Raw genomic sequence first — 49,651 nt, forward strand, 5'->3', positions numbered from 1 at the left:
ACAGTCCGACAGTCCGACAGTCCGACAGGGACTGAAGTCCCTGCCTCAAAGCTAAAGTCCTCTAAAAGAGGACTAAAAATTAGTATTTGAGTCGGTTTTAACCGACTTCAGCTATGAGACAGGGACTTCAGTCCCTGGCGGTGGAAGAAGGCATTGCTGTCAAGTTTCCACGCTCTTTCCCCTGAGTCGGACAGTCCGACAGTCCGACAGTCCGACAGTCCGACAGGGACTGAAGTCCCTGCCTCAAAGCTAAAGTCCTCTAAAAGAGGACTAAAGAACTCATTAGTCCTATGCAAAAGGACTATAAATCACTCTTTCAGTCGTCTTCAGACGACTTCAGCTATGAGACAGGGACTTCAGTCCCTGGCGGTGGAAGAAGGCATTGCTGTCAACTTTCCACGCTCTTTCCCCTGAGTCGGACAGTCCGACAGTCCGACAGTCCGACAGGGGTTGAAACCCCTGCCTCAAAGCGAAAGTCCTCTAAAAGAGGACTAAAGAACTCATTAGTCCTCTTGCAGAGGACTATCAATCACTCTTTCAGTCGTCTTCAGACGACTTCAGCTATGAGACAGGGACTTCAGTCCCTGTCGGTGGAAGAAGGCATTGCTCTCAACCTTCCACGCTCTTTCCCCTGAGTCCGACAGTCCGACAGGGGTTGAAACCCCTGCCTCAAAGCGAAAGTCCTCTCAAAGAGGACTCAAGAACTGATTAGTCCTATGCAAAAGGACTATCAATCACTCTTTCAGTCGTCTTCAGACGACTTCAGCTATGAGACAGGGACTTCAGTCCCTGGCGGGTTTCGGGAGAATGAAACAGCCCTGCCCCACGGGGAAAGAAAGAGGGGAAAGAAAGAAGGAAGAAGGAAAAAACTTTTCCTTTAGCCCTTGACAAATTACATTTTATTCTTTCTATTTCTTCTTTTTTTATGCTTTCAAATCCACCGAGGCGAGAAATCTTCTCTCCAATGTGGTATTTTTTTACCTAAATTTTGGGATTAATTACAAAAATTACCAAGTTCCATATAAATTAAAGGTTCCACCGATCCATAACGGTCGGCAAGACTTTAGAATAATGCAGTGAAAATTAGATGCTGTGGGGTTTTCAGCAGTTAGAAACAAAAATTCCTTTTCTGACCAATTATCCTAGGGTAATTGGTATTCAGCAGGAGTTGTGATTCGGGGAAGCGGACGGGAGCAATCGGGAACCACCCAAACCTCCCAATCCACACCTCAATCCAGTTGATAACTCACAGCTAATAGTTGAACTAACTCTGTTTAACGTAATTTTGCAAATCCAGAAGGAGTTCGCAATGAACAAAGGTGAATTGGTTGATGCAGTCGCGGAAAAGGCTAGCGTGACGAAAAAACAGGCAGATGCTGTTTTGAGTGCCGCCCTCGAAGCAATCATGGAAGCTGTCTCCGATGGCGACAAGGTGACGCTGGTCGGTTTTGGCTCGTTTGAGTCGCGGGAACGCAAGGCCCGCGAGGGTCGCAATCCCAAAACTGGTGACAAGATGGAAATCCCGGCAACCAGAGTTCCTGCATTTTCCGCAGGGAAGTTGTTTAAGGACAGAGTTGCACCGCCGAAAAACGCAGAATAGCTGGCGAACTGAGTCTTGATTAGACCTGTACACGGTGGGAATTTAGCTTGGGCAGCCGCACTGGCAGGCTGCCCTGCCTCTGCTATTGTCGATTTTTCTGCGAGTATCAGTCCTTTGGGCCCTCCTGAGTCGGCCCTGGCTGCGATTCAATCACACTTGAGCAGTCTGACGGCTTACCCAGACCCAGATTATGGGGAGCTCAGGACTGCTTTGGGTGAGGCTTTGAATGTTGACCGGGATTGGATTTTGCCGGGGAATGGTTCGGCGGAATTGTTGACTTGGGCGGCTTGGGATTTGTCGAAGCTGGAGGCGACTTATTTGGTGACTCCGGCTTTTGGCGATTACTCGCGGGCTCTTTCGGCTTTCGGCGCGCAGGTGCTGAATTGTCCTTTGGATCTTAAATCTTGCACCATTGTCAAGAACGGGCAAGATGCCCATTCTACAAGAGATGAATTTTGTGGAACAGGCATCTTGCCTGTTCCTAAACAAGTAATTGAGCATGGTGCAACATCTCAGTTGGATCTGAAATCGTTGGACGCGGAGGCTGGAAGCCGGTTAGTAACGGATGATTTGTCGGTTTCTAATCGTTCCCTTGTCTCCCCTTCTTTGCGTCTCCCGGTTCCTCTTGCTCTCGATGCCCCCTCTCGACGAGGTTTGCTCCTGAACAACCCGCACAATCCTACGGGTTTGCTGTTTGGTAGGGAGGCGATTTTGCCTTATTTGAAGCAGTTAGCTATGGTGGTGGTGGATGAGGCCTTTATGGACTTTCTACCGCCTTCTGAGCAGGAAACTTTGATCGATGCTGTTGAGGAGTTTCCGAATTTGGTGATTTTACGATCGCTCACTAAATTCTATTCTCTGCCGGGACTGCGGTTGGGCTGCGCGATCGCCCATCCCGATATTCTGCGCCGCTGGCAGTTGCTGCGCGATCCTTGGCCTGTAAATGCTTTGGCTGCTGCTGCTGCTGCTGCTGTGGTGCGAGATACTGTTTTTGAGCGGCAAACTTGGGATTGGCTGCCTGTTGCTCGCCGAGAGCTATTTGAGGGTTTGGCTAATTTGCCGGGTTTGCAGCCAATTGCCGGGGCGGCTAATTTCTTGTTGGTTGAGTCGTCGATGTCGGTTTCTTCTATTCAAAAAAGTCTGTTGGAACGACACCGGATTTTGATTCGGGATTGTTTGAGTTTTCCTGAGTTGGGCGATCGGTTTTTTCGGGTGGCTGTGCGCTCAAGGGCGGACAATCTGCGGTTGATTGCTGGACTTAAAGAAGTCATTAGTCAGTAGTCAGTAGTCAGTTGTCCGTTGACAAACCGATTTTATTGGTCGTTCGAGCGCACCTACCCAAGAAACCCGGTTTCTCTGATAAATCTTGGGTTTTACAGCGAAGTATCTAGGCAGAAACCGGGTTTCTGACCCCGCGCGCCGATCGCCCTAAACTACTAACTAATGACTACTGACTAATGACTACTGACAATTCCCGCATCCAGGATACAAGCTCCCGGATTCATCCGTCCCGAAATAAAAAACCTGTATCAGATGAAACTTGCCGAACGTATTTATCCGTGGTCAATGCTTCAATTCTAAAATCTAAAATCTAAAATCTAAAATCTAAAATCGATTGACTTCTTTATTTATGCTTGACTATGATTTAGTGATTATTGGTGGAACTCCGGCCGGACGTTATGCTGCTTTGACTGCAACTAATTTCCCGGCCCGCGTTGCTTTGGTGGAACCGCTAAGTAATTCCCAAGATTTGCCGAGTGGGGGGAAAGAGTCGATCGACCTTGGTTTGAGATACAGCCAAACTTTGAGGGAGGCTGCTCGTTTTGCTCAGCAGATCAGCCGCCAGCAGTTGGGAGTTCGCTGGGAAGTCGCCAATTCCTCCATGCCACTCAAATTGCGCTTTGACGGGGTTCTCAAGTGGGCAGATGATGTTGTTTCTAATTTGTCAGAAATTGATTCTCTCGGCGTTTTAGCTGCTCGCGGGGTCGATGTTATTTTTGGCAGTGGCGAGTTTGTGGCGAAACCGGATTTGGCTTTTGTTGTCGGCGGTAGGAAATTGCGATCGCTCTGTTATTTACTAGCTTGTCCAACTCTGCCGGCGATTCCCAATATTGAAGGACTTTCGTCTGCTGGCTTTTTTACTTCGGAAACTGTCGGGGAATTAGCCAAACTTCCACAGTTGCCTAAAAGTTTGGCTGTAATCGGTGCCGATCCCAGCGGTGTCGAAGTGGCTCAAACTTTTGCTCGCCTGGGGGTTGCTGTCACTTTGGTGGTCAAAAGTTCGCACATTTTGGCTAAAGAAGACCGGGAGGCGGCTGGTTTGGTGCAAGCTGGAATGGAAGCTGAAGGAGTGCGGATTCTGACTGCTACTGAGGTGACTCAAGCTAGGGTGATTGAGGGTAAAAAGTGGATTCAAGCTGGGCCAAGGGCGATCGAAGCTGAGGAGATTTTTCTGGCTGCGGGTAGAGGGCACAATTTTTCATCGTTAAATCTCGAAGCGGCTAAGGTTAAATTCAGCTATCGGGGGGTGATTTTAAATGAAAAGCTGCAAACAACTAATCATCGCATTTACGCGATCGGCGATGTTGCTGGGGGTTATCCGTTCCCTCACATCGCTAATTACGAAGCTGCAGTTGCTGTGAAAAATGCTTTGTTTTTGCCGCTGTTTCAAATAGATTATCGCGGGATTCCTTGGGCGATTTTTTCTGACCCGCAATTGGCGAGGGTTGGCTTGACTGAAGCGCAAGCAAGGCGTCGTTTTGGAGACGATCTGATTGTTTGTCGGGAATATTTCAAGAATGTTGAAAGAGCTCAAATGTCCGGGGATACAACTGGTTTTTGTAAGATTGTCGGGCGTCGCAACGGGGAGATTTTGGGAGCGAGCATTGTGGGGCCGCAAGCTGCTGAGTTGATTCACGCGATCGCTTTGGCTGTGCGTCACGGGATGAAGGTTGAGGCGATCGCCCAACTTCCTTATATTTGGTCAAGTTTTTCGGAAATTAACGGTCAAACTGCTGCTGTTTGGGAGTCACAGCGCTTGGGCAGAAATACTTTTTCGCGGAATTTATGGGAGAATTTGTTTCACTGGCGCAGGTATTGGAATCAGTAAAGAAATCCAATGTTTGTAGTAGGATTTTTTGAATTTTATATGATTAGCGCACAATTAAAAAGTAAGTTGCTAATCAACTCACTTTGCCCTAAAATTGTGTGTCAATAAATAATATAACAAGGTGTTGACCGTTGCTCCCAGGTCGAGCGAAATATGTAATTTAAATGTACCACAACTTAACTAATAACTGATGACTACTCACTGAGAACTAATGACTGCTAACTAATTATTGCGGGCGAGAGTGCAATGCTGGATTTGACGATCGCCGGTACAATGCGATCGCACGCCATTCTCGCCCCAGAAAGGTTTCTGGCGACTGGCCCGACTTGCAGCGCCGCTAAACCACCAGTCAAAAATAATTCGCATCCGGGCCAACGCAGGTGTTTGTCCAAGACTGGCAAACCTTTAACTATTTCAATGGGATGCGTTTCTAGCATTTCTTTGAACATTGGTTCGGCTGCAATGTCTAGTTTGGTGCCGGTTGCTAGCCAAATTCGATCGACAAATAACGTCTCCCCACTGCTGCAGTCAACCGTCCATCTGTTATTTTCCCACCGCACGCCAACAACTTCGCACTGTTCGTGAAATGTCAGTTGTTCGCTGTGGGACAGCCTCCGCAACTGTGTCATAATTTCAGGTGTCATCGAGCCACCGTTGCGGGCTTGTTGAATGGTTTCCCAACGCGAATGGCAATCTGGTTCGGCGGCGAATCCTTTGAGGTATTTTGGCCCCAACCAACCGGGTTCGGCATCAAATAGTTTTTCTTGGAAATAGCGCCTAGTCATTAACAGGACTTTGGATCCTCTGGCAATTGCTCCTACTGCTAAATGTCCGCTGGTTAGTCCGCCGCCGACAATTAATATTTGTTCTCCGTGCAATTGCAAATTTCGCAAATCTACTTGATGGGAGTGGCGAATTCTTTCGGGGGGATGCTGTGTTTGAATTTGATTTGCCCACGCTGGTAAATGCGGTTTTCCACTGCCGGCGGCGACGATTACTCGGCGGGCGATCGCACTTTTTCCGTCTTCAAACCACAGGTGGAAACGGCCGGATTTCGGCTGAATGCGGGTTACTTTTGCTTTGATAACTCGATCGCTCAATTGCCACCTTTTTATTGTGTCGCAGCAAAATTCCTCAAATAACCGACTTCCGGGCAAATCGTAGGGGGGAAACAATTCCGAGGAGCGATTTTCGGCAAACCTCCGCAATTCGTAAGGGTTGGGATCAGGGTGGTGCACTGCGGGCGATCGTAAATGCCCAATTTCTAAAGCTGCAAATTGCCTCCGCCACTGAGTCAGCCATTCGCCGCTCGGATCGAATGCTAAAAGTTTATCCCGGAGGCTCTTGCGTTTTTTTAATATGTGTGCAGTAAGAGTCAGGGCGTGGGGCCCAGCGCCGATTAAAGCTAAATCAATTTGGGGCGGCGTGGCTTCTGAGTTCGCTTGCATGAGAATTGCTAATTTGCGAATGATAACAGTTCTCATTGTAAATGGCGCGAGCATCAAGTTTACGCCTTTCGAGAACCAGCAAGATTTCTGTTCCGCAAAAAGAGACAGGATGATACGCAAAAGCTCAGAAACCCTCTTGATGAGAGGTTTCTGCCCCGACAGGGACGCACTACGACGCTCAGAAACCGGGTTTTTTAGCTCACCGAAATGAAAACCGCGATCGGAAAGCGTCGGGATCGTCCGTTGGCGTAGCGATATAAGTAAAACAACTTAGCCGACTGCCGATTTCATTGTCCGCTTCTGAACTTTGACATTTAATACCTGATTCACTTCTGAGAGTTGGGCAACTTGTTGTGGCATCGGGGCAAATAATTCAGCTTGCGATCGGACGACTCCCAAGTGATCCGCAATCTGGCGCAGAAACTCGATTTCCTCTGCTTCCGGCTTTAAACCCTGAGCCGCCCGAATTGTAATGATGACATTAAATTATGATGTAAACTAGACATTAGATTTTATAGGCGATCGCATACAAGCATCGGTTTTAAAAATACTCTTAAGTACCTGATTAGCCTCTTAAATTCTTCTATCAACGGCTGGCGTTCAATCAACTTTAGCCTTCTTCTTCATCTTCTACTTAGTATTAACTCAACTACAAACAGCTCTTACATAAACAATTCAAGTATTGTTTTAAACTCTTGCTTTCATAACTCTCTCTCCCAAATATATTAAGAAAAATGTAATTCACTGACTACTAAAGCAGAGCAAGCGAAAATAGTAGATAGTAACTCTCAGAAGCTTCAGACTTGACAGAAGCAGTAGGAATACGTAGATATGACTAACATCACAAATTTTTTTCTAGGATATCACATAAACGAGCAAATATACGCAGGCAATCGAACTCTAGTTTATCGTGGTATTCGCTCTTGTGATCAGCAACCCGTCGCGATCAAACTACTGCGAAATGACTTTCCCAGCTTCAACGAACTGGTTCACTTCCGCAACCAATACGTAATTGCTAAAAACTTAAATATCCCCGGCACTGTCAAGGCATACAGCCTGGAGAGCTATCATAACCGCTATGCTCTGGTGATGGAAGACTTTGGCGGAATTTCCTTATGTAGCTACCTTGCTAGTCTAGCATCCGATAGCAACGAAACCCTAGAAGGCTTGCCAGTTAACGATTTTTTTCCTATGGCGATTCAAATTGCCAACGCCCTTGACGGACTTCATCGCCACCACGTCATCCATAAAGACCTCAAGCCCGCCAATATTCTAATTAACCCCACCAGTAAAGAAGTCAAGCTGATTGATTTGAGCATCGCTTCCCTGCTGCCGCGCGAAACCCAAGAAATTCAAAATCCCAATGTCCTAGAAGGCACTTTACCCTACATATCTCCCGAACAAACTGGGCGAATGAACCGAGGCATTGATTACCGCACAGATTTCTACTCTCTGGGAGTCACATTCTACGAATTACTAACAGGAAAGTTACCCTTCCAAACAGACGATCCAATGGATTTGGTACACTGCCACCTGGCAAAGCAACCTATTCCCGTCCATGAACTCAACCCAGCAGTTCCTCCGGTACTGTCTGAGATAGTTGGTAAACTGATGGCGAAGAATGCAGAAGACCGCTATCAGAGTGCCAGCGGACTCAAGTACGACTTAGAAACTTGTTGGCAACAGTGGAGAGAAAAGGGAGAGATTGCATCCTTTAAATTAGGACAACGAGATTTATGCGATCGCTTCCTCATCCCAGAAAAATTATACGGTAGAGAAAGCGAAGTATCCTCTCTACTAGCAGCTTTCGAGCGCGTGAGTGCAGGTAGCACTGAAATGATGCTCGTTGCCGGTTTCTCAGGCATTGGCAAAACCGCTGTAGTCAACGAAGTTCACAAACCAATCGTGAGACAGCGAGGCTACTTTATTAAAGGGAAATTTGACCAATTTCAACGCACCCTTCCCTTTACAGTATTTGTCCAAGCTTTTCGCGGTTTAATGGGACAACTGCTATCGGAAACCGATGCTAAAGTAGAACAATGGAAGTTGGATATTTTGGCTGCTTTGGGCGAGAATGCTCAGGTAATCGTTGAAGTCATTCCTGAACTAGAACGTATTATCGGACAGCAAGCGCCAGTCCCCGAACTTTCTGGAATTGCTGGTCAAAATCGCTTCAATTTGTTATTTGAAAAATTCATTCAAGTCTTCACAACAAAAGACCATCCTTTAGTGATTTTCTTGGACGATTTGCAATGGGCTGACTCAGCATCGTTAAAATTAATTCAACTGCTGATGAGCGACGTTGATAACCGCTATCTCTTTTTAATTGGAGCTTATCGGGATAACGAAGTTTTTCCAGCACATCCATTGATGCTGACGTTAGCAGAGATTCAAAAAACTGAAGCAAAGGTGAATACTATTACCTTAGCACCACTTGATAGAGCCGACGTAAATTGTTTAGTTGCCGATACTCTAGCTTGTTCTACAGTGTTGGCTCAGCCTTTGACAGAACTCGTTTATCAGAAAACCCAAGGCAATCCATTTTTCAGCACACAATTCCTCAAATCTTTGCAGGAAGATGGGCTTATTGAATTTAATTTTGACGCTCGGTATTGGCAGTGCGATATTGCTAGAGTGCGAACCTTGGCACTAACGGATGATGTTGTAGAATTTATGGCACTTCAGTTGCGAAAGTTGCCAGCCCAGACACAGGAAGTTTTAAAGTTAGCTGCTTGTATTGGCAATCAGTTCGATTTGGCGACGTTAGCAATTGTTGATGAAAATTCGCCCGAAGAAACCGCATCCGCTTTATGGAAGGCACTACAAGACGGGCTAATTTTACCCATTAGCGAAGTTTATAAGTTTTATCAAGCAGAGGGAAATAGCGAATCGGTAATCGCTAAGGTCAAGAAATCTGACCAATTACTAATTGCCCAGGATCAATTACCCAAATATAATTTTTTACACGATCGCGTCCAACAAGCAGCTTATTCCCTGATTCCAGAAGACCAAAAGCGTTCTACTCACTTAAAAATTGGTCAACTCTTATTAAAGAATACGCCAGAAGCCGAGCGAGAAGAAAGAATTTTTGATATTGTCAATCACTTGAATGTGGGAGTTGAGCTAATTACTCAGGAAGCAGAACAAGAGCAATTAGCAGGATTGAATCTGGTTGCTGGAAAGAAAGCCAAAGCTGCTACCGCTTATGCTGCTGCGGTTGAATATTTCAATATTGGGAAGAAATTACTGACAGCAAATAGTTGGGAGAATCAATACGAACTAACATTAGGGCTGCATACCGAAGCAGCAGAAGCGGCATATCTGTGCGGTGACTTTGACGGGATGGAAGAATTGGCATCAGTCGTGGAAAGCTGTGCCAAAATGCTACTGGACAAAGTGAAAGTATATGAAGTCCAGATGCAAGCTTGTATGGCGCAAAATAAGTTACAGGAAGCGCTGAATACAGGACTACAAGTTTTAAAACTGTTGGGGGTAGAGTTTCCCTCGGAGCCAAATCCGTCTGATATTGGGCAGGCATTAGGCGAAACTGCGGCAATTTTGAACGAGAAGCGAATTGAGGATTTAATTGAGCTGCCTCAAATGAGGGAGCCTTATAAACTAGCCGCCATAAGACTTTTATCAAGTATCTTTGCTACTGCATACCTTGCTGCTCCTGCACTGTTGCCTTTGACTGTATGCAAACAAGTACAATTATCCGTCCAATATGGGAATGCTTCCGTTTCTCCCTTTGCTTACGCCAATTATGGTTTTCTGCTTTGTGGAGTTGTGGGAGATATTGATTCAGGTTATCAGTTCGGTCAATTGGCTTTAAGTCTAGTGTCAAAGCTAAATTCTCAAGAAATCAAAGCCAAGACAGCCTTCATAGTAAATTTCTTGATCCGACCTTGCAAAGAGCATCTCAAAGAAACCTTAGAGCCTTTGATGTCAGCTTATTCTAGCGGAATGGAGACAGGAGATATGGAATATGCAGCCTATAATTTATTACAGTATTCCTGTTCGGCTTACTATAGTGGCAAAGAACTAACTGTCCTTGAAAGAGAGATAGCAAGAAACAGAGATGCTATTGATAAAATCCAGCAAAAAAAACCGCTTAATTATATAGAAATTTATTGGCAGTCTATCTTGAATCTGCTGGGAAAAAGTCAAAATTCCTGCATTCTAAAGGGTGAAGCCTACGATGAGCATATCAAGTTGCCAGTTTACCAGCAAACAAATGACCAAGTGGGATTTGCCTACATATATTTACACAAGTTTTTCCTTTTTTATTGGTTTGAAAAATACTCAGAAGCGATTGATAATATCGCTCTAGCAGAGAACTATTTAAATGCAGTAATAGGAATGCCCGTTGTTCCTGTTTTCCATTTCTACGATTCTTTGGTGCGGTTGGCGGTGTATTCTGACACTCCACAGTCAGAACAACAGAAACTTCTCGATCGAGTACAAGCTAATCAAGAAAAAATGCAAAAGTGGGCGCATCATGCTCCCATGAATCATCTGCATAAATTCTATCTAGTAGAGGCAGAACGGCATCGGGTTTTAAACCAAAAAATAGAAGCGGTTGAGATGTACGACAAGGCTATTGCCCTCGCCCAAGAAAACGAGTACATCAACGAAGAAGCAGTTGCTCACGAACTCGCTGCCAAATTCTACTTAGAATGGGGCAAAGAAAAACTGGCAAAACCCTATTTAATTGATGCTTACTATGCTTACGCTCGTTGGGGAGCCAAAGCAAAGATTGACCATCTAGAACAGCGCTACCCCGAATTGCTTGCTGTGATCCTGCAACAGGAGCGAACTCGCCAGAATCCGACCGAAACAACTCACACCTCCAGCAGTGAATCATCCCTATCTAACACCAATAGAACAATTATCGGTAGCACCAGCAGTTTGGAGTTAGTAGATTTGCCGACAGTTATCAAAGCTTTTCAAGCTCTCTCTAGTGAAATAGAACTAGAGCAATTGCTAACTACTTTGATGCAAGTAGTAGTGCAAAATGCCGGAGCACAAACCGGAGCATTAATTTTGGAGGAAGGTGGAAAGTGGAGAGTTGCCGTACACTGTACAAATCGCCAAGATTGTGACTTGGAATCGCTTTTAGTTGAAGAAAGCAAAGCAATTCCTCTGAACATAATTAACTACGTCAAACGTACAAAAGAAATCCTGGTATTCGATCGTGCCAGCACTCAAACCACCTGGGCTGGCGATCCTTACATCATTGAGCACCAACCCAAGAGCGTTTTATGCACTCCGATTCTCCATCAAGGCAAAGTAATGGGGATTCTGTATTTAGAGAATAATCTCACAACGGGGGCGTTTACGCGCGATCGCGTCGCCATCCTCAACATCCTGTGCTCCCAAGCAGCAATTTCCTTACAAAACGCTCGACTGTATCAACAATCCCAGGAATATGCCCAAAAACTAGAGCTTTATCTTCAAGATCTCAAACAGATGCAGTTGCAATTGGTACAGGGTGAGAAGATGTCTGCTCTGGGAAATTTAGTCGCAGGGGTAGCCCACGAAATTAACAATCCCGTAGGCTTTATCGCCAGCAACTTGCAACCGGCTATAGAATACGTGGGGGATTTATTCAATTTGATTGATTTGTATCAAGAAAAATTTCCCAATCCTGGAGGGGAAATTGAAGCCGAAATTGAGGATATGGACTTGGAGTATTTGCGAGAAGATTTGCCCAAATTGATTGGCTCGATGAAGGAAGGAGTCGATCGCATCCGCAATATCAGTACGAGTTTGAGAACGTTTTCGAGGGCTGATAGCGATCGACCAGTTTCTTTCAATATTCACGACGGACTCGAAAGCACTCTGCTAATTCTCAAGCACCGTTTAAAAGCCAGCGAGTTCCGCCCTGCCATTGCAGTTGTGAAAGACTATGGTAACTTGCCCCTCGTAAAATGCTTTCCCGGACAGTTAAACCAGGTATTTATGAATGTGCTGGCTAATGCGATTGACGCTCTGGAGGAGTCCAATAAGGGGCGGAGTTTTGGTGAAATTAAAGCTCTACCTAATCAAATCACGGTTCAAACTGCTCTGAGCGAATCCAACAATCAGGTTTTGATTCGCATTAAGGATAATGGAGTGGGGATGTCACCCGAAGTCAAGGAAAACATCTTTAACCACTTATTCACCACCAAGTCTGTAGGTCAAGGAACAGGATTAGGATTGTCGATAGCCCACCAAATTGTTGTGGAAAAACATGGAGGTACATTAGTGGTGAATTCTTCCCTGGGTCAGGGTTCGGAGTTTGTGATTTCTATTCCGGCGTGAGCATTTCGTAGTAGGGCTTTAGCGCAATTAGCGCCGCCTCGCAATTACAGGCTACGTTATTAGAAGAAACAGGAAACTGGGCACGGGGAACGAGCAACAGGCTAGGGGTTTTCGTGCTAGGAACTAGCGACTATGGACTAGGGAAACAAAGAATCTAGACTAATTCCCCCATCCTCACCGAAATGAAAGCAGCTATCATGCTACGGAGATTGTGGAGTTAAATTTCATAATATAATCAGGTGCGCGCACCCTAGGTTAATAAGGTGCGCGCTTGACGCTGAGATGTACGGAGAGGGTTGGATTTGAACCCACGTTAGAGTTGCCTTTAAAATAGATTTCGAGGCAATTTTAGAAATACTTTTGTCTTGACCGATCGCCCACAGAAGGGGTGGAGTGAAAGCAAAAAGTGGTATACAAGAGTGGTTTGTATACCACTTTCGTATACCACTGCCGATAAATTGCAGAGATGGCTAAAAAAGGTGATAACCTCAAAGCCTTGTGTAGTAAGGGATGTACGGAGAGGGTGGGATTTGAACCCACGTTAGAGTTACCCCTAAAGTAGATTTCGAGTCTACCGCATTCAACCGCTCTGCCACCTCTCCAATTGATTTGAGATGTGAGCTAAAAGTATATTACCGCACAGTGCGCCACATTGTAAATCTTTATAAAAAAGAAGTTTGATTTTCTTCTGATTCCAGAGTGGTCTTAAATCCCCCAGCAGGAGTCCACTGGAGGGCTCCGTCGCGCCCTGTCCAGAATATTTGGGTTTTGCTTTGGCGCAGTTGGGCGGCGGTTTCTGGGTCGATTTCGTTAGCAGATGCGATCGCCACTTGCGGCCCAACTGCGCCCAATAACTCGGCAGTCAAGGTTTTTCCCGACCACCACAGCACTTGAGCCGGCTTCAAGGTTCCCGTTGCTGCCAATTTTTTTTGCGCTTCCGGTGTCATTTCACCGACGAGCAACCAAGTTCGATTTCCCACCAGGAATTCTACCACCGGAATCTCCGCATTCACCAACTGCAACCGCGTCGAACCCAGATCAACTGTACTGTTAGTTTCTAAAGGAAAGTAAACGCCTTGGCGAGATTGCACAGCCGTTATAAATTCCTGATTGCTGCCACGGTGAATTTGTTTCGGAGCATTATTATCATAAAATGTTTTAATTGGCAAGCGTTCTAGTAATTTTCCCCAACCACTGCTCAAACCTAAATGACCGTGAGTGGCGATCGCAAAATTCACAGAATTAACTCCTTGCTTCTGCAAAAAAGGCAACACTGTAAACCTTACGGTATTTTCATCACCGCTATTAATTAGCGCCACTTTTCCCCGATCTTGAATTACTAACACTGGTTCGCCAGATGTCGCCAGCAAAGTAACTTGAAATAAAGATGATTGAACGTGCCAAGCTGGCAAAACTATGATACTTATTCCCGCCACCAGCGCCAGCGGTAAAATCCAAGCAGATGAAAAACTCGGCAGCGCAATAACTCTACTTTTCCCCTTCTTCCCTTTCCCTTTTTCCTGGTTTTTCCCTCTGACTGCTTCCGGCTTCCGTCTTTGTTCTTCCTTCCTCCTTCTATCCGTTACCTCCTGTACCTTGCTCGTTGCCGAACTTCCCCCGATCCAAACCCAGCAAATTAAACTGTAAAGCGCTATTAGTTGAAACACCGATACTTGACCGACAGCTACCGAATTACCTGGTAATTGCGAGAAATATTGGGCGATCGCAATTAACCCCTTTGCCGGATAGTCCAGCAGTTGTGCTAAAACACTGCCAGCCGGCGGAAAAATCAATCCAGCTAAAGCGCTAACCATCCCCCCAATACTCAAAATCCACAGCAAAGGAGCCGCAATAATATTAACTAAAATGCTGTAAGGTGATACCACGCTAAAAACGTAAAGTAGCAGCGGTAGCACCCAAACTGAAGCGGCGATCGGAACCACAACAATCGAAGCGATCGCGGGCGGCATCCAGTCCAATTTTGCCATCAATGGCGGCGTTGTCACGATTAACCCCAAAGTTGCCAAAAAACTCAGTTGGAAACCTAAATCCCAAATCCACAAAGGGTTAACCAGCAGTAAAATAGTAGCAGCGATTAACAGCAATCCCAGCGGCTTAACTTGGCGGTTCAGCACCAAAGCAAATAATGTTCCAAATCCCATTAAAGCGGCGCGGCATACTGAAGCTTCAAAGCCGGTTAATCCCACAAGCAAAAATAAAGCACCGACGCCAAAGCTAAATTGCAATTGTTTGGAAAAACGCCTGGTTAAAGCTAGAACTAAAGCCAAAACCATCGAAACTTGAGTGCCGGAAGCTGCGATCGCGTGGGCCACTCCAGCCTGCACAAAAGAGTCGCGGATGTTGTAAGGTAAATCTACTGCTTGTTTGCCGAGGGCGATCGCACTGATCAAGGGCCCTTCGGGAACATTTAACTGTGATAGTTGCGATCGCACGATCCGCTGCCGCATCGCTTGAATTTTCGATGGCTGCATCCCGCTTGACTCCCAGAAAGCAGCCGCTTGGCTGTTAACTCGATTTACATCCGCGATCGCATTTTCTCTCTTCCAATCAATCTGACGCCCTTTGAGCCCTGCAAAAGCTCCTTCTCTGGCTAAATATGCTTGAAAATCAAAAGCCCCCGGATTCGACGGCGGCTGCGGTTTGTACAAAGATCCCACAACTGCGATCGTATTGTCGGCGTACAAACCTGTTGCTTGCAGCAGGGGCACTGTAACGTAGAGTTTGCCGGATACTGGGCGGTTGACAACTACTCCTCCCTCGCCGCCGTTGATTTCGCTAACTAAATCTGTTTCTAGCCAAAATTGCGATCGACCCGATCGAGTCAATCGAGGCGTACTGACAACTCTACCGCGAACTGTCACTGCCACTTCTTGAGTGTTTCCAACCGCCGGAATCAGTTTGCTGATGTCATCTATTGCCGGTTGGGGCGATCGAACTGCAAAATAAACGCTAGCTAGAAATGCCACCAAACCCGCAACTGCCCACACCCATTTCCCTCGCGGCAGGATCTCCAACAAACTCAACTCTTCCCTCGCATCTAAGGGTGCTTCAAGAGCATTTTCTTTTTGTCTGCTGCGTCTTTTCTTAGTAACTTGGACAGAATTTTTAGTATATTTTCGCAACAATTTCGGCAGGGCGATCGCTACCGCTATTCCCAAAGCAAGTATCGCGTATCTACCCCAAGGAACCGCTGTAGAAATCAATCCCAAAATGTAGGCAAGACAGAAAATGACACCCGTTGCTTGATTCATTAATTAGCAAGTAATTAGCAATTTTTACTGTCAAAAGTAGAGTTGGTTTCAGTCCAGAACACATAATATCAATTCCGGTTATATCGGAATGATTTAACCACAGAGAACGCAGAGAACGCAGAGGAAGAGAAGAGAGAGAGACGAATAGTGCCGATGAAGAGAGGATTTCATATAACCTCTGTATGTAGGGTACACATTGCGACCCTACATATACTACCACTGCCTGATAAGTCTTCTTCTAAATAGACAGCCCCAATTTTAAACCGAAAGCCGCGTGCAGCACCATAAGTGCAAGGGCCGTCGTGCCTAAATAAGCGTGAACTGCGCGCAGTGCTAGCTTATTGCCCCCAAAACCCGTCAGCGAAATCAAGCTGCCAATAGCCAGCAAAACCAGCACTGCCGAACCCGTCCAAAAATGCGGGCTTTCCATGACAGGCTGGTGCTGCATCACCAGCGACAGCAAGCCGCCTGTATAGCCCAAAGCTAGAAACAGAAACATCCACGGTGCAAGCTTGCGGTGATCCGAGCGACTTTTGAGTGCGACATCTTTATCGGTGGCCAAACGTCCCTGCCATCCCGTATAGCCGACAAAACTGCCCATCGCCACTACCACGATCCCCATCATTACAGGGTGGCCCCAATGGGTAATTGGTTCGGGAATTCCTAGACTGCGAAATTGACTGGCGATGGGTTCTAGAAGTTCGCTTAAATTTACCATTTGATACTGACTCCAAACTGGGCGATAAATATTTTCGGACTAATCATTAAAATATTATAAAATATTAGTGTAGCAAGTGCGATCGCGACTTCAAAGAGCTGTTTAATATCAAATCCGTGCTTCATCGTGGGGCGTAAAGTTTCCTTCAATCTGCAACCAAATAGAAGCACAATTTTCAGTTTTTGGGTTCACAGTCCACAGTCAACAGTCAACAATCATCAGGAGTGCAACCGGAATCTATCTAACATGATGGTCAAACATTGCGCCGAAGCCTGGATATAGGCAAAACTTAGCCGGCTTGGGCCGGCTGTGAGATGTTTTACAGCAGTGATGCTGCTTCAAGTTAATTCTTAGCCTGATAGGCTAAATCTAAGAGCAAAAATAAACGCCATTCGCCCGCACATCACACCCCGTGGGCTGCCTTTTGCCCAATCTTCACAGCCTCATCCTCACTCTGGATGTTAAATTTTACCTGCCTGCTCAAAGTTAATTTCAATTCCTTGACTTTGGAATGGCCAAGTGAGAAATTAACATCGCAGCCGACGAGCCGTCACACTTCTAAATTTTGCTAATCGTTCTCAAGGGAGAATCAACTTCTGGAAAAAAACTAGAGGTTCCAAGTTTGAGACTTCTGGCATAAAGTATGCCGTCTGCCCAGGCTCACTTCGCGATCGACTGAGTGCTAAACTGTCTGAAGGCACCCTGATAGCACCCTTGGCTGTTGAGCAGCCATCGCTGTGCACCTAAATGAACCCTCTCAACTAATTCGCTGGGGATTCGGTTTTAGCAGACAAGCAACGACTTTCTTGCGTCGCCTTCCTCGGAACCGTGCAATCGCTACACTCACTGCGCCGTCGCTAAAGTAGCTTCCGAAGGTTGGATTTGATACTTTACGAGATTTGCCAGTTCTTGTAACTGATTAATCGCTTCTGCACCTTCTAGTTTCATGAGTTCGCGGTCATCCCGCATCTCAGTCCAAGTGATACCGTAATCTGACACTAAGAATCGAATCAGATGGTTGTCCGTCAAACTGACCATAAATGAGGCACTGTTCATCTGACCCCCGCAAGTGTAGCAGGATGCCAGATAACCCCGATGCTCTAGCACGATCGCTAAAGCTTGAAGGTTCATTACCAAATCTTGAACGAATTTACGGTGTTGTTCTGCAAGTCTCAGAAACACAGTTCTCCTCCTATCACCACACCGTGTATTTTACATCCCATTTAATAATTTCTTAATAAGTGGGTATTTAGGTGCTGGTTCAGTATACGTTTAGTATGCTCAAAAAAAATCGGATTAGCGACCTCTTCAGCCTACCTATACTAGATTAACCGAGTTGTGCTCGAAACGAAGTATCAGCAGCGACATTCAGCCAAAACAGGCTGTAGCGGGGGACTCCAGCCGGAAAATTGGCCTGCTCTCACGGGTGATTCAGCCGTCGGAGAGCCCAAAGATACAAATAACTAATGATAGTAATGAAATTAGTTAAGTAGAAGAGTTCAATCACCTTGGGGATACTCCTCCCAAAGCGTCGTCGTCTGCCGCAAGCTCAGAAAATCGCCATTCCCCAAAATCAAGTGATCCAGTAGCGGAATCGACAAAAACTGCGCTCCCGCCAGCAACTGTCGCGTCAAAGCAATATCCTCCGGGCTTGGTTCCACAATCCCCGATGGGTGATTGTGCGAGATAATGGCCCGCGTCGCCCCCTGGCGGATCACCTCGCGAAAAATATCCCGTGGATGAGCCAAAGTTTCCGTTGCTGTGCCGATCGTAATTACCTGAGTACCCAGCAGCCGATTTTTCACATCCAGCAACACCACAGCAAAACGTTCCTGAGACTGCCACATCAAATCCTGACTCAGGGCATCCGCCGCCGCTTGGGGAGAGTCAACCACAGCCATTTCCGGCGGCCGCGACTGAAATACCCGCTTCCCCAACTCCACCGCAGCCAAAATCGAAGTCGCCTTAGCAGGGCCAATCCCGTGAATCTGCGTCAACTCCTGAACGCTAATAGTGCGTAGCACAGCCAGAGGATCGCGGGAATGCAAACTCAACTGATTTAAAATATACTGTCCGAGCCCGACGGCGGAAAGTTTGCCGGGTCCCTGACCAGTACCCAGGAGAATCGCAATCAATTCTGCAGTCGCCAAACTTTTCGGGCCACCCGCCATCAGCCGTTCCCGTGGCCGTTCACTCGTTGGCAAATCGACAATTCTCAAGCTGTAAGTCATAGCTGCACCCGCACCGCAAGCTCAACAATTAGACAATTTTAGCCGATCGATTTGCCTTCTTCAATTCGTACAATCACCGAAAAAAGCCTTCATCATTAACCGAGGATTTTGGCAGATCAAATCTAACCCAGCGTTTCACAAGCGATCGAGTCTCGATCTCGATCGAGCTTAAACGGATCGCCCGGATATGCCTCTAAAACTCGCTGCGCTTCAGCTTGAGTCGCAAAGTCCGAACAGTTGCAATCCGAGTTAACGCAACTCGGAAAATCGGCACTTTTAACCTTCGCTTTAGAAGACTCGTCAATAACTTTCTTGGTATCTTTCTTTGGCTGCTGTGCATCAAGAGCAATCTCTGCGGTTCGTTCAACAGATTTGACTGAAGATGGCAATTTGCGATCGGGCTCTGGTTTGGCAACTGCAGGTGCGGGAGGAGAAATTGCAGGTTTCGGTGTTGGTGTCGGCGTTTTCACAGTCTCCGGCTTGGGTGTCGGCGCTGCCGAAAGCGGTGATGGCTTAGCGGTTTGAGATGATTCTAGCCGATCGGTTGGGGCCGGAGGCGCCGCCGAAACTTCCTGAGACGGTTTGGGTGCGGTGACGCCAACAAGCACAAACGAAGCCGCCATCAACCCGCCGTACATCGCGATCGATCGCTTGCGGGTTGGTGCACCCACCCATTTCGGATTAAGAATACCCAGAAAAAAGGCAGGTATCGACACTAGAAAGCTTAAGATGAAAAAATTAAACATAGCGACTTTTACAGTAAAAAAGAGAAGTAATCCAGGACGCACAAACCGGGTTTATTTTACCAAATTCTGAGGTAAAGCACGAAGGATATCTGTTTAAACAACCCGATTTCTTTAATCCCTGTGCGTAAGTCCTGAGAAGTTAACTTCCTTATTTATCTGGAGGCAAACTCACAAATCCGTATGATTTACGAAGTAAACTCGAACGTTGGACACCCGAACCGGGTGACAGCGGCTTTCAGAGAGTATTTCTCCTTACTAAGCCCACGAGTTTCTCCTACAGTTCGCGAGCGCACTTCTACTCATATAAACCTGGTTTTTAATTGCAGTAATATCAAATTTCTTAGCATCAAAATTATTCCTATCTCTATTCTTTTCATCGGCGTTAATTTGCGTCAATCCCTTGTCATATGCGGTAAATAAATTATATTTTTTTGACCGCAGATACAGGCCGATTAACACAGATTAACGCCGATGAATTAGATTGTTGACTGTTGACGGGATTTTACTATTGGGATGCTACCGGAATTGATATAAATGAGTAGAACCAAGTATTTTTCTTAAAAAACTAAGTTTCTCGCCCCAACCGGGCGTAAGTCCTGGTAAAATTTCTTGTAATGCTGCCAAAAAAGTGAGAAGCATACCCCCAGCTACTTTCAGCGCAAAGGTGCGCTGACCCTCAATTCTGGCCATTCAGTTGAGGCCAGCAGCCCCGATGAAACTGCTTGCGGCGGCTTAGGTGCTGTAACCCCAAGCAAAACGAACGAAACTGCCATCAAGCCGCCGTACAAGGCAGCCGATCGCTGGCGAGTTCCCAGTCCCACCCATTGAGGATTTAGCAGACCCAGACAAAAAGCCGGTGTGGAAAACATGAAAGTTAATACAAACAAGCTGGACATCACGCACCTCCGACTAGCGAATTGCAGCGATTAATTACTTTTATCTCCAATTAATAGCTCACAGATCCGCTTAAAAAAGTGGAAATTTAGGATTTATAACTTGAGAATTATTGATGTTTATCAAACAATAATAAAACTTTAAAAATCTCTTACTTTCGGTAGTTGTTAAAAAAATAATAGGTTTCTAGAGAGACCAAAAATTTAGCTTAAAATAGAAACTAAATTCCTTACTCAAAATATGAAAGTCCGCTTTAACGTAGTCCGCCAAAATCAAAACGAGGCTCCCCGGGTTCACACTTACACCCTAGATGTGGAAGAGAGCAATACCATCCTAGACTGCCTCAACAGCATCAAGTGGGAACACGACGGCACTTTAGCTTTTCGCAAAAATTGCCGCAATACAATTTGCGGCAGTTGTTCTATGCGAATTAACGGTCGATCGGCATTAGCTTGCAAAGAAAATGTAGCCAGCGAACTCGCAAGACTGCAAAAAATAGCTGATTCCAGCTCAGCAGAAATGCCTACCGATTTCATCCCAGAAATCACCGTCGCCCCAATGGGAAATATGCCGGTTATTAAAGATTTGGTTGTTGACATGACCAGTTTTTGGGACAACCTAGAAGCAGTTGAACCCTATGTCAGCACAGCCTCGCGAGCAATTCCAGAACGCGAATTTCTGCAAACTCCACAAGAGCGATCGAAACTCGACCAAACTGGCAACTGCATCCTCTGCGGTGCGTGCTATTCTGAGTGCAACGCCCGCGAAGTCAACCCGGAATTTGTCGGCCCCCACGCCCTCGCCAAAGCTTACCGCACGATCGCCGACTCCCGCGACAGCGAAACCGAAAATCGGATCGAAAAATACAACCAAGGCACCGCAGGCGTCTGGGGATGCACCCGCTGTTACTACTGCAACTCGGTTTGTCCGATGGAAGTTGCGCCGATGGATCAAATTGGTAAGATTAAACAAGAGATTCTCGATCGCAAAGACGACCAAGCCAGTCGATCGATCCGCCACCGCAAAGTTTTAATCAATCTCGTCAAAGAAGGGGGCTGGATAGACGAGCGCAAATTTGGCATCGAAGTAGTAGGAAACTACTTCCGCGATGTTAAAGGTTTGCTGAGTCTGGGCCCGTTGGGTTTGAGAATGATCGCTCGCGGCAAGTTCCCGCTGTTTTTTGAGCCTTCAGAAGGTACCGAAACCGTGCGAAATCTGATCGAATCGGTTCAAAGTTTAGAAAAGTCAGCAGATTAGCGATAGGCTGTCCTTTTCCTGGTAAATTACAAGTTGTGCGATCGCAAAGCTTCCCCAAAATCATCACTCACAACTCGAAACTTAAAACGTAATTGCTCAACCCCCTTGACAAGAAGACGAGATAGACATTAGATAAAGGAATGGAAAAACTCCCCGACTTAAAGCAACTATCGAACGAGGCAAAAGAAGCCTTGATAGTAGAGCTATGGCAAGAAATCCAAAAACTTAGCGCAGCATTAGCCACATACGAACCAAAACCAGGCTCATCTCCCACCAAAACTAGCAAAAATTCCAGCACTCCACCATCCCAAGGATTCAAGCCGAACATTAAGCCGTCGAAAATTCAAGGAATAAAAAGACAAAGAAGCCTAGGAAGAGTCGGAGGGGGAAGAGAAATACATCCTCATCCCGACCAAACAATCATCGCCCAAGTCAAAAATTGCCCCCAGTGTGGAGAGAAAGTCACCGCCGCCACCCAAAAATTGCAATCCGTCTACGAAAAAATCGAACTACCGCCAATTCGCCCCATCATCACCCGCATCGAACGTTATGGTGGTCAGTGTGCCTGCTGTCAGACCGAATATGTTGCACCTGTACCATTGGGAATGGAACCAGGTTCACCGTTTGGCAGTTCAATTCAAAGCTTAGTTACATATCTCCGTTACACTCATGCCATCAGCTACGAACGGCTATCGTCCATATTGGCATCTGTCTTTGGACTCAAGATATCAGAAGGAGCAATCGCAAACCTGTTGGCAAAAGTCAAAACGAGTTTAGATGACCAAGTAACTCAAATACTCCATCGGTTGCGGCGGGCAAAATTAATTTGTTCAGATGAAACGAGTGCGAGAGTTAACGGACAGAATCAGTGGGAGTGGGTATTTCAGAACCAGGATGTTTGTTTACACGTCATCCGCGCGAGCCGAGGGACTGGGGTAATTAACGAAGTTCTCGCAGAACATCGTCCCGATATCTGGGTGTCAGATTTATTGAGCGCTCAAAAAAATCACCCAGCACCACAATGGCAAGTGTGTTTGGCTCATCAATTGCGGGATTGCCAATATGCGATTGATGCTGGAGACAGGATTTTTGCCCCAGCGATGAAGAGGTTATTATTGAGGGCTTTTATTATCCATCGAAGACGAGAAAAAATCGACGATACCAGACTCTTGAGATATCGAGAAAATTTACAGGAAAGATTAACCAAAATTTTGGATTTAGCACCACAGCATCCGGATGGTATACGGTTACGAAAACGTTACGGTGGGCTGATGGACAATTTATTTCTATTTCTGGAAGAGGCGGGGATTCCACCAACGAATAATAGTAGTGAACAGGCGATTCGGATGAGCGTGATATTTCGCCGTGTGACCAATGGCTTCCGTTCGGAATGGGGGCGAGATTTGTTTGCTGCCGTTCGTTCAGTTGTTAATACTGGCAAGCGTCAGGGTTTAACTGCTTATCAATCTATTCAACAAGCTCTCTCTACTGATGGCTCCCTTTTTTCCCCTAGTTGAGCAATTACCTTAAAACTTTTAAATGACTGCTAAAACTCCTCCATCCCCAAAACCGACAACCCCAAATACCCCAAAACCAGAACCAGCCTTTGGGTGGAATGCCTACGCCGAACAAATCAACGGACGATTTGCGATGGTGGGGTTCGTGGGACTTTTGCTGCTAGAATTCTTCACCCGCCAGGATTTTTTTACCTGGCTGGGCCTGCGTTAAATTAATCAAAATCAATTAAAAAAGGAAGCTGAAAAATTATCTATATTTCAGCTTTCTTTTGATTTTTAAGAGTTATTGGAAATACACTTTATCAAATTAGAGGTACCAAATTATAACATTTATAGTGGCATACAAACATATGAATTTACCCAAGTGGATAGTAGTTACTTGTAGCGCGATCGTCCTAGCATCATGCGGAAATGGATCTTCCACCTTAATCTCCGAACCGAAACCGGGAAACAGTGGACGAACATTTGCTGATTGGTGTCGCCAGCGGGCTTCTTTGATTCCTGAAGCTAAACGTACTGTTGATGTGCTGTTGCAGAAAGCAGGGACTACTGAATGCGATGAGGCTAATCAGAAACTTTCTCTGCTCACGGAACTCAGCCTCCGCAGCCATGAAATCAGCGATATTAAACCGCTAGAATCCTTGACTAACCTGACTGTGCTCAACCTCAGAGGCAATAAAATCAGCGATATCAAACCGCTAGAATCCTTGACTAATGTGACTGTACTCAACCTCAGAGGCAATAAAATCAGCGACCTCAAACCCTTACAATCTTTGACTAAGCTGACTGAACTCGACCTCAGCTTTACCCAAATCAGCGACATCAAACCGCTAGCATCTTTGACTAAACTAATCGATCTCGATCTGGGTGACAATAAAATCAGCGACATCAAACCCTTAAAATCTTTGACTAAACTGACACACCTCGTCCTCAGTGGCAATGAAATCATCGAATTCAATAAACCTTCCCCGTTAGTCGCAAAGAGGCAACCCGGAAAGAGTGGACAAACATTTGCGGATTGGTGTCGCAAAAAGGCTGATTTGAGTCTTGAAGCTAAACATACTGTTGAGGTGCTGTTGCAGAAAGCAAGGACTACTGAGTGCGATGAGGCCGATCGAGAACTTTTCCGACTCACAGAACTCGACCTCGGCGCCAATCAAATCAGCGACCTCAAACCGCTAGAATCCTTGACTAAGCTGACTGAACTCCACCTCGGTGCCAATCAAATCAGCGACCTTAAACCGCTAGAATCCTTGACTAGGCTGACTGAACTCGGTCTGATCAACAATAAAATCACCGACATCAAACCCTTACAATCTTTGACTAATCTGACGGGACTCACACTCGAAAGCAATCAGATCGGTGACATCAAACCGCTAGCATCTTTGACTAAACTAACTTTTCTCTCCCTCGGTCTCAACCCGATCGTTTCCCAAATTTGCCCGCTCAAACCAGAGTCTATCTGTCGCTGGAAACCCGTAAGTTAAATGCCAAAACTTTAACTTTACTGGTGTAAAAATTAGATGTACAAGATTATGAGTTTTAGAATTGCACGCCAACATATAAATTTACAAAAGTCGATCGCACTACAAGTAAGTGCGATCGTCCTTGAATTATAGGGACACGGCAATGCCGTGCCCTGACTCCCAAGTTTCGTTCAAACTAATTTCCAGTTGTTTCACGGACGGTTAAACTGTACTTGCCTCTACCTTTTGGAGGCGGATCGTAAGCGTTGACAATGACGCGATAGCGACCGTTCGCAGACAAGGTAACAGTAAGCTCTGAATTGGAATTTTGCTGCGTCGCATCATCATTTTCTCCAAGTAGCTCCCCCTGGGAGTTGAAAATAGCGAGATAAGTATCAAACTCGGTACTTTCTACGGTAATAATCACTTTTTGACCCTGAGTGCCTTCAAAGGTATACTCATCGTACAAACTGCTGTCCGAGGGCAGTACAGAAGACTTAGCAGGGCTGAGTTCTCCGTTTTGCTCTAAAATGACCTTAGATGAACCCGCATCAGGGCTCGATCGAGGTTCTACAGTTGGACTTTGAGTTGGCGAACTCTGTGGTGATGGCGATGGCTTGGGGCTTGCTTGAGCTAAAACCGCCTTGCCAGCAGGCTTCGCATCAGTTAAATTTTGAGGAAATTCTGCTGAAATGAGGGTGGAACTACTGTTAGCAACTCCACCTAAATTTGAAACTGGCAGGGAGACAGTTGGCTTGCCAGAAAAAGTAGCTAGTAGAGCAATTGGCGCGATCGCCCAAAATCTAACTTGACGCATGAATTACCTCGATTTGCAACGAAGAAGGAAGGAAGAAGTCAGTAGTCAGTAGTCAGTAGTCATGGATTATTTGTTAGGTGCTACCAATGCCCCATGCCCCATGCCCCATGCCCCATGCCCCATGCCCAATTTTCACCGGACAGTTAGAGTGTAACGACCCCGGCCCGAAGCATCGTAAGCATTGACAAATACGCGATAGCGACCCGTAGCGGGCAAAGTAACGCTTAGAAACGCATTTTTAGTCGAATCGCTCCCTTCGTCATTTTGTGCCAGTAATCGGTCGTTAGGGCCAATGATAGCCACATACGGCTCGAAATCTGTACTTTCGAGGGAAATGGCTACAGACTGACCAGCTCGACCTTCAAAAGTATACTCTCGATACAGACTGTTGTCAGACGGCAATACTGGGCCGCCTGCGACTAAAGCGCCTTCTTCTTGCAAAATCGCCCGAGAAGGCGCGGTAGGAGCACTCGCTTTCAGTTGTAACGTATAAGCCCCTGACTGCTTAGCTTGGTAGGAATTTGCAACTAACGTGTAAGTCCCGTCTGCTGGCAGCCTGACTGTAATTCTGGCGTTTTTATTCCCGGCCCCGTCATCGTCTTGCGCGATTTCCCGCTGGTTGGGCCCGAGCAAAATTAAATAAGGGTCAATTTCTTGACTTTTCATTTCTATTGTGATTTGCTGGCCCGCTTTTCCCTCAAACGAGTAGAGGTCAAAAAAGCTGTTGTCGGTGGGCAGAACGCTAGACTTGTCGGTGAGGAGGCCGCTGACGGCGGGCCCGTTTAACGCAACTTTTTGAGGTGATTTGTTGCCACCAAAGGGCGATCGGGCTTGAGCCACGCGGGGAGCTCGCCCTTCTCGCACCGCTGTCAGGAAAGCGGGTAATTTGTCTGCGGAAATTGCAAAACCGATACCGATACTGCCACCGCCCCGACCGCGAGTAAAAATAGAAGTATTGACGCCGATTAATTCTCCTGAACTGTTGAGCAGTGGGCCTCCTGAATTGCCGGGATTGATGGCGGCGTCGGTTTGAATTAAGCCCCGCTGCTGGTCGATGCGGCTGACGATTCCGACTGTAAAAGTACCTTGAAATTGACCGAATGGATTGCCGATCGCAAATGCTTGTTGCCCGACTTTCACCGAACCGGGACGGGCTAAAGGAATGGTGGGCAAATTGTTTTGACCGCGAATCTTCACCACGGCTAGGTCTAGACCTTCTTCGCCGAATCCGATGACATCGGCGACAAGTTTTCTGCCGTCTGACAAAATGATATTGACCGTACCGCCTGCCGAAACAACGTGGGCGTTAGTTAACACCATGCCGTCGGGGCTGATAATTGTGCCGCTGCCGTTAGATTTATCTGTATCAACCGTCACAACCGCTGGACTAGCCTTTTCGTAGACTCGAATATTGGTTTGTTCTTCGACATTTTGGGCGATCGCACCCTGGGAATGCACCGAGTTAAATTCCTTTAAATCTGTTGATTGCCGCACAGGGGATGTCGTAACAACTGCAGCAGCGCTGGCTGCAACCCCAACCGTTAAAATTCCCGATACTGCTAAACTTAGAAGTTTGAAATTCATGGCGATCGATTTTAGTATTTAGCGATCGGTAGCTAGGAATTAGGTTTTGTGGTTAACCGCTAACTACCTTCTGTAATTATTTTAGGACTTGTACCACGGTAGTGACATTCCTCACGCCGGTTCTCCAATTCGGGAATCTGAATCAGCAGCTAAATACTTAAAATTAGCTTCTCGTAGCGCAGCATCCTCATTGCCGTAGAAAAAAGACAGCAAAGCAAAACGCTGGCCGCTAATCACCGGCGTCGCTTCATGCAGCAAAGAACACGAAAAAATAATCGCCGTGCCCGAATCCCCTTTATAACCGTGCGGCGCGTACTCTGGAAACCGTAAAAATCCCCCCGTGTACTCTCCCACATTCAAGTTTAGCGTCATCGCAAACCTGCGGTGCAGCGTAGCTTTGCTAGTGTTGTCGCGGTGCGGCAGAAAATAACCGCCGCTGTCAGCATCGTAACAACCTATCAAATACCGCTCAAACCTGGTAATTGTAAACTGAAAAGCTTTTTCTACTTCCGGCCGCACCCGGCGCCAAATAATCGCACTCAATCGCTGCTGTAACTTCGGGTCTTCAATAAAGAAATCTCGGCGCTTCTTGAAAGTGTCGTCGTGCAGACCAACTGTTTTCCCGCCTATTTGCCTCATAAAGCCGGAAGGACTGCCACCGTGAGTTTTGTACATATCGATTAAACTGCGGCAAGATGCTTTGTCCAAAACGTTAGGAATTACCAACACCGGGGCGTGGCGAGTGGCTGCTCTGGCTTCCTCAATTGGGGGCAAAGTTTTGAGAAAATCTAATACTTGTTGGGCGTGTTGGTGCGGTTCGCCCATCGGCAAAATATTAATTACCTGAAGGTTTTCGTTGAGAACAAAAGTTTGGGGTGCATAGTGAACTCCGGCAACTCCATTTTCTTCGACATCTCGGAAAACACCGTACTGCTGGCTGACTTTTTTATCTAAGTCCCAGAAAAAGATGAATGACGGAGCAATTGTTGTCGGTTTGTTTTGTTCTTTGTCTGCTGGGTCAACGCTCACTCCGAACCTCGGTACTTGCAAGCTTTGGAATTCTTCTGAAAGCTCTTGAAAGCTTTTGAGGATAACTTGGATTTGTTCAAAAGCTGCGCTGGCAAAGAAAAACAGCACGATTCGCCGGCCGGCAACGGTTGAGAAATGAAATAAGGGGTTATTTGTAGAAGGAATGGAAAACCAGGGAGCCGGATCTCCTATTTCGAGTAATGCCATCTTGCTGATTTGAGATTTGGGATTTTATATTTAGATTATTATGCTGTCGATTAGTTCCATAGGTTCGGTATCTTAAATTTTTTTTACAAAATAATTAGCTTTGATTTGTGTATGTCTGCGTTTGTCTGCGCTTTCACACTCGCAATTTACAGTCTTTTTAATAAATTTAATATCTGATAATAAGTAGATGGGTATCAATAAACGCAACTTAGAGTTCTGCGGTTTCCCAAGCCAGAGCTACAGGATAAAAGTTTAGTTTCACCCATCTACTTACTATGTGCCTATTTGTCGAAACTGGGGGAATTATCCGGTTGGTCTTCCGGGTATTCTACAGGTCGATACTCCACGTAATCTGACGGCGGTGCTTCCACGTCGCGGTTGCTGGGGCGAGACCTGGATGATTCCGTAGGACGGGGTTTTTTGGTTCTCGGCGGCGTATCGGAACTGCGGTTTTCCGAAGCAGGGGGGCGACTGCTGCGGCTGCGGGTCGGTCTTTCTTCGGGGTTGTCTGAAACGTCCCAGTTGTCAGACTCTTGGGCTGGCGGGGCTTCGGGGCGAGAGGGACGTTTGCGCGAGGATCGATCGGGCGAGTCGGGCCGTCCGGTGTTAACGCTGCCGTTGCGATTCGAGGGGCGGCGGCGGGGTTCGTCGTCGTAGGCTTCACGAGAGGAACGGTAGTCTTGGCTGCCTCTGATGCGGGGACGCGGCGGATAGTCTTCCTCTGGTTCTAGCTGTTCCATTTCGGAATCGTAGCCGTCGTAACCGTAGGCGTTGCTGACCGGTCGCTCTTCATCTACGTATTGGGCGCGAGTTTTGGCTTGGGCTGTGGTCGCTCCTCGCAGCTTGATGCTTTCTGTTGCAAAAAATATGGCGGTACCGCTGAGCAGGAACTGACCGAATGCCAGAATTGGGTCAAGCCGCCATCCTTGAAATAATAGAATACCGCCGCACAGCAAGCCGACGGCTGCAAAAAAAATATCGTGGTCTCGGGCTAGTTTGGGACGCCACGATCGCAGAAAATACAGTCCTGCCCCTGCTACTGCTAGGATAATCCCTAACAGGCTGCTCCAGTTCAATCCTAAATTGACCATTAGCCTATCTCCTATGTCTTTCCTATGTTAGCGAGTTAGATTTTACATCTATCATTAAGTGGTACATTTACGCGATACATTTCAGACATTTTGGATTTCTCGGACACCTGAAAATACCTCGATAGCATCACCCGCAAGGGTGAAGGGCGTACCCTTCATGAGCTTTTAGCATGATACCAAAAGCACCGTTTGCATCCCGGTCGGCAATATAACCGCACTCAGGACATTTAAAGATTTTGTTGCCGCCCAATCTGGCATGAACGTGACCGCACTTGCCACAGGTTTTAGACGTATAAGCCTCGTTAGTTTCTACGACTAAGACGCCGGAACGTTTAGCCAGAGCTATTAGTAACTGCTTAAATCTGTAATGGCTCCAAGTTAGCATTGACCGTACAGATTTAGTATGAATCCGCCTTTTTGCTCTCAACACCAGGGAGGATGTTTCAAAAGTGGGGATAAACACCACCTTGTAATTACGGACTAAGTAACTAACAGTTTGGCGATGAAGTTCATCCACTAAATTGCGAACATCGAGCCGGATTTTATCAGCAGCACGAAGTAAAGAACGGCGTTGCTTAGTCCTAACTTGTTTTTGGTAGGCACGGCTAATTAATTTGTCAAGGTGAAAGCATAATCTCACGATTCGCTCTATGTCTCCCTTGCCAATCTCTAAAACCGTTTCTCCGTCGTAACCAGTTAAAAATGTTCGCACCCCAGGATCGAGCGCAATTACCTTATTCTGGGTAGTTGTTTCTGTGGAAATATGCTCGGGAACCACAGCAAACCAACGTCGCCTGTCTCGCACTAACTGGGTGCCATACTCGCAAGAATCTGGCAGTGGTTGGGAAGAGTCAAAAGCACATCCTTTGGTTAGTTGAGGGAACCACGTGCCTTTGATGTAATTCCCCTTTTTAAATTTAATGGTGGCTACTGATTGGCGACAACTACGAAACTTTGCTTCACCATTATTGGCTTTTGCTTGCCTCCAAGCGTCGTAAGCATCTTGTACAGCGTTGGCTTTGGGGTGTCTCGGTACTGTTTTCAACCAATCTGGCAAATCGTTAAGGATTTGGGCTTCTAAATCATAGCTGCTACCTCGGAAGCCATTTTTCAAAGCCTCTATGCAATGGTTGTAAACAAAGCGACAACCGGCTAACCAATGTCGCCAAATTGAGTTGAGCTTGCTACCAGGATAAACCCGAATTTTCTTCACAGAGTTCGGGGCTAATTTCGCTGTCAATTTCTGTGAGTGTCGTTTTTTGTTTTTGTATTTCCGAGTCTTCCCTGAGTTGTTTTTCGTACTTACGGAGTCCGTAAAGCCTTGAGCTGAAACAGTGGACGACTGACAACATATCTTGCACGAGTTCTGCCTGTGGACTGTATTTTTGCTGGTAGAGAACCACGAGTTTACAATCGAATTTTTCACACAGCCATTCGATGAGGTCGAAGCCAAATCGGGCAAGTCTGTCTTTGTGGGCAACGACAAGACATTGGATATCGCCGCTGATAATTCGTTCCAGAATGGCGTTAAGCTTTCGCCGCCTAAAATTGAGTCCCGATCCAATTTCTGTGATGACTTCACAGCCTGGGTAACTTGTAGTAAGTGCCTCAGTTTGTCTTTTGAGATCGTCTCTTTGGCTGGATGTTGAGACTCTGGCGTACAAAACTGTAGAACGTCGAGCAAGCTCAGTTGTACCGGATTTTTGTTTGAGATATTCGGCAATATCGTAACGTCTTTGTCCTGCCTCGGTTTTGATGGTCTTGATGAGGCCATCTTCTGACCATCGGGCAAGGGTTCTGGGGTTAACTCCCAAAGCCTTAGCTGCTTCTCTTGGTGTGACATACGGCATGGCATTCTTCTGGAAAAACACTTTTTATTTTATTTGAGTTTGTCCGATATGTCCACTATATCTGTTAAAGTCGTGTAAACTGCTTTTAGTTACACGTCTGTCAGCCCGACTGTGCTTTCTGGGGCAGCGTCCGGTCAGGGTTTCAGCTTGGGAAGTGACTATAATAATGAGTTTAACGGGAAAAAACCTCAGCTTGGCAGTCAACTGAAGGTTTGGCCTTCTGAGTTGCTCTCATCTGAGGTTTCTCGGATTGGGGAAATGCCCGACGTGTAGCCGAAAATTGACTTGCAGCGCCGGACTTAGAAACCCGCTGACTTTTTAGGTGCGCTTGATTTTGTCTTTTTGGCTGATGAAGATCAGGGCGATCGTTGCTGGAATCACTACCACTGTCACGCCCACCAGCAGGCTGTACAAAAAGTTCGCGAGAGAAGGAGTCATAGATTCAAAGCCTTTGTTACAACAATTTGATTTTTATTAATTTTATACTTTCGATCGCACCTGTGAAACGGTTAAAATTCTGAAGGGCTGACTTAACAAAACTTAAAATTTCGAGATAAGACCCATGACTGGTATTACCGTTGCAAGTTGGATTCTGGGCTCTGTCCTAGTGGTGATGACTTTGCTATTTATTTTTCGGATCGTCCTGACTTGGTATCCCGAGGTGAACCTGAGCAAGTTGCCGTTGAGTCTGATTGCTTGGCCCACGGAACCTTTTTTAGCCGTAACTAGAAAGATTGTACCGCCGATCGGCGGGGTGGACATTACGCCGATTATTTGGGTCGGTATCTGTAGCTTGCTGCGAGAAATGATTCTCGGCCAGCAAGGGCTACTGACGATGATGATGTAGGAGTTGGCGGTTGGCGGTTGACTGTTGACTGTTGACTGTTGGCGGTTGACTGCCAACTGCCAACGGCCAAGTGACTAATGACTGTTTTGGTTCAAGAACTGTTCGACGAAATTGGTGTAAACTTCGCCGCTGAGAAACTCGGGGGAATCGAGGATTTTTTGGTGGAAGCCCAGGGTGGTGGGGACGCCGGTGATGGCGCATTCCCGCAATGCCCGTTTCATCCTGCGGATGGCTGTCGGTCGATCGCGCCCCCATACAATTACTTTACCGATTAAAGAATCGTAGTAAGCGGGTATTTCGTAATCGGTGTAGACGTGAGAGTCCATCCGCACGCCGGGGCCACCGGGAGGCAAATAACCGCTGATTATGCCGGGGTGAGGGCGGAAGTTGCGATCGGGATCTTCGGCGTTGATGCGACACTCGATCGCGTGGCCGTTGAGAATTACTTGGTTTTGCTTGATTTGCAGTTTTTCTCCTTGGGCGATGCGGATTTGTTCGGCTATCAAGTCGAGGCCTGTAATCATCTCGGTGACGGGATGTTCTACTTGGATGCGGGTGTTCATTTCCATAAAGTAGAACTTGCCCGATTTGTCAAGTAAAAATTCGACTGTGCCCGCACCCGTGTAGTTGATGGATTTGGCGGCGGCAATGGCAGCGTGACCCATTTGATCTCGCAGTTTCTGGCTGAGGGCGGGGCTGGGGGCTTCTTCGAGGAGTTTCTGGTGTCGCCGCTGAATCGAACAATCTCTCTCGCCGAGGTGGATGACGTTACCGTAGTTGTCGGCGAGGATTTGGATTTCGATGTGCCGGGGTTTTTCGATGAATTTTTCGAGGTAAAGTCCGGGGTTGCCGAAGGCTGCGTCGGCTTCGCCTTGGGCTGCTGAGAATAGTTTGGGGAGTTCCGAGGGTTCTCTAACTAGCCTCATCCCGCGGCCTCCACCGCCGGCGGTGGCTTTGATCATCACAGGATAGCCGATGTCGCGGGCGATCGACAAAGCTTCGCGATCGTCTGCCAGCAATCCGTCGCTACCGGGAACAGTGGGGACTTTCACCCGCTGCATAGTTTCTTTGGCGGTGGATTTGTCGCCCATCGCCCGCATTGCTGCCGGAGACGGCCCGATGAAGGTAATTTGATGGTCAGCGCAGATTTCGGCAAATCGGGCGTTTTCGGCGAGGAAGCCGTAACCGGGGTGAATGGCTGCGGCGTTGCGTGTCAGGGCGGCCGCGATGATGTTGGGGATGTTTAAATAGCTTTTGCTGCTGGTGGGGGGGCCGATGCAAACGGCTTCGTCTGCCAACTGGACGTGCAGGGCGTGTTTATCTACGGTGGAGTGTACGGCGACCGTGGCAATCCCCATTTCCTCGCAGGTCCGCAATATGCGGAGAGCTATTTCTCCCCGATTAGCGATTAAAATTTTCGAGAACCCCATCTTCGCTGCTTAATTCACTCAATATTCTGTACAATAATGCCTTTCGGTATGTTCTGGATAATCGTTTTGCAGAAATTGTTCACAAAAATTTATTTTACATTTTGCTGGTAGTGGTGCTATGATTGTAAATCGGCGGTGTCAAAGGGCAAGTCACAAGTTAAATGCCAGGAACCTCAACCTGTGAATCTTTAACTCGTAACGCAAAAATCCCGGAGATTGCTAGAAAGAGCGGATGTGGCGGAATTGGTATACGCGCACGCTTGAGGTGCGTGTGGCATTATGTCCTTGCGAGTTCGAGTCTCGCCATCCGCATTGAATATATAAAACAACTGTTGACAGTTTTGGCTGTCGGCAGTTGTTTTGTATTTGATGGGTGGGTGGGCAGAAACCGGGTTTTTGCGAGAATATTTGGTTACAGGCGAAGATTTGGTAAAAAACCCGGTTTCTTTGATTGGTGGGTGAGTACCTCGGGTGCGGATTCATCAGATATCTTTAAGTGCGATTCCCTACGGGATAGCTTCGCACGCGCGGACTTCTGACAGATCCGCACCATACAAAATACTGTTTAACTGTCGATCGACTATTGTGTTTGAATTAGAAACATAGATACTTATCGTTTGTCAAGTAGAATAGGGTTAGTTAGGTTCCGAATCCGAGAGTTGGCTGACGAAAAAGGATGGACGCTAAAGGATGTTGCCGATCGATCGGAGGTTCCGTACAGCACAGTCAGGCACTATGCTCGATCGGAAGGACTAGCAACGGTTGATATCACATCCATTCAAAAAATAGCTCGCACCCTCGATGTTTTGATTGAGGAGTTGATGGAAGTTGTTAAAGAATGAACCGATGAAATTATATTAGCAAACGGAAGTTAGATCGATGACATCCTACGCCTTAAACTTACCCGTTCAGTTACAGCAAGAAGCTGAAAAATTGGCAACACTACAAGGCATTTCGTTCGATCAGTTTATCCTCTGGGCTGTAGCCGAAAAAGTCGCTACCCTCAACCAGCGGAATGACGATCCGGCTTTTCCTGAAATCACCTATGTGCGCGGCGCTAGCGGCGAACTCGTTCCCGTTTTGCGCGGCACTCGGTTGCGGGTGCAAACAGTAGTCATCGCAGCGCAGAAATGGGGTTTTTCTCCCAACCAAATTGCCACTGAGTATGACTTAAGTGAAGCTCAAGTGAACGATGTTCTCGCTTTTTATGCGGCTCACTATCAAGAAATAGACGCATCTATTGCGGCTGAGCAAATTATCGAAGCTGCTAATGTCTAAACCGCTATTGCATCTAGATGCCGATACCTCTATTAAAGCTTTGCAAGCCGCCCTTTTATCTCGCAGTCACGATGTCACTCGGACACCGACTGAGTGGATGGCTTTAGATGCTAGCGATGAGGCTCAATTGCTAGAAGCAACAGCGCGAGGGCGGTGTATTTTTACGTTTAATATCCGGGATTTTCAGGTTTTAGCTCAGCGTTATCCAGAACATGGTGGCATCATTTTGGCTGCTCAAAACAGTTGGACATTATCTAGTCTAATTGCTTCGCTCGATCGCCTGCTTTCAGAAACACAAGCTGCTGATTGGAAAGGGCAAGTCCGCTGGCTTAATCAGTGGCGAACCTAATTCTATCTTATCGAACTTCTGTATCTCTGGTCGATCGCACTTCTTCCCCTTCCTGCAAAACAGGATTAACTGGTGGATTTTGGGAACCAGATACACTTTGCCTATCGGATGATGATTTTAGCACTTTACGAGCAGTCAGCAAAGCAAGCCCTCCCAAGACTCCACCGCATAAGCAACTAACTATAATAGCACTAAAGAAGGGATGAAGCGGCAGAGGATACTGGAAAGAAGGCGGTGCCCAAGGTTTGTCTACAGCCAAGGTGTAGCTGCTGGAAACAACCCCCGCAACCCCTATACCCACACCGACAACGGCTATAGTTATTTGTAAATTGCGATCGCTATCTCTTTCATTTTTCTCGTACTTTACCTGTTGTTTTTGAGCATCAACTTCCATAATGCCTCGGATTGTTTCAATCATCTGTTGAAACAATTCCTTCCCGGCGGTAAGATAACTCATATTGAGTTTAATCTGTTGCTGAAAAGTCTTGCAACTCCCGTCAATAAATTCTTGTAAAAAATCTAAGTTATCGATTTCTTCTACGCTGCAATCGCTAAGTTTTTTGAGCCAATAACTATAGTTTACAACATTCGTTTCAATTGCAATCTGGTGAAGTTCTATATCTCGCAAATACCGCGCATAATTCAATCCGATTTTAGGGAGTTCTGTCAGCCAGCCTTCTAGTTGTTCCAGACGTTGCTCTCTATCTGATTTTAAATAGCTAAATTCTGCTACTTTTTCCTCTAATTGACTGTACAGTTTTCTCGCTTCCTCGTTGCACCGATGCGCTTGGTAATAGACATAAAGGATTTTACTGCGACAACATAACAAATTAATCAGGGGACGGTAATAATCACCTAATTCTTCTATCTCGGAAGTTTTTTCATCAGTATCTAACCAGACTAGGATATGACACTTTAATCTCGGATTTTCTTGACTGTTGTCAAATTCAAAAATGGGACTACCTAGAAGTTTTCCGTCACCGATTAAATAGGGTTTTGGCTGCTCAAGCTGTGAATCTAGAAACAAAGCGTCTACACAAGCTACTGCTAAATCTTGATAATTGCCAGCAAAATCAACAGGTTTAGCAAATAATACTAGGGTTTGTCCCACTGATGCTTGGATTTCGCAAGGTAGCAGACAACCTTGAAAGTTTAGGTTGCTCAGTTGGTTGATTTCTACTGTATAATTCGGGGAACGTAGGGTGAAATCAAGTGCGTAAGTGTCGTGAAGTTGCAGCGGGTAAATTTCGCCTGTCAGGGGCAGTTTATCCGGTTGGCTAACAGTTGTAAATGATACAAATCTATCGCCATCTGACTCGTATAGTTCAAGATAGTCGCTCTGTTGGCTATTTTGGCTGTTTCTATTGCTCAGCTTTTCCGGTAAAGAATCGAATTGCGGATTTGTTTGCAGCAGGTGTCCCAAAGCAACGCATTTTTGCCATAAATGGTCAGAATTGTCTAGAGGTTGTTTATCCCCTTTTGCCAGGTTTTTGCACAAATGAAAGGCAAACAGTGTTAGTTTGGGGTTGGCAAGTTTGCCTGTCAATTCAGGATTGTTCATCACCTAGACCCTGAGTGCTATTTTGGCTGGTTGGGGAAACTTTCTTGGATTGCATTTAATAGCGTTTCTCTGGAAACTTTGGGAGGTGGAGGCGGTGGTGGAGCTATTGGTTTGGTTGTTCCTGGCAGGCGATCCGTTAATTGGATTTCCCCCGAATCTAATCCTTGGCGAGTCAGGGATAATGCGTTGTCAATGTCGGCATAGTTTTCACACCATTCAAGGATGTTATCAGCAATATCGTCCTCTGTTTCTCCGAAATTAACACTTGCCTGTTTGAGGTTTTCATCTCTATTTTCAATCAAAAACAGATCGGGCTGATTTTTGATTAGGTATATAAAGGCGTGGATATTCTTCAGACTACCTTCGAGCATCATTCTCAGATTCCTATTGACCAACTGAACAAAATGCAGCCCAATGATAGGGCGATTGAAAAGGTCGTATTTCTTTAGAGCTTATCTTCTTAAGCATATCGTACAGGGTTGCTTTTTCGACGCGATGTAGGGGAAGTTGCTTTGTCCATACCTGCAAATCTTCTTTAGTAGCATCTCGCAGCCAAAGTTGGGCAGTATTGAGGGCAAGGGAGACGCTTAACCCGGCTTTGAGAAGCTGATAAAATTTTATCATCAAAAATGAGGTTGACAAATCGTTGACTGCCCACAACGTCGGTACTACACTGGAACTGCCGGCTACCAGGAAACCGCTAGGTAAGCTGATATATTCATCGCTGATGCTGTTAAAGTCGCTGATGCCGGTTTCGCAGGCGGAGAGCACAACTAGGCGGCATTCTCGGAAGTCGAGGGCAAAGATGTCTGCTAAGGTGAGGCATTTGGTGAGGTCGAGGATTTTGCCATTTCGTAAGGGTAGATAGCGAGTGGGGTTTTCTTCTGGGGAAGGCGGGTCTAATTCGCTATCGGCTAGAAGTAAGGCTGATAGCAAAGGTTGTTGAAAGTTAAAATAGCCGTGACAGCTAAAATGGGCGCAGTGGGCAATGCGGAGGCGGCTGTCATCTATGACCGATTTTTTGGCATCATTTTTGACGAGGATATCTTTGGGGTGGAAATGCTGACTAATCGCTGGCACTTCTAAGTCTGTAAATTGAAGGTCATTGGTGGGGTTTTGGACGGCAAATAGGTGAGTGAAATTGGGGCGTTTTCGCCTTTGTGCCTGTTGCAGCAGTTGGCAACTGGGAGAATAGCTGACACCTTGTTTGAAGCAATCTAGCAAGCAGGGATTGGCGGGTTCAGGAGACTGGGTTTCTGGGTTAAAGCGCTGCCAGATTTCACGGCTAACCGGCAAGGCGTGAAGGGGGAACAGGTGCAGGAAACGGTGGGGAATTAAAATTAATTGATCGCAGTGTTTGGGTACTCTCCCCAGAATTTCATTGATATGCAATATTTCAGATAGGCTTTGGAGGCGAGGGGCTAGGTTTTCCCGCCATTGGGTTTTATCTTCCTTTTGGTAATCTCTGAGATATTCCTCGCCCCAATTTACCAAGGTTTGAAAGTCGGCTTTTGAAGATTGCCAGACTATAGGATTTGGTGATTGAGGAGTGATGATGAATGTGAGGAATTTGTCGCCCAGGATGTACCACTCAACGATAGCAGTGTTTTCTGTTGTGAGGGCTTGAATATCGCTGTAGGAGATGCCTTTAACTTCTTGAGTCAGCAGGAAGTCGGGGTCGATGGGTTGGATGTCACGGACGAGAAGTTCGTCGAGTTGTTGCCGCAATTGGGTGAGATTTGTAGAATCGCGGCTGGTAGTTTGTAGGCTGTCGATTTGGAGGCTGCGTTCTCCCGATATTGTGCCGCCGTTGCTGTTACGATTTGTCTGTTGGTTGTCTAGTCGGCGCTGTTCGGCATCAATTTCTCGACGCAGGCGCGAGAGTTCGTTGATAACGGTTTCGGGAATATCCCCTTTGGGGTATAAGTCGCGGGTGGCGAGGAGTTCGACTAAGTTGCGGGCTTTGCTGCGTTCGACGTATTCTATGGCTTCGGTGTAGTTTTTTAGCTTTAGGCAAACTTCGACCATATTTCGATAAAGTTTATTCCATTCTTCGGCGAGTTTTTGTTTGCTTTCATCTCCAGAATGAATCTCACCCCGTAGTAACTCTACGGTATCAATGGCGGTGGCAAAAGTATGGTAAGCTAGCTGTAAATCGGGAACTTCTCGATAGGCAAGCCCTAAATTAAATAAGGTTTCAGCATAGTTTTGCGGGAAAGCTTCGCGAGTACGAATTGAAAGTGCATCTCGGTAATAAAGGATCGCCCGTTCCAGATTGTCCGCCCGCGAACCCTTGATTCTGTTATGGTAGGCAATAGCTAGGTTATTTTGAGTCAATGCCAATTTTTCAGGGAAATCCTCAAGGGTATAAACTGTTAAAGCTACTTCAAAAAAGCCGATCGCGCGTTCCAGATTAGCTGCCCGATCCCCGTTGATTCTGTATAAGTAGGCATTAGCTAGGTTATTTTGAGTCCCTCCCCATTTTTCACGGAAATCTTCAAGGGTAAAGACAGTTAAAGCCTTCTCATAAAGCTTGATAGCCCGTTCCAGATTATCTGCCCGCAAACCATTGATTCTCTCACGGTAGGCATTGGCTAAGTTATTTTGAATCTCAGCCCATTGTTCACGGAAATTCTCAAGGGTACGAACTATTAAAGTCGCTTCAAAAAAGCCGATCGCCCGTTCCAAATTTTGGGCCCGCGAACCCTTGATTCTGTTATGGTAGGCAATAGCTAGGTTATTTTGAGTCTCTGCCCAATCTTTAGGAAAATCCTCAAAGGTATAAACTGTTAAAGCTGCCTCATAACGGTCGATCGCCAGTTCCAGATTTTCCGCCCGCGAGCCCTTGATTCTGTGACTGTAGGTATTAGCTAGGTTATTTTGAGTCCATGCCCATTGTTCACGGAAATCCTCAAGGGTATAGGCAGTTAAAGCCCTCTCATAAAAGCCGATCGCCAGTTCCAGATTATCAGCCCGCAAGCCGTTGATTCTCTCACGGTAGGCATTGGCTAAGTTATTTTGAGTCATTGCCCATTGTTCACGGAAATCCTCAAGGGTATAGACGGTTAAAGCCACTTCAAAAAAGCCGATCGCCCGTTCCAGATTTTCCGCCCGCAAGCCATTGATTCTTTTACTGTAGGCAATAGCTAGGTTATTTTTAGTCCCTCCCCATTTTTCGCGACCCGGTTCCCGATTATTTAAAACTATTTGATAACCAGTAATGGCAATTTCAAGATTATTCGCTTTATTCCCGCGAGGAAAGTTACTAATATGAATACTTAAGTTTTCAATAAGGGCGACTATTGACTCACTTGCTTCAGGATGTGCGGAAATTAAATTCTCTGCCACTTCCTCTAAACTCTCAGAAAAACGGGCATTGAGGAGATGTTGCCGTTGACCGAGCATTGGGTAAATTACTGCAATATCGCTATCGCTATCTTGTTCTATTTGCAATAATTTTAGGATAAAATTTATATATTTTTGGGGATTTTTACCTTCAGAGTCATCACTATCTCCCTCATCGTTCATTCCCAAGAAATGAGCTATTTGAGTTGCCATTTGTAATAAAACAGTAGCCTGATTTTCTTGATTTTTTTCCGACAATTGGGCTGCAACAACCCGCATCATTTGCACCAACTCAGCATCCACCAATTCCGAGTTTGCATTAAAGATTTGATTTTCTTCGCCGTTGGGGCAAGTCAGGAGTGTTTGAATTAGTTGCAGGTAGGCTTGGGCGCGGGTTTCATCCATTGTGGGGAGTTGTCAGTAACACCGATGTTTATTTTATCACGATTGGTGGTTTGGCGGTTGACGCTCCCCCGTATCAATTTCTACCCCATCCCGAACAAGTAATCGAAATTACCCTCTCCCACAGAGTTTTTAAGCGTATTGATAATTTTCCTTGTATTATCGTGAGGCCCTTCAATATAACAAGGTTTTCCATTGCGACCGAATTTCAAGCCAATTTTGCTGGTTGATTCTCCTAAATGAGCCTTCGACTGCTCGAAATCGCGATGCGGTTCAAAGCCTAATGTTTTGGCATAAGCGATCGCGCCCCAAACCAGGGCTTGTGCTTGCTCTAAACTAATCTCCTCGTACTCTTGCATAAACTGCGAGTAAGAAAGCTGAACGAAATTTTTATATTGGCTATCGTTGCAGTTACGTGGCGGCATGGCATCCTTAACTCCCAAACACCAGTAGTCGATCAAATAAGAGGCTGTAACAAAACGATTGTATCCCTTGGAACGGGTAACCACCACTAAACCCAAACCGCTCGTTTCAGAGGTTTCATTCCCCAACAATACCTTCGCAAAATTTACATCCACGAGACATTGAGCAACGGGCAATAACTCTCCTTTTTCGGCGCTAGCGAGGGCTGTTTGTTCTGCATGAGATTGAAGAAACGTAGTGACTTCGGATGCTTTCAATCCTAACTTTCGGGCAATTTGTTTGGGCGTTAATTGGCGATCGCGCAGGTTGAGAATTTCTTGTTCTTGTTCTGGCTGCATGGTTTTTCTATTGCCGTCAGGGCTGGATTCAAGCTGAGTCGATCATTGTACCGCGTTTTTGCGACCAACTTCGTAACATTGCAAAGATTGAGGAAAAAACCCGGTTTCTTTGATGGTGCGGGTGGCCAGAAACCTCGCTTAGCCCGATAGTCCGCCAGGGGTTGAAACCCCTGTCTCATAGCAAAAGTCCTCTGAAGAGGACTAAAGAGTTTTTCATTTGTATATCGGATTTTCAGTCGGTTTCAACCGACTTTCGCTATTAGCCAGGGGTTAAAACCCCTGGCGGATGTGGCGACACCACTTTATTTTATACTTCTCGTAAAATGCGACTATTCAAACGCTCATATTCATCCTCTAGCAGCCACATTTTAGCCGCTTCGTAATTGTCACTAGAAAAAATAACTTTATAATTTTGTGCCGGGTTGTGGATGCAAAATTTTCCTGAAATTTCCTTGACTAACATCAGGATATAAGGCGGAGATATCAGAGTATCGGCCCAGATTTCCGCAAACTCCCAATCAGTCTCTTGCTCTGATTCTTGACTAATTTTAGTAGCTTGTGCGGGGTCTTGTGCGAGGTATGACATGGTATTTACCTGTAGTTTTTTTGATTTTTATTTCACCGTAATTTAGTGGTATCTGAGTCCCGTCTGCTTTCAGTATATAACCAATTGGTTCTGAAAAGTACAATCCATAGCGTTCATAATTATCCTCTACATCGTCCTCTCCTGTGCGTTCCCCTCTTAGCTTAATTTCTGCGGCCACTCTTTCCATTGTTTCTCTATCATTAAAGAGATGGACGATTCCTTCGCTTTCAAATTCACTTTGGGCTTTTTGGGTTCCGGGGAGATGTTTATCAATGAGACTGGTTCGAGTTTCTAGAGTAATTTCACGGTCAATTCCACTCATAGCTCTGTTCTATCTTAATTATATACCATTCATCGATGAATTTAGTTTAGTTTTGGAACCACGGGTGGCCAGAAACCGGGTTTTTGCGACAGACTTGGTGACAGTGCAAAGATTTGGAAAAAAACCCGGTTTCTTTGATGGTGGGTGGGTGTACAAACCTAATTTTGCGCTAATTCTGGCGGCCGCCCCATCAAGCCTGTCATCAGCCGCAAAGCTAAAAACCTCACTGGGGGAATTGTCCGCAAACACCACAATCCAAAGCGGCGAAATGCTACAATTGGCAGCCAAGTATTGGAAAATAATCTGTCTAGAAAATCGGTAAATCCTAACACGATTAAATTCTCTTTTTTCCGCCAGTTGTGATACCGTTTCAATACTCGCAAATCGCCGATGTCTTCGCCTTTTTGGTGCGCTTGCTGCAAGATTTGGGCGATCGCCCCTGCGTCTCGAATGCCCATATTCAATCCCTGGCCGCCGACGGGATGGCAGCAGTGGGCCGCGTCGCCAATTAGTGCTAATCTGGGCAAAACGTAGCGATCGCTCTGCATTAACTGCACCGGAAACAAAAAGCGATCGCTCTCCAATTCTAAACGCCCTAAAAGCCCGCCCGTGCGCTGTTCCAACAAAGTCAAAAATTCTTTTTCGTCCATTGACTGCAAAGCTTTTGCTTCCGCGTGGGGTGCTGTCCAAACTACTTGACAGCGGTTCCCAGGTAATGGTAAGACTCCCATCGGGCCGCTCGGCCAAAAGCGCTCAAAAGCGATATCATTGTGCGGTTTTTCTGCTTTAATAGTGATAGCAACGCAGGATTGCCAGTATTTCCAGCCGCGAGTGCTGATGTTGGCTTCGGTGCGGATGCGCGATCGCGAACCGTCGGCGGCGACTAATAATTTGGTGCGAATAGTCCGAGTTTCGCCGTTTTGTTTGACTTCTATTTCCGCGCAATCGGTTAAATATTTTACCTCGACTACTTCCGCCGGACAAACCCAACTAAAATTCGGGTTTTTTGCCAAAGATTCTTGCAAAGCTGACAGCATGACTCGGTGCTCGCCAACGTAACCTAAAGCTGCTTTTGGTACGGGTAATTTGCCAGTATTTCCTAAATCCGGGCGGTGGAATTCGACGACACCGGGATAGTCGCCGTCGCAGAGGCTAATTTGCTCGAAGGTGGTGATTTGGGGCAAGATTTGCTGCCACACGCCGATACCTTCTAAGATCATTCCTGATAGCAGGGTGATTGCATAGGCTTGTTTTTTGGCTGCGGCGACGGCGGGGAGTTGGGTTTCAATTATAGCGATTTTTAAGCCGGAATCTTTTAAGGCGCTGGCTAATGTGGCCCCGACTATGCCGCCTCCGACGATGGCTATATCAAAGTCGAGTGTCTGTGTTTCCGTGGAAGCTGTGGTTGGAGAAAGTTGGTTTACAGGCATTTTCAAGGGATTTATTTAAGTGAATAATCATATTTACTATTTTATTGTAAAGAATTATTGCGGTTTTGGGCGATCTTGAGGCAGAGCTTATGTCATATCAATTCTGGCTGTGCCGGAATGATATCAAATCCCATCGCACATTTCTCTCAAATTCGATCGCCCATCAACCCAAAAATCCCATCGGCCATCAACCCAAAAACCCCGGCGGTTGAAACCGCGTCTACACAGACAAAACCCGCCTCCGCGGGTTGAAGAGTCGTAGCGTAGCGGGGCGTAAGCCATCGCACATTTATCTCAAATTCGATATTTCTTCGTCCGCGGAGGCGGACATCGTTTGTGTAGACGCGGTTTCCAACCGCCCGGTTATATCAAATCCGCTAGCTTCGGAATGATATAATTGTAGGGAAACGGCACTGCCGTTTCCTGATTTCGGGTAATATTAATTCCGATGCCACCGATCGCAACTAACAATTAACTACCAACTGCTGCTAATTGATTATTTCCTGTGACTAGAGGCGATACTTTTTGGCAAATGGGAATCTCGATGACAAACTCTGCACCTTCCCCATGCGTGGAAATACACTGCAATTTGCCTCGGTGTTTTTCAACTATAATCTGATAGCTGATTGACAGTCCCAAGCCTGTGCCTTTGCCGACAGGTTTAGTAGTAAAAAATGGGTCGAACAACTTGCCAATAACTTCTTGATTGATTCCCATCCCGTTGTCGGCAATCCGAATTGTTACTGTTTCTGAGTTCGCACTGGTGCTAATCCGAATTCGGTTGGGGTGACAATATATTTCTTTTGAAGAATGAGTGCTGTTGTACTCTTCGAGGGCGTCGATCGCATTTCCTAAAAGATTCATAAATACTTGATTGAGCTGACCTACATAGCACTCGACTTTTGGGAAATTGCCGTATTCTTTGATAATCTCAATAGCGGGACGAAGTACATTAGCTTTGATCCGGTGCTGCAAAATTAGCAAAGTGCTTTCGATTCCTTCGTGAATATCTACTCGCTTCATCTGCGATTCGTCGAGTCTGGAAAAGTTGCGTAAGGATACAACTAAGTCGCGGATGCGATCGGCTCCTACTTTCATTGATTCCAAAATCTTTGTAAAGTCTTCCATTAAGTAATCAACTTCAATATCTTCGGCTGCTTCTACAATTTCTGGGACGGGATTTGGGTATTTTTCCTGGTAAAGGTGGAGCAAACTGAGTAAGTCTGTGGCGTATTGGGTGGCGTGGGTGATGTTGCCGTAGATGAAGTTAATCGGATTGTTAATTTCGTGGGCGACGCCGGCGACTAGCTGGCCGAGAGAAGAGATTTTTTCGGTTTGGATTAGTTGAGTTTGAGTTTGGTGCAACTCGTGGACAGCTTTTTCGAGCTCGGCTGCTTGCGATCGATACTGTCCCTCGGACTGCTTGAGTGCTTCCAAAACTTGGACTCGATCGCTAATGTCCGTGTGAGTTCCCACCCACTCGCGAATGCTGCCGTCGGCTGCCAAAAGGGGGACGCCCCGCACCCAGAAGTGTCTGTAGCTGCCGTCTGCTGCCCGCAAGCGGTGCTCGACTTCGTAGAGACTTTTTGTTTCTATGGCCCGCATCCAAGCTTGTATAGTGCGATCGCGGTCTTCTGGGTGTACTGCTTGTATCCAGTTGTCCTTCTCTTTCCAACTCATGCCCGTATAAGCTATCCAATCAGGCTGAGGCTTGTCGAAGATTCCGCTAGCGTTTGTCGTCCAAACCATCTGTGCGGTAGCCATTGCCAGCGATCGGTATCTTTCCTCGCTCAGACGCACAGATTCTTCGGCTTGGCGGCTGGCTGTCACATCGCGCAAAATAGCTGTGAATATGATTTCGCCTGCCACTTCGAGTTTGGAAATAGAAGCTTCGGCGGGAAATTCCGTACCATCTCGGCGGCGGGCAAAAATTTCTTTGCGGCTGCCCATTTTTCGGGCTTGTTTAACGCCGCCGCCGAAATTGCTGACGAGGTGACTATGATTCGTGGCCAAAGCTTCGGGCAACAGCAGGCTCAGGGATTGCCCGATCGCCTCCGCAGCCGTCCAGCCAAAAATCCGTTCTGCACCTTGGTTGAACAGGATAATTTTTTGCTCAGCATCGACAGAAATAATCGCATCGTCGGCAATTTCTACAATGCCGGCAAAACGAGCTTGAGACAGTTGCAGCGCTTGTTCAGCTTGTTTGCGATCGCTGATGTCGCGGGCGATCGTCGAAATGTATGCGAGTTTGCCGTCCGGTGCACAGTGGGAGATGATGACTTGGCTGACGGGAATTTCGAGTCCCGATCCTGACACGAAGGCTGTTTCTCCACTCCAAAAGCCCTCGGAAACAGCGGTGGCGATCGCTTGATTCAAATTGCTGCGGCCTGACGCTGGCGTGAATTCTGCAACTTGTCGGTTGGATATATCTTCGTTTTCGTCTATACCCACCATTTTTCGGCCTGCTTTGTTGATGTAAATCGGGCGTCCTTCGAGGTTGGAGATACCTACAAAATCCGGCGTTGCTTCCAGAATTGCTGCCAGACTTCTGTTGGCGATTTCGGCTTGTTTGCTCTCAGTAATATCCCGCGCGATGCTAACTATACCGCTGATATTTCCTAACCCGTCCCGGTAAGCACTTTTTGTAGAAAGAAATATCCTCAAATTTCCTTTAACTGGTAGTTCTTCTTCGATCGCTTCCGTTGTTCCCCCTGCCATAATTGGGCGATCGGTTTTCCTAATATTGCCCGCAATTTCCGGCGGAAATAATTCGCTGTCATCTCGGCCGATAATGTCGTCTACAGACTTGCCAATTATACTAGCCCCCGCAGCATTAAGCATTAAGTAACGGCCCTGAATATCTTTGACAAATAGGGCTGCGGGCGTACTGTTGATGACTGCCATCAACAGGTTGTAGTTTTTTTGAAGCGCCTGCTTTGTTGTTTGAGAGTCGAAAATTTGCTCCTGCAATTGCTCGTTGGCGGTTTGCAGTTGGAGAGTCCGTTTCTCCACTTGATTTTCTAAGTCAGATTTAGCTTTCCTCAGTCCCAGTTCCGCTCGATAGCGCTTCCGGTCTGCGCTGCAGAGAGTTTTGGCATTCTGCCAAATCAGAACTGTAAAAATAATCACGTTCAATACGCTTAACAGCGATATCCCTACCTCCGGCGTGTAGGCTTGTAACCGATCTCCCAATAGGATGAAATAACCGACTAAAGGCGGGATAATGATTGCCCGTGGCAACAAGCGCCTCGCCATGATTCCGCCCGCGCGATCGCTCGTCATTACTGCTATCAATCCTCGCTCTGGACTGGCAAATAAAATGCCGAAGCTCAGCAACATAAATGCTGCGGCAGTGTGCAAAGCCATGCCTGTATTTTTGCCAATTTGGTAAAATAAAGCTTTGTCGTAGAGGTAGCCTATCAAACCCATAAATGCAATTAAAAATGCAGAACAGCTTAAGATTTGAATCCGCAGGTATTTAGGCCGACGTTCTGACAGCAGCAGCAGCGCTGTTCCCAGCAATAAAAAAGCACCAGCAGTATTCGGTGCCATGCGTCCTGGTGTTCCGGGGATTGTCAACCTGTAACTTTCTTTAAATAGCAGTTGGTCGATGCCTAAGTCTAAATTAAAGCTATATTGAGCTAGGGTTAAGAGGCTAATTAATATAATTAAAAATGAGGATACTAAAATTATTTTTTTGTGATTTTTGTGAGACTTTCTTGCTGTTAATTTGGCGCGCCGGCTCTGTTGGATGAATAGAGCAAACCCGCCCAAAATAAAGCATACCGCAGTATTGGCTTTCATCGTCACGAGTCCGGGCAAAATGCTTTTTAAGAGTGGCAGATCGAATATCCAACCCAAAAGGACTGTACAGCCGATCGCCATTACTGCAATACTCGCTTTTTTGGAAAAAGACTCGACAGCAGCCATTCGGGTTGAGGGCGTTTGCAGTTGTTGTGCTCGTTCAAAAAGTTCCAATTTCTCGATCCCTCCAATTATTTGGTTTCTACGTATTCAAGGTAACAATGAACACTCTAGTGATATTGTTGCCCGCTATACAAAGCTGCTTAAAATTTTCTCAAAGCTGCTAACCATAAAATATGAATTATTTTATCTAACTTTAGAGATATCGTCAAATAAAGGTTGAAGGCTCTTATGTAGAAGGCATTCGGCAGAATTAAATGATTTTTGTTGCTGGCAAAATTTAAAAAAATTCCTTGTTCCTTGTTCCTTGTCCCTTCGATTTCGGAAATTGGGGCCCGATTCATCGGCAAGACGAAGTGTGGTTACTCAGTACATCGAGGGATAATGGTAGCGGATGAATCACTATGGAATGAGAATTAAATAACTTCCACAAGTTTGTGGGATGGGCGTCCCGCCCGTCCTTTTTGGACGGGCGGGACGCCCATCCCACAATAACAATTAAAATTGTAAGTTATTTAATTCGCGATCCTATGCAACAAGATCGCTCGCATTGTAAACCGGCTGCTGTGGCTGTGGGAAATGCGATCGACACAACAATAAGACTCGGTGGTTGAAACCGCTACTACACAAACAAAGTCCGCCTGCGCGGACTAAAGAGGGGGATATTAAAGTGGGATTTGGTAACGGTCAACAGTCAACAGTCAACTGACAACTGTCAACTAACTCCCAACTTTTGAAGTGCTTCCAAAGCTTCGGTTGCTGACGGGTAACGCTGTGGGAAATGGTAAAGCACCATCTTGTCTAAAACGCTAGCCAACTCCGGGGTGACAGTTGCATTTTTCTGCCAGATGAGATTCCCTAAATTATCAACTCTGAGTTGTTTCGGGCGCATCCCTGTCAAGGCTTGAATCCCGATGAGCCCGACAGCATAGATGTCGCTGCACAATTTCGGGGAACCGATGGCTTGTTCGGGGGGAATGTAGTCTTGCTGAGTACCGCCGCGCGATTTCGTTTGACCGATGCTGTTTTGTGAAGTGTTGATTTCTTTAACGGCCCCAAAGTCAATTAATACAATCTTGCCATCTGATGTCCGCCTGATTAAGTTTTGAGGGTGAACGTCGCGGTGAATTACATCTTGTTTGTGAACAAAAACAAGCACTTCCAAGATATCTTTCAACAAAGCGATAACCTGATGTTCTTCCCAGGGTTGACCTTCGATTAGCTCTTGATACAAGGGTTGCCCTTCGATGAATTGATAGACTAAATAAAAATATCCATCTTCTTCAAAGCGAGCTAACAATTCTGGTATCCGATCGTGTTGGCCCAATCGATATAAAACCCGCGTTTCTCGATCGAATAGGTGGCAGGTTCTCTCAGACTGGCTTTTCAGGCGCTTGACGAGGCACAAAGGTCGATCGGGCAAATTTTCATCTTCAGCCAGATAGGTATCGCTGTACTCCGTATTCACCAAATGTTCTCTAATTCGGTAACGCATCCGCAGCAGCTTTTGCAACATGGGATCGAGAGAATTAGTTGGTTGTGTGCCTTTTTTTACAGCTCTCATGATGCAGTCCCAAAGATTTGCTCCGACGACTCTTTCTTCTTGTCCAATAATTTGTGCTTCCTTGAGTACCTTGGTGAGCTCTTTCCACAAGTTGTAGCCGACATACCGCCCCAGATAGCCCACTGTGTACCCGCGGGCGATCGGATCGTTTTGCTGAATTTCTTGGTACGTCAAACCCCCTACAACGCCTCGAATTATCGACTGTTGCAACCGACTCAGGTGTTTTTCCGTTTGTTCGTATACGAGATTGTCCAAAAAAATTATTGCTTCTTCTACCGTCATAGTTTCATGGCTTAAGTTACTTGTGCAGCAGCTACACATTTTGTTTTTATATTTCTGTTATAGACGGTTTGGTTGAAATTTACTAGATATTTTGATGAGGGAAATATATCTTGATAAATATGACTTTTATGAATAAAGATTGTGAATTATATGAAATTCATTTACTTGACAAATGGTTGATGTGTTAAGGAATGAGAATTAAATAACTTCCACAAGTTTGTGGGATGGGGAGCATCTCCGTTTTGCATTTACAGTGCGAGCGTCCCCGCTCGCGTATTGTACAATACGCGAGGGGGGACGCTCGCACTACAATAAAAAAAATGCTTTTTACAAAACTGAGATGCTCCCGTGGGATGGGCGTCCCGCCCGGCCAAAAATGACCGGCGGGACGCCCAACCCACAAAAACAATTAAAATTGTAAGTTATTTAAT

The 49,651-nt window shown here is 46.2% G+C and carries 37 protein-coding genes and 2 tRNA genes; 14 read left to right on the forward strand and 25 right to left on the reverse strand.

Features of this window, described 5'->3' with window-relative positions:
- The first annotated feature begins 1,291 nt into the window (after positions 1 to 1,291).
- From QT992_RS08755 to QT992_RS08765, 3 genes are all read left to right on the forward strand, one after another.
- Complete coding sequence (locus tag QT992_RS08755; RefSeq protein WP_278187376.1) at positions 1,292 to 1,600, forward strand: HU family DNA-binding protein; 309 nt, start codon at positions 1,292 to 1,294, stop codon at positions 1,598 to 1,600.
- A 15-nt stretch (positions 1,601 to 1,615) separates the two neighbouring features.
- Positions 1,616 to 2,881: a threonine-phosphate decarboxylase gene (locus tag QT992_RS08760; RefSeq protein ID WP_333376841.1), complete on the forward strand. Its 1,266-nt coding sequence runs from the start codon at positions 1,616 to 1,618 to the stop codon at positions 2,879 to 2,881.
- 349 nt (positions 2,882 to 3,230) lie between these two features.
- Entirely contained in the window at positions 3,231 to 4,709 is a 1,479-nt protein-coding gene (locus QT992_RS08765) for an NAD(P)/FAD-dependent oxidoreductase (protein ID WP_333376843.1), read from the forward strand.
- A gap of 218 nt (positions 4,710 to 4,927) precedes the next feature.
- Here the strand turns inward: QT992_RS08765 and QT992_RS08770 are convergent, their stop codons facing one another.
- Positions 4,928 to 6,193: an FAD/NAD(P)-binding protein gene (locus QT992_RS08770; protein WP_445305792.1), complete on the reverse strand. Its 1,266-nt coding sequence runs from the start codon at positions 6,191 to 6,193 to the stop codon at positions 4,928 to 4,930.
- A gap of 795 nt (positions 6,194 to 6,988) precedes the next feature.
- Between QT992_RS08770 and QT992_RS08775 the strand changes: the two genes are divergently transcribed.
- Positions 6,989 to 12,460, forward strand: a complete 5,472-nt coding sequence (locus QT992_RS08775; RefSeq protein WP_333376845.1) for an AAA family ATPase — start codon at positions 6,989 to 6,991, stop codon at positions 12,458 to 12,460.
- A 515-nt stretch (positions 12,461 to 12,975) separates the two neighbouring features.
- On the opposite strand, the gene QT992_RS08780 is transcribed toward QT992_RS08775, so the two are convergent.
- From QT992_RS08780 to QT992_RS08810, 7 genes are all read right to left on the reverse strand, one after another.
- Positions 12,976 to 13,062: transfer RNA gene (locus tag QT992_RS08780), tRNA-Ser, on the reverse strand.
- Between the two features lie 60 nt (positions 13,063 to 13,122).
- Positions 13,123 to 15,732 carry a ComEC/Rec2 family competence protein gene (locus QT992_RS08785; protein WP_333376847.1) on the reverse strand — a complete coding sequence of 870 codons (2,610 nt, stop codon included), beginning with the start codon at positions 15,730 to 15,732 and terminating at the stop codon, positions 13,123 to 13,125.
- A gap of 238 nt (positions 15,733 to 15,970) precedes the next feature.
- Positions 15,971 to 16,450, reverse strand: coding sequence for a DUF4079 domain-containing protein (locus tag QT992_RS08790; RefSeq protein ID WP_333055125.1), 480 nt, complete (start codon positions 16,448 to 16,450; stop codon positions 15,971 to 15,973).
- An 843-nt stretch (positions 16,451 to 17,293) separates the two neighbouring features.
- A complete protein-coding gene (locus QT992_RS08795) occupies positions 17,294 to 17,632 on the reverse strand; it encodes a DUF1815 family protein (protein ID WP_015176985.1) in 339 nt (112 codons plus the stop codon).
- Between the two features lie 317 nt (positions 17,633 to 17,949).
- Positions 17,950 to 18,681, reverse strand: coding sequence for a RadC family protein (gene radC, locus QT992_RS08800; protein WP_333315689.1), 732 nt, complete (start codon positions 18,679 to 18,681; stop codon positions 17,950 to 17,952).
- Between the two features lie 122 nt (positions 18,682 to 18,803).
- A complete protein-coding gene (locus QT992_RS08805) occupies positions 18,804 to 19,427 on the reverse strand; it encodes an excalibur calcium-binding domain-containing protein (protein WP_333336064.1) in 624 nt (207 codons plus the stop codon).
- Positions 19,428 to 20,080: 653 nt separating this feature from the next.
- Positions 20,081 to 20,323, reverse strand: coding sequence for a hypothetical protein (locus tag QT992_RS08810; protein ID WP_333336067.1), 243 nt, complete (start codon positions 20,321 to 20,323; stop codon positions 20,081 to 20,083).
- A gap of 238 nt (positions 20,324 to 20,561) precedes the next feature.
- On the opposite strand from QT992_RS08810, the gene QT992_RS08815 reads away from it, so the two are divergent.
- The 4 genes from QT992_RS08815 to QT992_RS08830 all read left to right on the forward strand — a co-directional run bounded on the left by QT992_RS08815 (position 20,562) and on the right by QT992_RS08830 (position 24,582).
- Positions 20,562 to 21,578, forward strand: a complete 1,017-nt coding sequence (locus QT992_RS08815) for a succinate dehydrogenase/fumarate reductase iron-sulfur subunit (protein WP_333336070.1) — start codon at positions 20,562 to 20,564, stop codon at positions 21,576 to 21,578.
- 140 nt (positions 21,579 to 21,718) lie between these two features.
- The gene (tnpC, locus tag QT992_RS08820; protein WP_333376849.1) at positions 21,719 to 23,095 is read left to right on the forward strand and encodes an IS66 family transposase; all 1,377 of its coding nucleotides are present in this window, start codon (positions 21,719 to 21,721) and stop codon (positions 23,093 to 23,095) included.
- Between the two features lie 22 nt (positions 23,096 to 23,117).
- Complete coding sequence (locus QT992_RS08825; protein ID WP_333051883.1) at positions 23,118 to 23,306, forward strand: chlorophyll a/b-binding protein; 189 nt, start codon at positions 23,118 to 23,120, stop codon at positions 23,304 to 23,306.
- 139 nt (positions 23,307 to 23,445) lie between these two features.
- Positions 23,446 to 24,582: a leucine-rich repeat protein gene (locus tag QT992_RS08830; RefSeq protein ID WP_333376851.1), complete on the forward strand. Its 1,137-nt coding sequence runs from the start codon at positions 23,446 to 23,448 to the stop codon at positions 24,580 to 24,582.
- A gap of 175 nt (positions 24,583 to 24,757) precedes the next feature.
- On the opposite strand, the gene QT992_RS08835 is transcribed toward QT992_RS08830, so the two are convergent.
- The 7 genes from QT992_RS08835 to psbX form a co-directional block, all read right to left on the reverse strand.
- Positions 24,758 to 25,378 (reverse strand): pre-peptidase C-terminal domain-containing protein, encoded by a 621-nt coding sequence (locus tag QT992_RS08835; protein WP_333376853.1) that lies wholly within the window; start codon positions 25,376 to 25,378, stop codon positions 24,758 to 24,760.
- A 132-nt stretch (positions 25,379 to 25,510) separates the two neighbouring features.
- A complete protein-coding gene (locus QT992_RS08840) occupies positions 25,511 to 26,962 on the reverse strand; it encodes a trypsin-like peptidase domain-containing protein (protein ID WP_333376854.1) in 1,452 nt (483 codons plus the stop codon).
- Positions 26,963 to 27,073: 111 nt separating this feature from the next.
- The gene (locus tag QT992_RS08845) at positions 27,074 to 28,198 is read right to left on the reverse strand and encodes a redoxin domain-containing protein (RefSeq protein ID WP_333336073.1); all 1,125 of its coding nucleotides are present in this window, start codon (positions 28,196 to 28,198) and stop codon (positions 27,074 to 27,076) included.
- Positions 28,199 to 28,479: 281 nt separating this feature from the next.
- Positions 28,480 to 29,289, reverse strand: coding sequence for a Ycf66 family protein (locus tag QT992_RS08850; protein ID WP_333315681.1), 810 nt, complete (start codon positions 29,287 to 29,289; stop codon positions 28,480 to 28,482).
- 127 nt (positions 29,290 to 29,416) lie between these two features.
- Positions 29,417 to 30,502, reverse strand: a complete 1,086-nt coding sequence (locus QT992_RS08855; RefSeq protein WP_333315680.1) for a transposase — start codon at positions 30,500 to 30,502, stop codon at positions 29,417 to 29,419.
- On the reverse strand, positions 30,474 to 31,139 hold the full coding sequence (locus tag QT992_RS08860) for an IS607 family transposase (protein WP_333315679.1): 666 nt from the start codon (positions 31,137 to 31,139) through the stop codon (positions 30,474 to 30,476). The genes QT992_RS08855 and QT992_RS08860 overlap by 29 nt, the downstream gene beginning before the upstream one ends.
- A gap of 318 nt (positions 31,140 to 31,457) precedes the next feature.
- Positions 31,458 to 31,577, reverse strand: coding sequence for a photosystem II reaction center X protein (gene psbX / locus QT992_RS08865; protein WP_333041933.1), 120 nt, complete (start codon positions 31,575 to 31,577; stop codon positions 31,458 to 31,460).
- 124 nt (positions 31,578 to 31,701) lie between these two features.
- Here psbX and QT992_RS08870 point away from each other — a divergent pair, with 124 nt between their 5' ends.
- Positions 31,702 to 31,986: a YggT family protein gene (locus QT992_RS08870; protein ID WP_006634856.1), complete on the forward strand. Its 285-nt coding sequence runs from the start codon at positions 31,702 to 31,704 to the stop codon at positions 31,984 to 31,986.
- Between the two features lie 74 nt (positions 31,987 to 32,060).
- Here QT992_RS08870 and accC read toward each other — a convergent pair whose 3' ends face one another.
- On the reverse strand, positions 32,061 to 33,416 hold the full coding sequence (gene accC / locus QT992_RS08875; RefSeq protein WP_333051901.1) for an acetyl-CoA carboxylase biotin carboxylase subunit: 1,356 nt from the start codon (positions 33,414 to 33,416) through the stop codon (positions 32,061 to 32,063).
- 228 nt (positions 33,417 to 33,644) lie between these two features.
- Here accC and QT992_RS08880 point away from each other — a divergent pair.
- The 4 genes from QT992_RS08880 to QT992_RS08895 all read left to right on the forward strand — a co-directional run bounded on the left by QT992_RS08880 (position 33,645) and on the right by QT992_RS08895 (position 35,043).
- Positions 33,645 to 33,728, forward strand: a tRNA-Leu gene (locus QT992_RS08880).
- Positions 33,729 to 34,045: 317 nt separating this feature from the next.
- Positions 34,046 to 34,258 carry a helix-turn-helix domain-containing protein gene (locus QT992_RS08885; protein ID WP_006634859.1) on the forward strand — a complete coding sequence of 71 codons (213 nt, stop codon included), beginning with the start codon at positions 34,046 to 34,048 and terminating at the stop codon, positions 34,256 to 34,258.
- 37 nt (positions 34,259 to 34,295) lie between these two features.
- The gene (locus QT992_RS08890) at positions 34,296 to 34,694 is read left to right on the forward strand and encodes a DUF433 domain-containing protein (protein ID WP_333315677.1); all 399 of its coding nucleotides are present in this window, start codon (positions 34,296 to 34,298) and stop codon (positions 34,692 to 34,694) included.
- Entirely contained in the window at positions 34,687 to 35,043 is a 357-nt protein-coding gene (locus QT992_RS08895) for a DUF5615 family PIN-like protein (protein ID WP_333127850.1), read from the forward strand. The genes QT992_RS08890 and QT992_RS08895 overlap by 8 nt, the downstream gene beginning before the upstream one ends.
- A gap of 7 nt (positions 35,044 to 35,050) precedes the next feature.
- Here the strand turns inward: QT992_RS08895 and QT992_RS08900 are convergent, their stop codons facing one another.
- From QT992_RS08900 to QT992_RS08930, 7 genes are all read right to left on the reverse strand, one after another.
- Positions 35,051 to 36,604: a hypothetical protein gene (locus tag QT992_RS08900; protein ID WP_333336079.1), complete on the reverse strand. Its 1,554-nt coding sequence runs from the start codon at positions 36,602 to 36,604 to the stop codon at positions 35,051 to 35,053.
- Positions 36,605 to 36,621: 17 nt separating this feature from the next.
- On the reverse strand, positions 36,622 to 36,978 hold the full coding sequence (locus QT992_RS08905) for a hypothetical protein (protein ID WP_333336082.1): 357 nt from the start codon (positions 36,976 to 36,978) through the stop codon (positions 36,622 to 36,624).
- A gap of 10 nt (positions 36,979 to 36,988) precedes the next feature.
- Positions 36,989 to 40,354, reverse strand: a complete 3,366-nt coding sequence (locus QT992_RS08910) for a CHAT domain-containing tetratricopeptide repeat protein (protein ID WP_333336085.1) — start codon at positions 40,352 to 40,354, stop codon at positions 36,989 to 36,991.
- A gap of 80 nt (positions 40,355 to 40,434) precedes the next feature.
- Complete coding sequence (locus tag QT992_RS08915; RefSeq protein WP_333336088.1) at positions 40,435 to 41,112, reverse strand: DNA-binding response regulator; 678 nt, start codon at positions 41,110 to 41,112, stop codon at positions 40,435 to 40,437.
- A 307-nt stretch (positions 41,113 to 41,419) separates the two neighbouring features.
- Positions 41,420 to 41,698: a hypothetical protein gene (locus QT992_RS08920; protein ID WP_333315668.1), complete on the reverse strand. Its 279-nt coding sequence runs from the start codon at positions 41,696 to 41,698 to the stop codon at positions 41,420 to 41,422.
- Positions 41,661 to 42,020, reverse strand: a complete 360-nt coding sequence (locus QT992_RS08925) for a DUF6972 family protein (protein WP_190735918.1) — start codon at positions 42,018 to 42,020, stop codon at positions 41,661 to 41,663. Before QT992_RS08925 ends, QT992_RS08920 begins: the two co-directional genes overlap by 38 nt.
- Positions 42,021 to 42,178: 158 nt before the next feature.
- Entirely contained in the window at positions 42,179 to 43,450 is a 1,272-nt protein-coding gene (locus QT992_RS08930; protein ID WP_333336091.1) for an FAD-dependent hydroxylase, read from the reverse strand.
- Between the two features lie 89 nt (positions 43,451 to 43,539).
- On the opposite strand from QT992_RS08930, the gene QT992_RS08935 reads away from it, so the two are divergent.
- The gene (locus QT992_RS08935) at positions 43,540 to 43,662 is read left to right on the forward strand and encodes a hypothetical protein (protein ID WP_333109292.1); all 123 of its coding nucleotides are present in this window, start codon (positions 43,540 to 43,542) and stop codon (positions 43,660 to 43,662) included.
- A 259-nt stretch (positions 43,663 to 43,921) separates the two neighbouring features.
- Here QT992_RS08935 and QT992_RS08940 read toward each other — a convergent pair whose 3' ends face one another.
- On the reverse strand, positions 43,922 to 47,428 hold the full coding sequence (locus QT992_RS08940; protein WP_333376856.1) for a PAS domain S-box protein: 3,507 nt from the start codon (positions 47,426 to 47,428) through the stop codon (positions 43,922 to 43,924).
- A gap of 661 nt (positions 47,429 to 48,089) precedes the next feature.
- Positions 48,090 to 49,220 carry a serine/threonine-protein kinase gene (locus QT992_RS08945; protein WP_333376858.1) on the reverse strand — a complete coding sequence of 377 codons (1,131 nt, stop codon included), beginning with the start codon at positions 49,218 to 49,220 and terminating at the stop codon, positions 48,090 to 48,092.
- Positions 49,221 to 49,651 lie beyond the last annotated feature (431 nt).

The organism is Microcoleus sp. T3_D1 (genome assembly GCF_036700405.1).
GTDB lineage: Bacteria > Cyanobacteriota > Cyanobacteriia > Cyanobacteriales > Microcoleaceae > Microcoleus.

Coding starts and splice junctions, on each gene's coding strand:
- QT992_RS08765 (WP_333376843.1), top strand. CDS start 3,231: ATGCTTGACTATGATTTAGTGATTATTGGTGGAACTCCGGCCGGACGT.
- QT992_RS08770 (WP_445305792.1), bottom strand. CDS start 6,193: ATGAGAACTGTTATCATTCGCAAATTAGCAATTCTCATGCAAGCGAAC.
- QT992_RS08775 (WP_333376845.1), top strand. CDS start 6,989: ATGACTAACATCACAAATTTTTTTCTAGGATATCACATAAACGAGCAA.
- QT992_RS08785 (WP_333376847.1), bottom strand. CDS start 15,732: ATGAATCAAGCAACGGGTGTCATTTTCTGTCTTGCCTACATTTTGGGA.
- QT992_RS08790 (WP_333055125.1), bottom strand. CDS start 16,450: ATGGTAAATTTAAGCGAACTTCTAGAACCCATCGCCAGTCAATTTCGC.
- radC (WP_333315689.1), bottom strand. CDS start 18,681: ATGACTTACAGCTTGAGAATTGTCGATTTGCCAACGAGTGAACGGCCA.
- QT992_RS08805 (WP_333336064.1), bottom strand. CDS start 19,427: ATGTTTAATTTTTTCATCTTAAGCTTTCTAGTGTCGATACCTGCCTTT.
- QT992_RS08810 (WP_333336067.1), bottom strand. CDS start 20,323: ATGTCCAGCTTGTTTGTATTAACTTTCATGTTTTCCACACCGGCTTTT.
- QT992_RS08815 (WP_333336070.1), top strand. CDS start 20,562: ATGAAAGTCCGCTTTAACGTAGTCCGCCAAAATCAAAACGAGGCTCCC.
- tnpC (WP_333376849.1), top strand. CDS start 21,719: ATGGAAAAACTCCCCGACTTAAAGCAACTATCGAACGAGGCAAAAGAA.
- QT992_RS08825 (WP_333051883.1), top strand. CDS start 23,118: ATGACTGCTAAAACTCCTCCATCCCCAAAACCGACAACCCCAAATACC.
- QT992_RS08830 (WP_333376851.1), top strand. CDS start 23,446: ATGAATTTACCCAAGTGGATAGTAGTTACTTGTAGCGCGATCGTCCTA.
- QT992_RS08835 (WP_333376853.1), bottom strand. CDS start 25,378: ATGCGTCAAGTTAGATTTTGGGCGATCGCGCCAATTGCTCTACTAGCT.
- QT992_RS08840 (WP_333376854.1), bottom strand. CDS start 26,962: ATGAATTTCAAACTTCTAAGTTTAGCAGTATCGGGAATTTTAACGGTT.
- QT992_RS08845 (WP_333336073.1), bottom strand. CDS start 28,198: ATGGCATTACTCGAAATAGGAGATCCGGCTCCCTGGTTTTCCATTCCT.
- QT992_RS08850 (WP_333315681.1), bottom strand. CDS start 29,289: ATGGTCAATTTAGGATTGAACTGGAGCAGCCTGTTAGGGATTATCCTA.
- QT992_RS08860 (WP_333315679.1), bottom strand. CDS start 31,139: ATGCCGTATGTCACACCAAGAGAAGCAGCTAAGGCTTTGGGAGTTAAC.
- psbX (WP_333041933.1), bottom strand. CDS start 31,577: ATGACTCCTTCTCTCGCGAACTTTTTGTACAGCCTGCTGGTGGGCGTG.
- QT992_RS08870 (WP_006634856.1), top strand. CDS start 31,702: ATGACTGGTATTACCGTTGCAAGTTGGATTCTGGGCTCTGTCCTAGTG.
- accC (WP_333051901.1), bottom strand. CDS start 33,416: ATGGGGTTCTCGAAAATTTTAATCGCTAATCGGGGAGAAATAGCTCTC.
- QT992_RS08890 (WP_333315677.1), top strand. CDS start 34,296: ATGACATCCTACGCCTTAAACTTACCCGTTCAGTTACAGCAAGAAGCT.
- QT992_RS08895 (WP_333127850.1), top strand. CDS start 34,687: ATGTCTAAACCGCTATTGCATCTAGATGCCGATACCTCTATTAAAGCT.
- QT992_RS08900 (WP_333336079.1), bottom strand. CDS start 36,604: ATGAACAATCCTGAATTGACAGGCAAACTTGCCAACCCCAAACTAACA.
- QT992_RS08905 (WP_333336082.1), bottom strand. CDS start 36,978: ATGATGCTCGAAGGTAGTCTGAAGAATATCCACGCCTTTATATACCTA.
- QT992_RS08910 (WP_333336085.1), bottom strand. CDS start 40,354: ATGGATGAAACCCGCGCCCAAGCCTACCTGCAACTAATTCAAACACTC.
- QT992_RS08915 (WP_333336088.1), bottom strand. CDS start 41,112: ATGCAGCCAGAACAAGAACAAGAAATTCTCAACCTGCGCGATCGCCAA.
- QT992_RS08920 (WP_333315668.1), bottom strand. CDS start 41,698: ATGTCATACCTCGCACAAGACCCCGCACAAGCTACTAAAATTAGTCAA.
- QT992_RS08925 (WP_190735918.1), bottom strand. CDS start 42,020: ATGAGTGGAATTGACCGTGAAATTACTCTAGAAACTCGAACCAGTCTC.
- QT992_RS08930 (WP_333336091.1), bottom strand. CDS start 43,450: ATGCCTGTAAACCAACTTTCTCCAACCACAGCTTCCACGGAAACACAG.
- QT992_RS08935 (WP_333109292.1), top strand. CDS start 43,540: ATGTCATATCAATTCTGGCTGTGCCGGAATGATATCAAATCCCATCGC.
- QT992_RS08945 (WP_333376858.1), bottom strand. CDS start 49,220: ATGACGGTAGAAGAAGCAATAATTTTTTTGGACAATCTCGTATACGAA.